At 74.7% G+C, this 57,671-nt stretch carries 47 protein-coding genes (2 of these 47 only partly in view); 20 read left to right on the forward strand and 27 right to left on the reverse strand.

The features are described 5' to 3' along the window. From ACFQBR_RS08315 to ACFQBR_RS08330, 4 genes are all read right to left on the reverse strand, one after another. A protein-coding gene (locus ACFQBR_RS08315) for a GNAT family N-acetyltransferase (protein ID WP_344180603.1) crosses the window boundary here: on the reverse strand, positions 1-240 show its 5' portion. Its footprint begins 231 nt before the window's first position; only the first 240 of its 471 coding nucleotides appear in the window; the start codon lies at positions 238-240; the stop codon falls past the left edge of the window. 137 nt (positions 241-377) lie between these two features. Beyond that, the gene (locus ACFQBR_RS08320; RefSeq protein ID WP_344180605.1) at positions 378-974 is read right to left on the reverse strand and encodes a DUF4352 domain-containing protein; all 597 of its coding nucleotides are present in this window, start codon (positions 972-974) and stop codon (positions 378-380) included. A gap of 216 nt (positions 975-1,190) precedes the next feature. Next, on the reverse strand, positions 1,191-3,773 hold the full coding sequence (locus ACFQBR_RS08325) for a M14 family zinc carboxypeptidase (protein WP_378552685.1): 2,583 nt from the start codon (positions 3,771-3,773) through the stop codon (positions 1,191-1,193). Positions 3,774-4,074: 301 nt separating this feature from the next. After that, positions 4,075-4,620, reverse strand: coding sequence for a hypothetical protein (locus ACFQBR_RS08330; RefSeq protein ID WP_344180609.1), 546 nt, complete (start codon positions 4,618-4,620; stop codon positions 4,075-4,077). Positions 4,621-5,346: 726 nt separating this feature from the next. Between ACFQBR_RS08330 and ACFQBR_RS08335 the strand changes: the two genes are divergently transcribed. The 4 genes from ACFQBR_RS08335 to ACFQBR_RS08350 all read left to right on the forward strand — a co-directional run bounded on the left by ACFQBR_RS08335 (position 5,347) and on the right by ACFQBR_RS08350 (position 8,382). After that, positions 5,347-6,537 (forward strand): multidrug effflux MFS transporter, encoded by a 1,191-nt coding sequence (locus ACFQBR_RS08335; RefSeq protein ID WP_378552836.1) that lies wholly within the window; start codon positions 5,347-5,349, stop codon positions 6,535-6,537. Positions 6,538-6,596: 59 nt separating this feature from the next. Then, on the forward strand, positions 6,597-7,115 hold the full coding sequence (locus ACFQBR_RS08340; protein WP_344180613.1) for a pyridoxamine 5'-phosphate oxidase family protein: 519 nt from the start codon (positions 6,597-6,599) through the stop codon (positions 7,113-7,115). A gap of 121 nt (positions 7,116-7,236) precedes the next feature. Further along, positions 7,237-7,446 (forward strand): hypothetical protein, encoded by a 210-nt coding sequence (locus ACFQBR_RS08345; protein WP_267949824.1) that lies wholly within the window; start codon positions 7,237-7,239, stop codon positions 7,444-7,446. Positions 7,447-7,626: 180 nt separating this feature from the next. After that, positions 7,627-8,382, forward strand: coding sequence for a methyltransferase domain-containing protein (locus tag ACFQBR_RS08350; protein WP_344180615.1), 756 nt, complete (start codon positions 7,627-7,629; stop codon positions 8,380-8,382). A 345-nt stretch (positions 8,383-8,727) separates the two neighbouring features. Here the strand turns inward: ACFQBR_RS08350 and ACFQBR_RS08355 are convergent, their stop codons facing one another. Continuing rightward, complete coding sequence (locus ACFQBR_RS08355) at positions 8,728-9,966, reverse strand: cytochrome P450 (protein WP_344180617.1); 1,239 nt, start codon at positions 9,964-9,966, stop codon at positions 8,728-8,730. A gap of 216 nt (positions 9,967-10,182) precedes the next feature. After that, the gene (locus ACFQBR_RS08360) at positions 10,183-10,266 is read right to left on the reverse strand and encodes a cittilin family RiPP precursor (protein ID WP_352982781.1); all 84 of its coding nucleotides are present in this window, start codon (positions 10,264-10,266) and stop codon (positions 10,183-10,185) included. A gap of 557 nt (positions 10,267-10,823) precedes the next feature. Between ACFQBR_RS08360 and ACFQBR_RS08365 the strand changes: the two genes are divergently transcribed. After that, positions 10,824-13,115, forward strand: a complete 2,292-nt coding sequence (locus ACFQBR_RS08365; protein ID WP_344180619.1) for an exo-beta-d-1,3/1,6-glucosidase — start codon at positions 10,824-10,826, stop codon at positions 13,113-13,115. Positions 13,116-13,273: 158 nt separating this feature from the next. On the opposite strand, the gene ACFQBR_RS08370 is transcribed toward ACFQBR_RS08365, so the two are convergent. Next, positions 13,274-14,095, reverse strand: coding sequence for a hypothetical protein (locus ACFQBR_RS08370; protein WP_344180621.1), 822 nt, complete (start codon positions 14,093-14,095; stop codon positions 13,274-13,276). 91 nt (positions 14,096-14,186) lie between these two features. Then, positions 14,187-15,107, reverse strand: a complete 921-nt coding sequence (locus ACFQBR_RS08375) for an ABC transporter ATP-binding protein (protein ID WP_344180623.1) — start codon at positions 15,105-15,107, stop codon at positions 14,187-14,189. 170 nt (positions 15,108-15,277) lie between these two features. Between ACFQBR_RS08375 and ACFQBR_RS08380 the strand changes: the two genes are divergently transcribed. Both ACFQBR_RS08380 and ACFQBR_RS08385 read left to right on the forward strand, forming a co-directional pair. Further along, complete coding sequence (locus tag ACFQBR_RS08380; RefSeq protein ID WP_344180625.1) at positions 15,278-16,552, forward strand: sensor histidine kinase; 1,275 nt, start codon at positions 15,278-15,280, stop codon at positions 16,550-16,552. Then, positions 16,549-17,208 (forward strand): response regulator transcription factor, encoded by a 660-nt coding sequence (locus ACFQBR_RS08385; RefSeq protein ID WP_344180627.1) that lies wholly within the window; start codon positions 16,549-16,551, stop codon positions 17,206-17,208. The genes ACFQBR_RS08380 and ACFQBR_RS08385 overlap by 4 nt, the downstream gene beginning before the upstream one ends. 145 nt (positions 17,209-17,353) lie before the next feature. Here ACFQBR_RS08385 and ACFQBR_RS08390 read toward each other — a convergent pair whose 3' ends face one another. Together ACFQBR_RS08390 and ACFQBR_RS08395 are read right to left on the reverse strand one after the other, a co-directional pair. Beyond that, positions 17,354-19,828 carry a GH92 family glycosyl hydrolase gene (locus ACFQBR_RS08390; RefSeq protein ID WP_344180629.1) on the reverse strand — a complete coding sequence of 825 codons (2,475 nt, stop codon included), beginning with the start codon at positions 19,826-19,828 and terminating at the stop codon, positions 17,354-17,356. Positions 19,829-20,234: 406 nt separating this feature from the next. After that, entirely contained in the window at positions 20,235-21,875 is a 1,641-nt protein-coding gene (locus ACFQBR_RS08395) for a glycoside hydrolase family 10-like protein (protein ID WP_344183729.1), read from the reverse strand. A gap of 557 nt (positions 21,876-22,432) precedes the next feature. Here ACFQBR_RS08395 and ACFQBR_RS08400 point away from each other — a divergent pair. Beyond that, positions 22,433-23,158: a hypothetical protein gene (locus ACFQBR_RS08400; protein WP_267949817.1), complete on the forward strand. Its 726-nt coding sequence runs from the start codon at positions 22,433-22,435 to the stop codon at positions 23,156-23,158. A 36-nt stretch (positions 23,159-23,194) separates the two neighbouring features. After that, a complete protein-coding gene (locus ACFQBR_RS08405; protein WP_267949816.1) occupies positions 23,195-23,620 on the forward strand; it encodes a hypothetical protein in 426 nt (141 codons plus the stop codon). Positions 23,621-23,700: 80 nt separating this feature from the next. Here the strand turns inward: ACFQBR_RS08405 and ACFQBR_RS08410 are convergent, their stop codons facing one another. Next, positions 23,701-24,267 (reverse strand): type I-E CRISPR-associated protein Cas6/Cse3/CasE, encoded by a 567-nt coding sequence (locus tag ACFQBR_RS08410; RefSeq protein ID WP_267949815.1) that lies wholly within the window; start codon positions 24,265-24,267, stop codon positions 23,701-23,703. A 269-nt stretch (positions 24,268-24,536) separates the two neighbouring features. Continuing rightward, a complete protein-coding gene (locus tag ACFQBR_RS08415) occupies positions 24,537-25,574 on the reverse strand; it encodes an LLM class flavin-dependent oxidoreductase (RefSeq protein ID WP_344183770.1) in 1,038 nt (345 codons plus the stop codon). A 1,270-nt stretch (positions 25,575-26,844) separates the two neighbouring features. Between ACFQBR_RS08415 and ACFQBR_RS08420 the strand changes: the two genes are divergently transcribed. Continuing rightward, positions 26,845-28,200, forward strand: a complete 1,356-nt coding sequence (locus ACFQBR_RS08420) for an L-lactate MFS transporter (protein ID WP_344183733.1) — start codon at positions 26,845-26,847, stop codon at positions 28,198-28,200. An 83-nt stretch (positions 28,201-28,283) separates the two neighbouring features. After that, a complete protein-coding gene (locus ACFQBR_RS08425; protein ID WP_267949813.1) occupies positions 28,284-28,418 on the forward strand; it encodes an MFS transporter small subunit in 135 nt (44 codons plus the stop codon). A gap of 219 nt (positions 28,419-28,637) precedes the next feature. Here ACFQBR_RS08425 and ACFQBR_RS08430 read toward each other — a convergent pair whose 3' ends face one another. Continuing rightward, positions 28,638-29,639, reverse strand: a complete 1,002-nt coding sequence (locus ACFQBR_RS08430; protein WP_378552696.1) for a DMT family transporter — start codon at positions 29,637-29,639, stop codon at positions 28,638-28,640. A 25-nt stretch (positions 29,640-29,664) separates the two neighbouring features. On the opposite strand from ACFQBR_RS08430, the gene ACFQBR_RS08435 reads away from it, so the two are divergent. Further along, on the forward strand, positions 29,665-31,080 hold the full coding sequence (locus ACFQBR_RS08435) for an aminotransferase-like domain-containing protein (protein WP_344183737.1): 1,416 nt from the start codon (positions 29,665-29,667) through the stop codon (positions 31,078-31,080). Here ACFQBR_RS08435 and ACFQBR_RS08440 read toward each other — a convergent pair. Together ACFQBR_RS08440 and ACFQBR_RS08445 are read right to left on the reverse strand one after the other, a co-directional pair. Next, the gene (locus ACFQBR_RS08440; RefSeq protein WP_344183739.1) at positions 30,999-31,835 is read right to left on the reverse strand and encodes a DNA alkylation repair protein; all 837 of its coding nucleotides are present in this window, start codon (positions 31,833-31,835) and stop codon (positions 30,999-31,001) included. The two genes, ACFQBR_RS08435 and ACFQBR_RS08440, sit on opposite strands and share 82 nt — an antisense overlap. Positions 31,836-31,972: 137 nt before the next feature. Next, positions 31,973-32,872, reverse strand: a complete 900-nt coding sequence (locus tag ACFQBR_RS08445; RefSeq protein ID WP_344183741.1) for a Vgb family protein — start codon at positions 32,870-32,872, stop codon at positions 31,973-31,975. Positions 32,873-33,287: 415 nt separating this feature from the next. On the opposite strand from ACFQBR_RS08445, the gene ACFQBR_RS08450 reads away from it, so the two are divergent. Beyond that, positions 33,288-33,635 carry a DoxX family protein gene (locus ACFQBR_RS08450; RefSeq protein ID WP_267949808.1) on the forward strand — a complete coding sequence of 116 codons (348 nt, stop codon included), beginning with the start codon at positions 33,288-33,290 and terminating at the stop codon, positions 33,633-33,635. Between the two features lie 49 nt (positions 33,636-33,684). Here the strand turns inward: ACFQBR_RS08450 and ACFQBR_RS08455 are convergent, their stop codons facing one another. The 6 genes from ACFQBR_RS08455 to ACFQBR_RS08480 form a co-directional block, all read right to left on the reverse strand. Further along, positions 33,685-35,190, reverse strand: a complete 1,506-nt coding sequence (locus tag ACFQBR_RS08455) for a sodium:solute symporter (protein WP_344183743.1) — start codon at positions 35,188-35,190, stop codon at positions 33,685-33,687. Between the two features lie 82 nt (positions 35,191-35,272). Then, the gene (locus tag ACFQBR_RS08460; RefSeq protein ID WP_344183745.1) at positions 35,273-36,451 is read right to left on the reverse strand and encodes an anhydro-N-acetylmuramic acid kinase; all 1,179 of its coding nucleotides are present in this window, start codon (positions 36,449-36,451) and stop codon (positions 35,273-35,275) included. Positions 36,452-36,661: 210 nt separating this feature from the next. Continuing rightward, on the reverse strand, positions 36,662-37,822 hold the full coding sequence (locus tag ACFQBR_RS08465) for an oxygenase MpaB family protein (RefSeq protein ID WP_267949805.1): 1,161 nt from the start codon (positions 37,820-37,822) through the stop codon (positions 36,662-36,664). A 22-nt stretch (positions 37,823-37,844) separates the two neighbouring features. Then, complete coding sequence (locus ACFQBR_RS08470; RefSeq protein WP_352982709.1) at positions 37,845-38,897, reverse strand: polyprenyl synthetase family protein; 1,053 nt, start codon at positions 38,895-38,897, stop codon at positions 37,845-37,847. After that, complete coding sequence (locus tag ACFQBR_RS08475; protein WP_344183750.1) at positions 38,890-39,171, reverse strand: hypothetical protein; 282 nt, start codon at positions 39,169-39,171, stop codon at positions 38,890-38,892. Before ACFQBR_RS08475 ends, ACFQBR_RS08470 begins: the two co-directional genes overlap by 8 nt. A 437-nt stretch (positions 39,172-39,608) precedes the next feature. Further along, positions 39,609-40,175 carry a TetR/AcrR family transcriptional regulator gene (locus ACFQBR_RS08480; protein ID WP_344183752.1) on the reverse strand — a complete coding sequence of 189 codons (567 nt, stop codon included), beginning with the start codon at positions 40,173-40,175 and terminating at the stop codon, positions 39,609-39,611. Between the two features lie 90 nt (positions 40,176-40,265). Between ACFQBR_RS08480 and ACFQBR_RS08485 the strand changes: the two genes are divergently transcribed. Beyond that, entirely contained in the window at positions 40,266-41,273 is a 1,008-nt protein-coding gene (locus ACFQBR_RS08485) for an alpha/beta fold hydrolase (protein ID WP_344183754.1), read from the forward strand. Positions 41,274-41,310: 37 nt separating this feature from the next. Here the strand turns inward: ACFQBR_RS08485 and ACFQBR_RS08490 are convergent, their stop codons facing one another. Both ACFQBR_RS08490 and ACFQBR_RS08495 read right to left on the reverse strand, forming a co-directional pair. Then, complete coding sequence (locus ACFQBR_RS08490; protein ID WP_344183756.1) at positions 41,311-42,540, reverse strand: acyltransferase family protein; 1,230 nt, start codon at positions 42,538-42,540, stop codon at positions 41,311-41,313. Beyond that, on the reverse strand, positions 42,537-43,184 hold the full coding sequence (locus tag ACFQBR_RS08495) for a TetR/AcrR family transcriptional regulator (protein WP_344183758.1): 648 nt from the start codon (positions 43,182-43,184) through the stop codon (positions 42,537-42,539). Before ACFQBR_RS08495 ends, ACFQBR_RS08490 begins: the two co-directional genes overlap by 4 nt. A 346-nt stretch (positions 43,185-43,530) precedes the next feature. On the opposite strand from ACFQBR_RS08495, the gene ACFQBR_RS08500 reads away from it, so the two are divergent. Next, on the forward strand, positions 43,531-44,958 hold the full coding sequence (locus ACFQBR_RS08500; protein ID WP_378552704.1) for a hypothetical protein: 1,428 nt from the start codon (positions 43,531-43,533) through the stop codon (positions 44,956-44,958). Beyond that, the gene (locus ACFQBR_RS08505; protein ID WP_344183762.1) at positions 44,955-46,145 is read left to right on the forward strand and encodes an ARPP-2 domain-containing protein; all 1,191 of its coding nucleotides are present in this window, start codon (positions 44,955-44,957) and stop codon (positions 46,143-46,145) included. Before ACFQBR_RS08500 ends, ACFQBR_RS08505 begins: the two co-directional genes overlap by 4 nt. On the opposite strand, the gene ACFQBR_RS08510 is transcribed toward ACFQBR_RS08505, so the two are convergent. After that, complete coding sequence (locus ACFQBR_RS08510) at positions 46,123-46,854, reverse strand: TetR/AcrR family transcriptional regulator (protein WP_267949796.1); 732 nt, start codon at positions 46,852-46,854, stop codon at positions 46,123-46,125. The genes ACFQBR_RS08505 and ACFQBR_RS08510 overlap by 23 nt on opposite strands. Before the next feature lie 77 nt (positions 46,855-46,931). Here ACFQBR_RS08510 and ACFQBR_RS08515 point away from each other — a divergent pair, with 77 nt between their 5' ends. Continuing rightward, on the forward strand, positions 46,932-48,887 hold the full coding sequence (locus tag ACFQBR_RS08515) for a CPBP family glutamic-type intramembrane protease (RefSeq protein ID WP_344183764.1): 1,956 nt from the start codon (positions 46,932-46,934) through the stop codon (positions 48,885-48,887). 111 nt (positions 48,888-48,998) lie between these two features. On the opposite strand, the gene ACFQBR_RS08520 is transcribed toward ACFQBR_RS08515, so the two are convergent. The 3 genes from ACFQBR_RS08520 to ACFQBR_RS08530 all read right to left on the reverse strand — a co-directional run bounded on the left by ACFQBR_RS08520 (position 48,999) and on the right by ACFQBR_RS08530 (position 51,787). Beyond that, a complete protein-coding gene (locus ACFQBR_RS08520; RefSeq protein WP_344183766.1) occupies positions 48,999-49,514 on the reverse strand; it encodes a SixA phosphatase family protein in 516 nt (171 codons plus the stop codon). 219 nt (positions 49,515-49,733) lie between these two features. Then, positions 49,734-50,567, reverse strand: coding sequence for an NUDIX hydrolase (locus ACFQBR_RS08525; protein WP_344183768.1), 834 nt, complete (start codon positions 50,565-50,567; stop codon positions 49,734-49,736). Positions 50,568-50,713: 146 nt separating this feature from the next. After that, on the reverse strand, positions 50,714-51,787 hold the full coding sequence (locus tag ACFQBR_RS08530) for an alkene reductase (RefSeq protein WP_267949792.1): 1,074 nt from the start codon (positions 51,785-51,787) through the stop codon (positions 50,714-50,716). 110 nt (positions 51,788-51,897) lie between these two features. Between ACFQBR_RS08530 and ACFQBR_RS08535 the strand changes: the two genes are divergently transcribed. The 3 genes from ACFQBR_RS08535 to ACFQBR_RS08545 all read left to right on the forward strand — a co-directional run. Then, positions 51,898-52,275, forward strand: coding sequence for a MerR family transcriptional regulator (locus tag ACFQBR_RS08535; RefSeq protein ID WP_267949791.1), 378 nt, complete (start codon positions 51,898-51,900; stop codon positions 52,273-52,275). 229 nt (positions 52,276-52,504) lie between these two features. Further along, positions 52,505-53,308 carry an alpha/beta fold hydrolase gene (locus tag ACFQBR_RS08540; RefSeq protein WP_344177245.1) on the forward strand — a complete coding sequence of 268 codons (804 nt, stop codon included), beginning with the start codon at positions 52,505-52,507 and terminating at the stop codon, positions 53,306-53,308. A gap of 820 nt (positions 53,309-54,128) precedes the next feature. Next, positions 54,129-57,671, forward strand: partial view of a ThuA domain-containing protein gene (locus ACFQBR_RS08545; RefSeq protein ID WP_344177248.1) — the 5' portion only. Its footprint extends 792 nt past the window's final position; the window shows 3,543 of its 4,335 coding nt (coding positions 1-3,543); it begins with the start codon at positions 54,129-54,131; its stop codon lies beyond the right edge, outside the window.

Genomic DNA, 57,671 nt, shown 5'->3' on the forward strand with positions numbered 1-57,671 from the left:
GCGGAAGTCCGGCTCCTCCTCGTCGGGGGCGAAGTTGGCCATGACGAAGCCGACGGCCTCGTCCCCGTCCATGACGAGGCGGGGCCAGGCCGTGGCGCGGGAGGCATAGGCCTCGGCCAGGGAGCGCTCCACGGGGGCCACGAAGGCGTTCTGGTCCTCGCGGACCTTCACCCCGAGGGCGGCGTCGACGTTCGCGGGGGTGATCTCCGCGAGGCGGAGCGAGGGGGCAGGAGTGGTCATGGCAGGCACCCTAGGGCGGCTGCGCCCGGACACCACGGATTTTCCAGGCGGGTGCCTCCCGCCCGCCGCCCCGGACCGCGGGGCCCGGCGGCCGGGTTCCCTCCCGGGCTCCCGGGACAGCCCGGGTCGTTGGGCCGTCAGTCCACCTGGACCACCAGCGGGCCCTCCGTCGACAACGTGTCCGTCACCTCGACCTCGGTGATCTCGGTTCCCTCCGGCACGTCCACCGCAGCGGTCCCGGAGACCTCGTTGCCCGGGTTGATCTGCTCCAGGAACAGGGAATCGGCTGTCAGGGACCCGCTCGACGAGTGGGTGTTGCCCTCGGAGTCGACGAGGCTGATCGCCGAGCTGTCGAAGGTCGTGGCCTCGGTCCCTGTGTTCTCCACGGTGAGGTCCACGATCGCGTACTCGCCCTGCGCCGTCTCCTGGGAGAACTCGTCCCCGTAGGTGGCGGCCGTCTCGATACCGTTCACGGTCACCTCCCACTGGCCGACCGTGCCGGGCTCGCCCATGCCGACGGACTCGGCCTCGCCCGCGTCGTCGGCCGGCTCCCCGCCGGATCCTCCGGCGAACAGCGACACCGTGCAGGCGACGCCCAGAATGATCACCAGCAGCGCGGCACCGCCGCAGCCGAGCAGGACCCAGGGCCAGGCCTTCCTCTTCTGCGGGGGCGGTGGCTGTCCGGGAGGCGGCTGCTGAGGGTACTGAGGTCCACCCGGCGGTTGTTCGTACATGGCGCACTGCTCCCCCGCGGGAAGGTCCGGCCCGGACAGGCAGAATTCCCTCCCTCCTTCAAGGGTCACTCATCCGCCCGGAGAAAGAGGGCTCATTACGCCAAAGGCTTTCCGTGCTGAGACCGACGCCTTGACAATTTCCGGGCAAGACCGGGATCCCCGGGCGACCGCGCCGCCCCGGAGTCCTCCTCCGGGGCGGCGCCGGTGCGGGCGGGCTCAGCCCTCCTGGGCGAGCGAGCTCCAGTAGAGGGCCTGGGCGACCTGCCCGAAGAGGCCCTTGGGGTGGTTGCGGAACAGCGGCTCGGTGCCGAACAGCACCACGGACGCGCCCCGCTCCGCGACACCGCTGACCACGGAGGCCCGTCCGGCTGCGGCGTCCTGGCCGCCCTCCCCGTTCGCGTCGGCACGCCAGTGCCCGGCCACGAGCGGCCCCTCGGCGGCGTAGGACTGCTCGACGGACACGTCCTCGCCCAGGTCGGTGAACCACCCGGGCGAGTACACGAACGAGTGCCCGCCCGTCCCGGCCAGCACCCCGTCCCCTGCGGTCACGGCCACCACGCCGTTGGCGTCCGGGCGTCCCGCATGCCTGACCACGTCCAACAGACCGGCCTGGTCGTTGAAGCGGGCGCCCGTCGGGCCCCTTCCCACCACTCCGCCGTGTTCCAGGAACGCGTCCAGGTCCGCGCGGGCCTCCGCGTCGAGGTCGGCGTGGACCAGCCCGCTCGACACGTAGAGCACGTCCACCCCGGTCCAGTCGAACCCGTCGTTGAGCACGCGCGTGGACACCGGTTCGACGTCGAACCCCATCCGGTCGAGGGTGAACAGCTCGTCGGCGGCGCCCGCCACGGCGACGGTCGGCGCCGACAGCGCCTCGCCCCCGCCGTCCTCCGCCCCGGCGAAGACCGCCCCGTGGCGGTCGGAGACACGCTCGACGGCGCCGGCGGCCGACGCGGGGACGAGCACACTGCCCCGCCCGCTCCACGCCACCTCGACGCCGTCGGCGAGCAGGGCGTTGAGGGCCGCGGCCTGGGCCCCGTCGTCCAGTGCCAGCTCCCAGCCGTGCCCGCCCGCCTCGTCCACCCGCCCGGAGGGGGCGGCCGCCGCCACGGGCGCGGTGTCGGCCCCGACCTCGGTGTGGAGGGCGTCGACCCGCGCCCCCCACAGCAGCCCGTGGCTCCATCCGGAGATGTCGTACATCGCGCCGATGTCCTCGCTGATGTCCCGCCCGTCCTCCAGGAGGACGTTGGCCATGCCGCGCTTGGGCTGGTGCATGTCCACCACGTACGTCCCGGCGCCGTAGGAGGTCCCGCCCGCCTCGAAGCCCTCGTTCGCGCGTTCGACGACCACGTCGTTGGCGACGAGCAGGTCCACGAGGCGGGCGGCGGCCGGACCCTCCGCGGGGATCGCGTAGGCGCGCGGGAACTCGGTGGTCCACACGTCCTCCGGGTCGAACCCGGGCACCCACCCCTGCGGGGGCACGACCTGCTCCTCACCGGCCGCGCCCCGGCGGAACACCTCGATCTGGTCGCCGACGAGCTCGTCGCGGTTCTCCCCGACGTAGGCCAGCGTCGCCCCGATGGTGGCGGCGGAGACGTCGGTGTTGATCGCCGAGCGGCGCCGCAGCTCCTCCTCGTCCAGGTCGTCGTAGGCGGCGTTGTTGACGCGCATCGGGAACTCGACCGTGGCGGAGGAGACCGCTCCCTGGTAGGGCGCGTACATGGGGGTGAAGATCGGCGGCCAGTCGTCCCAGCCGTCCTCCCAGTCGCGGAAGGGGATCTGCGGGGGCTCCACCCCGTCGTCCTCGGGCGTGTACCCGAGGTCGAGGACGGCCTCCTCCATGTTCTCCGCGTTCGCGTACGTGTGCTCGATGTAGAGGTCGTACTCGTAGTTCTGGCCGTGCGGGGGCGTCCCCGGCTCGATGAGGGTGCCGTTGACGTACCCGTGCTGGTCGAGCAGGACCAGGGGCTGGGTGTCGATCACGACCTGGCGCACCGCCGCCGTCTCGGGCTGGGAGACGGTGACGAAGTCGCGGTTGAGGTCGAAGCCGCGGCTGTTGGCGCGCTGTCCCGCCACGCGGCCGTCCGGGTTGGCGGTCACCACGAAGTACAGCCGCGTGCTCTCCAGCAGCTCCTCCGTCGCCTCGTCCGTGCCGGTCGCGAGCTCCTCGATGACCCGCAGCGACGCGTCCGTGCCCTCCCACTCGTTGCCGTGGATGTTGGCGTTGACGAGCACGGGGGCCTTGTAGCGGTCGGGCAGGGTCCTGTCCCGGGCGGCCCGCGCGGGGTCCTGCGAGATCAGCTCGCGCATCCGTCTCTGGTGGTCGGACTCGGCCCGGTTCTCGGGTTCGGTGACGGTGACCAGGTACATGTCGCGGCCCTGCACAGAGGTGCCGACGACCTCCGCGCTCACCCGGTCGGAGGCTTCCTGGAGTTCGTTGAGGGCGGGCGCGATGCCGTGGTAGGGCATGAGGCCGAGCCTGACCGAGTGGTCGTCGGGGTCCTCCGGCGGCTCAGGGAGTGCGGTCCGCCTGGGGTAGGGGGCGTCCGGGTCCACCCCGGCGGCGGCCGGCGGAGCGGCGAACGCGTGCGGGGCGGCGCCGGCCAGGGCCTCCGCCCCGGCGGCCCGGTCGTTGCGCTCGGAGCCGTTGGCGGCCTCCCCGCGCGGGACGGGGTCGGCGGACGCCGCGCCGGGGGTGGCGAGCAGGCCCGCCGCGAGGACGGCGGCCAGTGTGCCGGAGAGGGCGGACCGGGGGCGGGGGCGGGGGCGGGGGCGGGGGCGCGGCTGAGGGGGCTGGTGCACGGGGGCTCCTCCTGGGGGTCCCCACCGTTCCTACCGACACGGCCGGCGCCGGACAAGACCGTCATAAGTGAAATTCCTGTTTCGCTCGGCGGCGCGCGTGCTCCCCGACCCTCCCGACCGGCCGGGCACGGCCCCGGCGGCGGCACACGGGCGCGCAAACCCGACCGGGCGCCGGGAGCAGGCGTCCGGGCTCACGCGGGCACACGTCCGGCCCTGCGGGGTCGCCGTCGAGGAGCCCGGCCCACGCGCCCCGGGCTCCCCCCGCCCGGCGCCGACGCCACCCTGGTCCGCCTGCCCCCGCCTACTCGACGACGCCGGAGAAGAACACGACCTCGTGCGCGAGCTCCGCGTCGCCGGGTCTGGAGAGGCCCAGTAGGAGCAGGAGTCCGTACTCCTCGGCGGGCATCTCGCAGGCGGGCTCCAGGACGCCGGCGGCGCCTGGCTGGATCGTGCCTGGCCGCTCGTGTGCGTCCCCGTCGAACGCCTCGTCGTCGCCTTCGACGCCGCCGGTGCAGAACCAGTCGATGCGGTCGATCCGCACCGGGACGTCACCGTCGTTGGTGAGGGCGACGGTGAACGTGACCCTGTCCCGACCGCCGCTGTCTCCGAGGACGTCCTCGTCGGGCCGCTCGACGTCGGACAGCCCCACGGACAGGCCGTCGTCCCAGGTGTGGGTGTCCCCGATCTCGAGGAGGACCGGCATCGCCTCCCCCGGGGCGGGCAGGTCGGGCTCCATCTCCTCCATGGACTCGAAGGAGTACTCCACCGGGACATCCTCGGCGCAGGCGCTGAGGCCGGGGGCGAGCAGGACGGCGGCCGCGGAAGCGGCGAGGGCGGTGGGGCGCACCGGGGCTCCTGGGGGGCGTCGGCTCACGACACGACGATCGGGATCGGGAGCGCGACCGTAGCAACCCCTGGAGACATCGGTGTGCAGAACGGTGGGAAACGGGCCAGGGATCCCTGGACCGGGGCCGCGCACGACGGGATCCGCGAGCACGCCCCCCGGCGTGGGTGGAGTTCCCCTTGCGGCGCCACAGGCCGTGCCCCGCACCGCCGCCGACGGCGGTCCCGACCCGTGGAAGGGCCCGCGCCGGGGCCGGCGAGAGGGCTCCGGCCGCGCGCTGCCCCGGAGGCCGCCGCCGGGCCGGCCGCCACGCCCCTGACCACGGCTCGCCGGCCCGCGCCGCGGCCCGCATGGCCGCCGTCACAGTCCTCCGCAACCCCGTCCCACACAGGGGTTCTCGCGACGTAACGCGGATCACGCGGATCGCCGGGTAAAGCCGGGATTGCCGAGCGCAGGTCGTGTGTTGGTGCCGGGAGTATCCCCACGTGGGACTTTCTTGACGGTGCCCCGCCCGAAGGCGGTTCACGGCGCCCGAGCACCTTCCCGGTTCTCCCTGTCCTTGACCTTTCCTGTGCTGGAGCCCCTGTGACCCTTCTTTCCGTGCGCCCGAAGCACCGCGCCCCGGAGACCGCCGCGACCGACGAGGCGACCCCGGTCGTCCGCGCCGACGCGACCGACGTCCGGGACGCCGCCCCTCGCGGCGCGGACCGGAGCACGCGCCGCCGCACGCTGCTGCTCGTGCTCGTCCTGGGCGTGCTGTCCGCCCTCGGCCCGCTGGCCACCGACCTGTACCTGCCCGCCCTGCCCCAGATCTCCGCCGACCTCGGCGCCAGCGAGTCGAGCGTCAAGCTCACCCTGACGTCGGTGATGGCCGGTCTCGCCCTGGGACAGCTGGTCATCGGACCGCTCAGCGACCGGTGGGGGCGCCGCCTTCCGCTCCTCGCGGGGATCGGCGTGTTCACCGCCACGACGCTCGCCATCGCGATGGTGTCGAGCGTGGAGGCGTTCAGCGCGCTGCGCTTCCTCCAGGGGCTGTCCGCCGCCGCCGGACTGGTGGTCTCGCGGGCGATCGTGCGCGACGTGTTCGACGGCGACGCCGCCGCCACCTTCTTCTCACGGCTCGTGCTGCTCGCCGGGCTGGCGCCGATGCTCGGCCCGGTCCTGGGCGGCCAGCTCCTCTTCTTCGGCCCCTGGCAGCTGCTCTTCGCCGTGCTGGGCGCCGCAGGCCTGCTGTCCTTCGGCCTGGTCCTGTTCGGCCTGCCCGAGAGCCTGCCGCGCGAGGAGCGCCAGCGGGTCAGCCCGCGCGCGCAGATGCGCGTGTTCGGCAGCCTGCTGCGCGACATCCGCTTCACGGGGCCCACGCTCACGCTCGCGCTGAGCTTCGGCATGAGCTTCACCTACATCTCGACGTTCTCGTTCGTGTCGCAGTCGCGGTTCGGTGCGAACGCCCAGGAGTTCAGCCTGGTGTTCGCGGTGACCACCCTCGGGATGATCCTCGGCAACCAGCTCAACGCGTTCCTCATCCCCCGGGTGGAGATCCACCGCCGGCTGATCCTCGGCCTGGTCGGGTCGATCCTGTCGGTGGCGGGCCTGGCGCTGCTGGACACCGCGGGCCTCGCCGACCTGGTGACGGTGACCGCCGCCCTGTTCGTGATGATGGTGTTCACCGGCCTGGTGTCGCCGAACGCGACCGCGCTGGCCCTGAACGGGCAGCCGCCCCAGGTCGCCGGAAGCGGCTCGGCCCTGCTGGGCTCGCTCCAGTTCGCGATCGGGTCCGGCCTGGCCGCCACCGCCGGGCTGTTCGGCCCGGTGACGCTGTCCAGCATGACGGTGGTCATGTTCGCCACTGCCGTCGGCGCAGCCGTGGTCTTCGCCGGGTTCGCGCTGCGCGTCCGGCGCACCGCGCCCGCGGCGGCGTGAGTGTCGGCACCGCCCATTACCCTGGTCTGTTCACGCCAGAGAGCCCAGAGGAGTGTGTCGTGTTCGCTTTTCCGGATCCCAAGGCCGAGTCCCTGACGAGCGGACCCCCCGGCGTGTGGTCGGAGGTTCTCCCCCACCTGGTGGAGACGGCCGGGACGTACTGGCTGACCGTGTCCCGCGCGGAGGGCCCTCCGCACACGCGGCCGCTGCTGGCGGTGTGGGTGGACGGCCAGCCCTGCTTCGCCTCGGGGCAGTCCTCGGCCAAGTCCCGCCTGATGGCGTCCTCGCCCGACGTGAGCCTGGCGTTCGGCACGGGCCGGATGGACGTGGTGGTGGAGGGGACCGTCGAGGCGGTGCTGGACGCCGAGCACCTGGACAGGGTCGCCGCGGCGTACGCCGAGCGCTACGGGTGGGCCCCGGCCCCCGGGAACGGCGAGCTGACCGGCCCCGAGGGGGCGCCGACCGCGGGTCCGCCGCCCTACCGGGTCTTCACCGTCACGCCGTCGACGGTGTTCGCGTTCCCCGCCGACGAACTGCCGCACGGTCCCACCCGGTGGCGCTTCGACGTGTGGCCCTGAGCCGGTCGCCGGGCGGCGCGGCACCGCCCGGCGGGCGAAGCAGGTGAGACGCCCCTCCTCGCGGGTAGGTCCCTGGCGAAGCAACGCCGCCTCGTCAGCTCACCCCCCTTGGAGGCAGAGAGTGCGCGTGAAGATCGTTCTTTCGACGCTGGTCGTCCTGTGGCTTCTCATCGGCCTGATCGCCGCGTTCCAGCGCGGCCTGTTCGGCGCGGACGAGGCCTCGTGCTCGAACCTCGGGCACACCGTGGGCACGGTCTTCGTCGGCCCCCTGAACTACGTGGGGGTCAACCCGACCATCGAATGCCCCGAGCTTCCCGAACCCTCCGAATGACCCCTGGTCCGCTGCGCCCCGTCCGCCACCGGCGAGCGGGGCGCAGCTGTGCGCGGACGCCCCGTGTCCCGGCGCGCGGAGCGCACGACCGGCGCCGCGACGCCGCGGGCGCGGCCGGGGTCGTGCGGGAGGGGCGCGGGGGTCTTGCCGTCCGGTCGGCGGGGCCGCACAATCCCTTCCATGCGGACCTCAGAACGGTCGGACACCGACCGGCTCCTGGCCAGGCTGGACCGGTTCGACCTGACGCCCGCGGCGGTGCGGCTGCGCTCGCGCGCGCGGGAACTCCTCCGCGCGGGGCCGGGGGACACGGTCGTGGACGTGGGCTGCGGGACGGGACGCGCGGCGGCGGAGATCGCCGCCGAGGGGCCGCGCGTGGTCGGTGTGGACCTCGACCCGCGCATGCTCGGCGCCGCCCGCCGGCGCCACCCCGGACCGGGGTTCCTGCGCGGCGACGCCTACGCGCTCCCCCTGCCCGACGGCCGCGTCCAGGGGTACAGGGCGGAGAAGGTCTACCACTCCCTCGGTGATCCCGCGCGCGCCCTGGCCGAGGCCCGGAGGGTCCTGGTCCCCGGGGGCCGCGTCGTCCTGCTCGGCCAGGACTGGGAGGCGTACGCCGTGGACTCGGCAGACCCGGTGCTGACGCGCGCGATCGTCTCCTCGTACGCCGACGGCATGCCCGACCCCCGCGCGCCCCGGCGCCAGCGCGCCCTGCTGCTGGAGGCGGGCTTCGGGGACGTGGAGGTGGAGGGCAGCGTGCTCCTGTTCACCGACGCCGGTGTCCTGCCCATGCTCACCGGCCTGGCCTCGGCGGCCGTGGCGGCGGGAGCGGTCCCCGCGGATCAGGCGGCCGCGTGGGCGGACGAGCAGCGCGAGCGCGCCGGGACGGGGCGGCTGTTCGTCGCCATCCCGTTCTTCCTGGTCTGCGCCCGGCGCTAGGTGTACCGGAGGTTGGTGACACCCGCCCCGGCCGACACAGGCGAAGAGGGCCTCGGTACCGGTGTGGATCGCGCCGTCCACCCCGACCACCGAAAGGCCCTCGACGCCCCACACCGCCAACGCCCGGCGCCGGCCCGCCGCGTGGTCGACGACGGCCGTCCGGGCGCCACCGGGCCGAACGTCGCACACCGTCCCCGGTGGGGCCTCCGGACGGCCGTCCGCCCGGAGGCCCGCGAGGACGCTCCCCGGCGGAGCGGGAGCCCGGACCGGCCGCACCCGGTGGGCGCGGAGCTCGGGGCGGGGCCCGGCGCCCCGGGGCCCGACGGCGCAGGGGAGCCGGGGCGGTCAGCCGCGCCGAGGCTTCCGGACCACCGCGCGCACCCCGCGGGGCTGGAGTGCCAGGGCCGGGCGCGGCCGCACCGCCTCCGGCGCGACGGGTTCCAGGCGCACGCGGGCGCACAGCTCCCCGGCGATCACCTCCACCTCGCGCAGGGCCATCGACGCCCCGATGCATCCGCGCGGCCCCGCCCCGAAGGGGAAGTAGGCGTAGCGGTGGGAGGGCCCGCCCGCGAGCCAGCGCTCGGGGCGGAACTCGCCGGCCCGGGGGAACCACCGCTCGTCCCTGTGGGTCACCCACGGGCTGAGCCCGAGGACGGTCCCGGCGGGGAGGGTGTGGCCGCCCGCCTCGAACGGCCGCACGGTCTCCCGGCTGATGACCCACGCGGGCGGGTAGAGGCGCACGGCCTCCTTGGCGGCGGCCCGGGCGAACCCCTCCTCGTCCATCCGGGCGTTCGCCTCCGGGTGCGCCCCCAGGAGGTGGAGGAGCCAGGTCAGCGCGTCCGCGGTGGTCTCGTAGCCCGACATCAGCAGGGTGGCCAGCTCGTCGCGGACCTCCTCGAAGGGCGGGTCGTCGGCGAGGAGGGCGTCCAGGGCCGTCCCGGCGCCGTCGTCGCGGTGTTCGCGGATCATCACCGCGAGCGCGTCGTCCAGGTCGCGCAGGGACCTCCGCAGGTCGCGGTTGACGCGGGTCGGCAGCCAGGCGGGCAGGCGCGGGGACGACGTGAGCCGCATGATGGCGGCCACGGCGCCGGCCAGGGCCTCGCCGTGCTCCCCGGGTTCGCGGCCCGCGATGTGGGTGGCGCCCACCAGCATGGCCAGCCGGGACATCTCGTGGTGCACGTCGACGGTCTGCCCGTCCGTCCACGATCCGACCGTGCGGGCGACGCCCTCCCGCGCGGCCTCCTCCAGGTGTGCGAGGCGTTCGCTGCGGAAGGCGGGACGGAGCCGGGCGCGCTTGCGCTCCCAGTCCGCCCCCTCGCTGTTCATCATGGCGCGGGGGAAGCCGGTGGGCCCCCGCCGGGTGCCTTCGCTGATCTTGACGACGTTCTCGCCCCGGTCGACCAGGACGCGGCCGATGTCCTCGGGGTGGGCCAGGAGCACGTTGGAGGAGCTCAGGGAGACGACGTCGCCGAACTCGCGCACCGCCCCGGTGAGGAAGCCGAGCGGGTCCAGGGCGTAGTCGGCGGCGTTGGCCGTGCCGCGCCCTCCCCCGGGTCCCGGAGGGGCTGTGTGGGTGACCGTCATCGGGACCGTCCTGGGAAGGCGGTGGGCCCGTGCCCCGGAGGATCGGCACGGGCCCTGGGAGCGGCGGGGGGTCGGGACGCCGGGGCCGTGTCCGCCGGACCGCGGTCCGGGGTCGGTGCCCGCGGCGTCCCGGAGGCTCCGGGACCCGCGCTTGGGGGGTCCGCGGGTGTGTCGGGGGCCGGGCGGACCGGGGCGCGGGTCCGGGGAGGCGGCGGCCTAGTAGTAGATGTAGGGACGGGTCAGGCGCTCGCTGTCGACGATGCCCAGCCTGGCGGCGATGCGGTAGGCGACTTTCCTCATCGGTTCGTTCCCTCCTGCGGGGTTTCCCGGTGGCTCCGGGCGACCAGCTGAACACTACGCGGGCCCCCGGCGGCCGAGGCAGTGGCGGAGAGGTGAGCGATCACAGGTGCGGAGGTAAGCCGGGGGTGGCGGCGCGGACAGGCCCGCCTCGGGGCCGCACGGCGCCCCCGACGATGCGTCGGCGGGGACCGGGTGCGCGGGCGGGCCGGTGGCCGCCCCAGGCGGACTCGCCGCCGTGGAGCACGGGGACCGGGCGCGCGGGCGGGCCGGTGCGGGGCCGCGCGTCCGCCCGCCCGTGGTACCCGGTACGTTGCGGCCCCCGGTTTGACGCGGGTGGCGGTGGCTGCCGTAGCGTACGACCGTACGCGGACCGCTCCTCACCGCGGGGCGGGGCGCGTCCCCGTCACGAGGGTGTCGGAGGGGCCCGTGTTCGCGGGGGAATCCCACGAGCCGTGCCCATGGGAGCGTTCCCATGGCTGTCCGTGACAGCCTCCCGCCATGCCGACCCGCACCCTCGACCAGACCGCGCCCAGCCGACGCCGCAGGAGAGAACCCCGTTGAACGCACCCCTTCCCTACCTCGACCCCGCGCTGGGCCACGCCGAGCGGGTCGCCGACCTCCTGGGACGCATGACGCTGCCCGAGAAGGTCGGCCAGATGCTGCAGCTCGACGCCAAGGACGGGGTCCGCCCGCTCATCGAGGACATGCACGCGGGCTCGATCCTGCACACCTCCCCCGAGCGGGTCCTGGAGGCGGCGGCCCTGACCGGGCGGACGCGGCTGCGCATCCCCCTCCTCGTCGCCGAGGACTGCATCCACGGGCACTCCTTCTGGGAGGGGGCCACGATCTTCCCGACCCAGCTCGGCATGGCGGCGACCTGGGACGCCGGGCTCGTCGAGAGGGTCGCCCGCACCACGGCCGTCGAGGTCGCCGCGACCGGTGTCCACTGGACGTTCTCCCCGGTGCTGTGCATCGCCCGCGACCTGCGCTGGGGACGCGTCGGCGAGACCTTCGGCGAGGACCCCTTCCTCATCGGCGAGATGGCCTCGGCGATGGTCAGGGGCTACCAGGGCGAGGGGCTGGAGGACCCGACGGCGATCCTGGCGTGCGCCAAGCACTTCGCCGGCTACTCCGAGACGCAGGGCGGACGCGACGCCAGCGAGGCGGACATCTCGCGGCGCAAGCTGCGCTCGTGGTTCCTGCCCCCGTTCGAGAGGGTCGCCCGCGAGGGCTGCCGCACCTTCATGCTCGGCTACCAGTCCATGGACGGCGTGCCGATCACGGTCAACGACTGGCTGCTCGACGAGGTCCTGCGCGGCGAGTGGGGGTACACCGGCACGCTCGTGACCGACTGGGACAACGTGGGCCGCATGGTGTGGGAGCAGCGCGTGTACGCCGACCACGCCCAGGCCGCGGCGGCCGCGGTCCGCGCGGGCAACGACATGGTGATGACCACGCCGCAGTTCTTCGAGGGCGCCCAGGAGGCGGTCGCGCGGGGCATGCTGGCCGAGGCGGAGATCGACGCCGCCGTCGGCCGCATCCTCACGCTCAAGTTCGAGCTCGGGCTGTTCGAGGACCCGCGCCATCCCAGTCCGGAGCGCCAGGCCGCGGTCATCGGCGCACGGGAGCACACCGACCTGAACCTGGAGGTCGCCCGCCGCTCCCTGGTCCTGCTGGCCAACGACGGCACCCTGCCCCTGGACGGGGGGTTCCGCGCCGACGCCTCCGGGCGGGCCGACGCCGCCGCGGACGCCCCGGCGCGCACCGTCGCCGTGGTGGGGCCCAACGCCGACGACCCCCACACCCAGCTCGGCGACTGGGCCGGCGCGTCGGGCCAGGTGGACTGGCTTCCGGACGGCCACCCGCGCGGGATGGTCCGGACCGTCCTGGACGGCGTGCGCGACCACTTCCCGCAGGGATGGAAGGTGCGGCACGCCCGCGGCGCGGACATCCTCCGCCTCGCCCCGGACCCGGAGGGGGAGTTCTTCCCCGACGGCCAGCCGCGCCCCCGCGTCGTGGTCCCCGCCGAACCCGACGGGCGGATGATCGGGGAGGCGGTGGCGGCGGCCGAGGACGCCGACGTCGTCGTCGCCGTGGTCGGCGACCGGATCGAGCTCGTGGGCGAGGGCAGGTCGACCGCGACCCTCGAACTCGTGGGCGGGCAGGTCGCGCTCCTGGACGCCCTCGCCGCGACCGGGACCCCGATGGTCGTCGTGGTGGTCGCCTCCAAGCCGCTGGTGCTGCCGGACTCCGCGCTGGACGCCGCCGCGCTCGTGTACGCGGCCAACCCGGGCATGCTGGGCGGGCGCGCCGTCGCGGAGCTGCTGCTCGGGCTGGTGGAGCCCTCGGGCCGCCTGCCGATCTCCTTCGCGCGGCACGCCGGCCAGCAGCCGACGTTCTACAACCAGGTGCGCGGCCAGCACGGCGACCGGTACGCGGACCTCACGCAGCGCCCCGCGTTCGCGTTCGGCCAGGGACTCTCCTACACGACCGTCGAATACGCGGACCTGCGGATCCCCCGCCCCTGTGTCGGGCCCGGGGACACCGTCCGCGCCCGGGTCACGGTGGCCAACACGGGCGCCAGGCCCGCGCTGGAGACCGTCCAGGCCTACGTCTGCGACACGGTCGCGTCGGTGACGTGGGCGGAGAAGGAGCTCAAGGCGTACCGGCAGGTGCGTCTCGAACCGGGCGAGTCCCGTGTCGTCGAGATCGAGGTGCCGGTGGCCGACTGCACGATCGTGGACGCCTCGGGCGCACGCGTGGTCGAACCGGGCGGGTTCGAGCTCCTCGTAGGCCCGTCGTCGCGGGAGGAGGACCTGCTCCGCGCGGGCTTCACCGTGGAGGCCTGACGCCGGTCGGGGGCGGCGCGCCGGTCCCGCCGGCGGTGAGGCCCCCGCGCCCGCCGCACCCGGTCCTCGCGGAGCGGGCGCGGCGGGCGCCGCGGGGCGTCCGGGAACAGACAGCCCCCGATGGCGCGGCGGGCCCCTCTGCCATCGGCGCGCAGGGCTCAGGCGTCCCGGCGGGTGAAGGCCGCCGCCGCCACCGCCACGGACACCGCGGTCCACACGGCGATGACGAGCAGCGCGGGCAGGGTGGGCAGGAAGCCCTCCGTGCCCGGGACGGCCATACCCGCCACGCTCTCGGACGCGGCGCCGACCATGTGCCGGGGAACGTTCTCACTCCACCAGGGACCGAAGAAGCGGGCTCCCACGACGGGCAGCGTGCTGAGGAGGACCACGAGGCCGAAGGCCCCCGGGGCGCTGCGCAGCACGACGGCCGCGCACGCGGCCAGCAGGGACTGGGAGAACGCGGACACCGGGATGTAGAGGAGCACGGCGCGGAGCATGCCCGGGTCCGAGAACCGGACGGGGGCCTCCCCCGCCGCCGCCAGGGCCGCCTGGGTGAGGGCGAAGTTGGCCAGGGAGACCACGAGCCCGCATCCGAGCGCGAGCGCCGCGACGATGGCCAGCTTCGCGGCGAGGGTGCGCCCGCGGCGGGGGGTCGCGGCCAGGGTGAGGGCGACCGTCCCGTTGCGGTGCTCGGAGGCGACGACATTGGCGGCCAGCGCGGCGAGAACCCACACGCCGAGCGTGCTGCCGAAGAAGATCACGCTGTACCGGCCGTCCTCCTGCTCCCGGGCCATGGCGGCGGTATCGCCGAACACCGCCATCAGCAGGGTGATGCCGAGCGTCAGTGCGACGGCCACGACCAGGATCGTCCGGTTGGAGGGCAGGGCCCAGAACTTGTACCACTCCGATCGGAGCGCCGCGGCGAACCCGGGAGGCCGTCGGCCGGTCGCGGGAGCGGTCGGCCCGGTCGCCGTGGTCATGGTGTTCTCCTCATGGGTGTGGGGCTGTGGTGTCCGGCCGCCCCGCGGAGCCGCCGCGGGGCGCGACGGCCGGGCGTGCCGGGGCCCGGGGTCATCGGGGGCCGACCGGGGCGAAGCGGTGCACGGCGGTGTCGCCGGTGAGTTCCATGAAGACGTCCTCCAGGCTGGCGCGCTGCTGGACCAGGGCGTGCAGGGTGACGCCGTGGCGGGCGGCGATCTCGCCCACCCGGGCCGCGTCCGCGCCGAGCACGGTCAGCCCCCCGCCGGAGGCGTCGCGCTCGACCGCCAGGCCCGCCTCGTCCAGGACGGCCGCGAGCAGGTCCCGGTGCGGGGTCGAGACGCCCACCCTCCCCGTGGCCCCGCGCCGGATGAGCTCGTCCGTCCTCTCCTCGGCGATGAGCCGTCCCGCGCCGATCACCACGACCCGGTCGGCGGTGTCGGCCATCTCGCTCATCAGGTGGCTGGAGACGAGGACGGTGCGCCCCTCCGCGGCCAGGCCCCGCAGCAGGGTGCGGATCCACCGCACCCCCTCGGGGTCCAGACCGTTGACGGGCTCGTCGAGGACGAGCGTGCCCGGGTCTCCGAGCAGCGCCCCGGCGATGCCCAGGCGCTGGCGCATGCCCAGCGAGTAGCTCGCGATCCTGTGCCGGGCGGCGTCGGCCAGGCCGACCGCCTCCAGGACCTCGCCGGTCCTGCGGGCCGGCAGGCCGCCGGCGCGGGCCAGCCACCCCAGGTGGGCGGCGCCCGTCATGCCGGGAGGAACGGCCTCGGTGTCGAGCAGGGACCCGACCTCGCGCATGGGCTCCGTCAGATCGCGGTAGCGGCGGCCGTTCACCAGCACGCGCCCCTCCGTGGGGCGCTCCAGGCCCAGCGCGAGCCGCATCGTGGTCGACTTGCCCGCGCCGTTGGGCCCGAGGAAGCCCGTGACCTGCCCTGCCGGGACCGTGAACGAGAGTGCGTCCACCGCCTTGCGCCCCCTGTACTCCTTGGTCAGTTCCTCGACCTCGATCACGCCGCCTCCGGATGCGAGTGCTGTCCCGGCCCCTCGTGGACCGGCTCGCTCCAGGCAACCGTCCGGGGCGGTGGACCCGCGAGCACACAAGGTGGTCTTCCCCGTCGACGAAAGTTGTCTTCCGTCCCCGGCCCGCCCCGACCGGCCCTGCGCGGGCCTACCGTGGGGGCATGGTCGATACGGACGGGGCGGACACGGCCCCGGTGACAGGGGCCGGGGGGCCGCCGTCGGCGCCGGCGCGGCGCGACGCGGGCATGCGCAGGGCGGCGGCCGTCGTCCTCTCCGTGGTCGCCGTGGCCAACGGACTGTTCTGCCAGGCGATCATGCCCGGCGCCGCCCCGGGCACGGTGGCCCTCGGCGTCGCGGTCATGGTCGCCGCGTCGCTGGCGGCGCCCGTGGCGCGACCGGAGCCGCTCACGTCCGTCCTGGTCACGGTCGCCGCGTGCGTCCTGCTGGTCGCCCCCGACTCGGTGTGGCGCGACCTCTCCCACGAGGGCGGCCTCGTGTGGCCGCTCCTCGCGGTCGCCTGGTGCGGCGCGGTCCTGGTGCGCGAGGGGTGGGCGCCCCGCCATTTCGCCCTGGGCGGGGCGGCGCTGGCCGGCTACGTCGCGGTCGCCACCGCCGTGGCCCTGCCCGCGGGCGGCCCCGTCCTGGTCACGGTGCTCAACGCTGCGGCGCCCGTCCTCGGCGGCGCCTCCCTCAGCCTCTGGGCGAGGCTGGGGGAGGCGCGCCGGGAGCGGGTCCTCCAGGAGGAGCGGGAGCGGGCGCTGCTCACCGACCGGGCCCGGGCCGACGAGCGGAGGCGCCTGGCGGCGGAGATGCACGACGTGGTCTCGCACCAGGTCAGCCTGATGGTGCTGCAGGCCGGCGCGCTGGCCGTGGCGACCTCGGACCCGGGGGTCCGCGAGGCGGCCGACGGCATCCGCGCGGCGGGGAGCCGCGCGATCGAGGAGCTGCGCGGGATCATGGGGGTGCTGCGGGAGGACCGGGCCGCGGACGCGGAGCACCCGGACGCGTTCCCCGCCGGTCCCGCGGAGCCCGGGCCGGACCCGGCCGTACTGGCGGAGGAGGCGCGCGCGGCCGGGCAGCGGGTGGAGCTGACGGTCACCGGGGCCCCCGCCGGAGCGGCCCCGCACACCGCCCGCGCGGTGTACCGCATCGTGCAGGAGGGGCTGACCAACGCCCGCAAGCACGCCCCGGGCTCCGGGGTCGGGGTGGACCTGCGCTACCGCCCGGACGCCGTCGTGGTCGAGGTGGTGAACTCCGCCCCCGTGACCTCGCCCGACCCCCTGTTCGCCGGGGGCGGGGCGGGGTCGGGGCTGGAGGGGCTGCGCCAGCGCGTGGACCTGCTCGGCGGGACGTTCGCGGCGGGGCCGGACGGCGGCGGGGGGTTCAGGATCGGTGCGGTGCTGCCGGACGGGGACAGGACGGGGGAGGCTCCGTGATCCGGGTGGTCGTGGTCGACGACGAGCCGATGGTGTGCGCGCACCTGCGCACGATCCTCGGCTCGGCGGACGACATCGAGGTGGTGGGCCAGGCCGGGGACGGTGCGGAGGCGGTCGAGGCCGTGGTCCGCCTGCGGCCCCGGGTCGTGCTGATGGACCTGCGCATGCCGGGGGTCGACGGCATCGCCGCCATCAGGCGCGTCAACGCGCTGGCGGACCCGCCGGTCGTCGTGGCGCTCACCACGTTCGACGACGACGCGCACGTGGTGCGCGCGCTCAGCGCCGGCGCGATCGGGTTCCTGGTCAAGACCACGCCCGCGGAGGACCTGGTCAACCTCGTGCGGGTGGCCGCCGACGGGCACACGGTGATGTCGCCTGTCGCGGCCCGCCGCCTGCTGGGCGCCTCGGCCGGCGACCGCGTCCGCGCGGAGGACGCGCGCGCACGCGTGCGGGGTCTGAGCGTACGGGAGCGCGAACTCCTGGGCTGTCTGGGCGAGGGCATGTCCAACGCCTCGATCGCCGCCCGCCTGTTCCTGTCCGAGTCGACCGTGAAGAGCTACGTGTCGCGCATGCTCGCCAAGCTCGACTGCGAGAACCGCACGCAGGCCGGCCTGCTCGCCCACGAGGCGGGCCTCGCGGCCCCTCCCCCGCCGTGAGGTCGCCAGGGCCGCCGGTTCCGAGCCGCGCGGGCCTCACCGTGCAGGCCTGACACCGGGTGGGGGCGGGGCCTCGACTCCCGCCCGGGGTCGAGGCCCCCGCGCCCGGTCCTCGCGGAGCGGGCGCGGCGAGCGCGGGCCCGTGTCAGTGGTCGACCGGCAGGTCCTCCGCGCCGGTGGCCCACTCCGTGTCCGGCTGTGTGCCCAGGACGTGGGTGAGGGTCCCTCCCCCGGTGGTGAAGTCCTCCGGGAGCCACGAGCGCCCGTACGGCTCACCGTCCAGGCGCACCGAGTCGATGTAGACCGCGTCCGGACCGGCGTTGCGGGCGACCACGGTGATGGGCGGGCGCCCCCGCGGAGCGATCCGCGCGTACGGGAACACGGGGCTGGACAGCAGCAGTTCGCCGCGTCCGGGCGCCTGCGGGAAGAGCCCCAGGCTCGCGAAGACGTACCAGGCGGACATGGTCCCGAGGTCGTCGTTGCCCGGGAGCCCGCTCGGCCCCGTCCCGTACTGGGAGGCGGCGATCTCGCGCACCGTCTCCTGGGTCTTCCACGGTTGGCCGAGCGCGTTGTACAGCCAGGGGGCGTGGATGCCGGGCTCGTTCGTGGGGTCGTAGCGGAGGGGGTCGCCGCCGCCCACCGACCACTCGCCGCCGGGGGTGCGGAAGAACCCGTCCAGGCGTGCGGCGGCGGCCCCGCGCCCGCCCATCGCCTCGGCCAGGCCGCCGACGTCGTGCGGCACCATCCAGGTGTAGGTGGCGCTCGTGCCCTGGGCGAAGCCGGTGTCCCGGGCGGGGTCGAACGGGGTCACCCACGAGCCGTCGGCGTCGCGCGCCTGGACGTACCCGGCGCCGGGGGTCGCGTCGGGGTTGAACACGTTGCGCCAGTACCCGCCGCGCTCGGCGAAGGCGGCGGCGTCGGACCCGCGTCCGAGCCGGGCCGCCCACTGGCCCAGGGAGTGGTCGGCGACGGAGGCCTCCAGGGTCTCGGCCGCCCCGCCCCAGCAGTGGCAGTCGTCCTGGGGCGCGTAGTGGAGTTCGAGGTAGCGCTCCAGGTGCGGCCGCTGTCCCTCGCACTGGCCGGGGCACCCGGCGTCGGACAGCCCGTCGGGGTGCGGCTCGGTGGCCTGCGCACGCAGCGAGTCGTAGGCGGCCCGGGTGTCGAAGCCGTCCACGCCCATGGCGGCGAACGTGGCCAGGGTCGCGGCGGAGGGGTCGCCCGTCATCACGTGGGTGGGCCCGTTGATGTGGACCCAGCGGTCCCACACCCCTCCGTTCTGCTCGGAGAAGTTCAGGAGGGACTGGGCGAAGTCGCCGGCCACCTCCGGTTCCAGGAGCGCCAGCAGCTGGATCTGCGCACGGTACTGGTCCCAGCCGGAGAAGTTCGTGTACTGGGCGCCCTGGTCGCCGGTGATGCGGTGGGGTTCGCCGTCCATGCCGGGGTAGCGCCCGTCGACGTCGCTGACCAGGTTGGGCTGGAGCAGGGAGTGGTAGAGGGCGGTGTAGAAGGAGGTGAGCCGGTCCTCGGTGCCGCCGCCGACGCGGACGGTGCGCAGGCGCCGGTTCCACGCCTCCTCCGCCTCCGCGGCGACCGCGTCCACGTCCGCGCCCTCCCCTGCGGGGATCTCGGCGGCCAGGTTCTCCTCGGCCCCGTGCGCGTCCACGTAGGAGATCCCCACGCGCACGCCCACGGTCGCGCCCTCCTCGAAACCGACGTAGCCGCCGGAACCGGCGCCCCGGCGGGCGGCCCTGTCGTAGCCCTCACCGCCCGACGCGGTCGTGGCGCCCTCCCGGAGTTCGCCGTCCTCCCAGGTGCCGACCTCGGTGAACGGGGTGTCGAAGTGCGCGGTGAAGTGCAGGCGGTAGTACGACCTGCGGTTGTTCTCCCCGCCGTTGGCCCGCTGCCCGCAGAAGGCGCCCGTCAGCACGGAGCCGGACACCGTGCGCGCCTCCTCGTCGATGCTGATCTCGGCGTCCTCGCTGCCGTTGAGCGAGTTGGAGGTGCGGAAGAGCAGGTTCGCGGGGACGCCGTCGGGGAAGGCGAACTCGCCCGCGCCCGCCCGGTCGGTGACGGACAGGTCGGTGCGCACCCCGTTCTCCAGGGTGACGGTGTAGCGGCCCGGGGTGGCGGACTCGTCCGCGTGGTCGAAGTCGCTCGCGTAGACCTCGTCCGCGCCGTCCGCGCTGGGCGAGGTGTCCACGGGCACGGTGACCGGCATGACCGGCACGTCCCCCGCCGCTCCGGGATGGCACCCGGCGCCGTTGACGTGCGTGAGCGCGAACCCCCGGACCCGGGTGGCGTCGTAGGCGTAGCCGTTGGCGGCCCCGGTGTCGGTCTGGTCGCCGCGGGTCGTGGTGGGGCTCCACGAGACCATGCCGAACGGCCGCACCGCGCCGGGGTAGGTGTTGCCGCCGCCGGAGGTGCCGATGAACGGGTCCACGTACCGTGCGGGCGAGCCGACGGCCGAGGGCCCGGGTGCCGGGGCGGCGGTCGCCGGGACGGGGAGGAGCAGTGCGGCGCCCACGGCCAGGGCGAGGACCGGGGCGAGCGGGCGCGGGAGGCGGCGGGCGCCGCGGGGGACGGCGGGTCCCGTGCCGCGGGTGTGTGCGGGGGAGGTCATCCTGGGCTGGATCCTTACGCGGGGGTGGCGGACGGCTCCGGTGAGTGTGCCCCACGGGGGCGCGGGAGGCCAGACCCCGTTCCGTGAGTTGGCGCGGTCTTCGCCGCCCCGTGGCCGGGGCGTCACGGACGCCTCCGGCCCGCCGCCCGCGTGTCACGCGGGCCCCGGCTCACCGGCCGCGGGGCCAGGCGCGGGGCCGGGCGCGGGGCCGCGGCCGGGGCGGGGTCCGGGACACGCCGGGAGCCGCCGCGGCCGGGTCGGTCGGAGACCGGCGACGGGCCCGCAGGGCGAGCCTGGAGGGACGGGGCCGCGGGCCGGGCCCTGGAGGGGCCGGTCCCGGGAAACGTCCGGGAGCCGTACCGCGGGGCACGGCTCCCGGGCGCCGCTCTTCCGGGGGTGGTCGGTGTCAGCGCACGTAGCGCGGGTTGCTCACACCGCTCTCGTGGTGCAGGCGGTCCAGTGCGGTCACGTAGTAGGTGCGGTCGCCCTCCGCGGCGGGCGCGGTGAAGACCGTCTCCCGGCCCTCGGCGCGGACCGTGCCGACCATGGAGCGCGGGTCCTCGATGCCGCACGCGGCCCCGTCCCTTCCGGGCGGGCCGTCGAAGGCGTAGACCGCGTAGTAGGCGGGGTCCTGGCCGCGCCCCGGCCGGATGGTCAGCTCGGTGCCGCCGTCCCCCCTCACGGCGCGGGTGACCACGGGCTCGGCCGGCGCGGCCCCTCCGAGGTCCTCCTTGACGGGTACCAGTGCGGGGTGGGCGTAGTGCTCGTCCACCACGACGTCCATGCCCGCCCGTGCGTTGGTGGCCAGCGAGGTGGCGCTGAAGTAGACGTCGCCGTGCACGCCGGGGCGGTCGCGGTTGAACTCCAGGTGCCGGGCGAGTTCGCGCGGGTCGGACCAGGCTCCCGCGTTACCCGCCTTGTAGGCGGCCTGGCCGATGTAGAGGTGGGTGCCTGTGCCCTCCGCGACCTCCTCCCACCAGGGGACCAGCACCGCGTAGTCGGCCACCGGCAGGCCGATCTCCCAGTAGACCTGCGGGTTGATGTAGTCGAGCCACCCCTCGGTGACCCACTTGCGGCTGTCCGCGTACTGGCCGTCGTAGGACTGGGAGCCGTTGGTGTCGGAGCCGTCCGGGTCGCTGGAGGCGTTGCGCCAGATCCCGAAGGGGCTGATGCCGAACTTCACGTGGGGTTTGGCGGCGTGCACCGCCTCGCTCATGCCCTGGACCATCAGGTCGACGTTGTTGCGGCGCCAGTCCGCCACGTCGTCGAACGCGCCGCCGTGCTCGGCGAAGGTGTCCTCGTCCGGAATCGTCTGCCCCGCCACCGGGTAGGGGTAGAAGTAGTCGTCGAAGTGGACCCCGTCCAGATCGTAGTTCTCGACCGAGTGCATCATCGCCTCGATCACGAACTCGCGGGCCTCGGGGACGCCCGGGTCGTAGTAGAGCCTGCCCCCGTACTCGAAGACCCAGTCCGGGTTCTGCCGGGCGGGGTGGTCCTCGACCAGCCGCGCCGGGTCGGCGTGCATGGCGACCCGGTAGGGGTTGTACCAGGCGTGGAACTCCAGGTTGCGGGCGTGGGCCTCCTCGACGGCGAACTCCAGGGGGTCGTAGCCGGGGTCGCCGCCCTGCTCGCCGGTCAGCCACTCCGACCAGGGCTCGTACGGGGAGGGCCAGAACGCGTCGGCGGTGGGGCGGATCTGCACGAACACGGCGTTGAGGCCGTCGTCCACCGCCCGGTCGTAGAGCGCGGCGAGCTCGGCCTGCTGCTCCTCGGGGGTGAGCCCCTGCTCGCTGGGCCAGTCGATGTTCTGCACCCCGGCGATCCACTCGGCGCGCATCTGCCGCTTGGGCGGGGCCTGGGGGTCGGTCTCGCACACTCTGTCGGGGGCGCCCGTCCCGGCCCCGCGCGGGGCGGCGCCGGCCGGCGCGGTGGCCAGGGAGGTGGTGAGCACGGCGGCGAGGACGCCGCAGAGGAGGGCCGTTCGGGGGATCAGGACCGCGGCCCGTGAGGGCCGGGACGCGGTGCGGTTCCGGTGCGGTGGCGCCAACGTGGCTCCTTCCGACTTGTGTCCGCGCGGGCGGAGGGCGGGCGGGGGGCCGGTCGCCGCCCCGGGACAACTGTGCGCGACGGTCAGGTCGCTTTCAGAAGAGAACCTTCATGATTTGCCGAACGAAGGCAAGAGTCCTACGGGAGGTTGATACTCATATGAAAGAAAGAGCCTTATGGGCGTTCTGCCTTGCCCTGCCGACCCGCCGTGTCGGCGGACGGGGGCCGCCCCGCCCGGGGGGCGTGCGGGTGCGGACCGGGGCCCCGCCGACCGGTGCGGACGCGGTCCGGGAGCGGCCGCGGCCGGGCCCCACGCGACGCCGGTGAACCGCGGCCGGCCATGGGCGGGCCCCCTTCGCCGAACCCCCGCGCACACCCTAGACTGCCCGGGATCCCGGACCTTCCGTTCCCCCGGGCGCGGGCGCCGGAGAGGGCGGGAACGACGTCCCGGGCGTTCCCGGGGCGCGGCGCCCGCCCCGCCGCTCCCCCTCCCGGCGGCGTCCCGCGCCGCATGCGGGGCCGGTCCGTCCCCTCACCCCGTGGAAAGGGCCGTACCCGGTGGACCTCTTGCGCGTCGTCGTCGGCGCGGGCATCTCCGTGCTCCTGTCCTACAGCCTGCCGTGGGCCCGCCGCACCTGGTGGCGGGCCGCGCTGGTGGCCCTCGCCTTCGGGCTGTACGCGCTGGCGCCGCTCCTGCCCGGCTGGGGGCCGGCGCTCCTCCTGCTCGCCTGCCCCGCCATCGCGGTCGCCCTCGCCCGCCTCGCCAGGGGCGACGAGAACGCCCAGACGTCGCCGACCCTGTTCAACGACCGGCCCGGGCTCGTGCTGTGGCCCCTGGGCGCTCTCGTGGGCGCCTGCCTGCTCGGGGCCCTGGTCCACGACGCGTCCGGCTCCGTCGCGCTCGCGGCCCGGCTGTTCGGGGACGACCGCCTCTTCGTCGTCGTCGCCGGGTTCGTCCTCGCGACCTTCATCGGCGGGGAGGTCGTCACGCACCTCCTGCGCCCGTTCACGAAGGCCCTCGACGAGGAGGAGGGCGCGGAGATGAGGTCGCTGAGGGGCGCGGGAGCGGTCATCGGATGGCTGGAGCGCTCGCTGATCTACGCCTTCGTGCTCGCCGGCCGCCCCGAGGGCGCGGCCCTCGTCGTGGCCGTCAAGGCGCTGGCCCGGTTCCCCGATCTGCGGGCCCACCAGAAGGGCTTCGCGGAGTACTTCATGATCGGCTCACTGAGCAGCCTGGGGGTCGCGGCCTTCGTCGGATTCGCGGCCCTCACTATAATGTCGTGAGACGGGTGCGACGCCGCCCGACTCAGGAGGGTGTCTGTGTACCTCAGAGAACACGACCTCGTCAAGAAGGTCCTGTCGCTAGGACTTCCCGAACACGACTTCGTCATCGCCGGCAGCGGCCCGCTCCTGGCCCACGACCTCCGCTGGGAGGTCGGGGACATCGACGTCGTCGCCCGCGGGGCCGCCTGGGAGAGGGCGCTGACCCTGGGCGAGCCCGAGGACGCCCCCTTCGGCGACGGGGTCCGCCGGGTCCTCCTCTTCGACGACCGGGTCGAGATCCTCAACGGGTGGTTCCCCGACATCTGGACGGTCGACGAGCTGATCGACGGCGCCGAGGTGATCGACGGCCTCCGCTTCGCGGCCCTGGACAACGTGCGGGTGTGGAAGACGCTCCTGGGCCGGAGCAAGGACCACCTCGACGTCAAGCTCATCAACGAGTACCTGGAGTCCGTCGCCCACTGAGGGCGCGTGCCCCCTGCCCGGAGCGCCCGCGGTGCCGGCGCCGGCACCGCGGCCCCGTGCCCCCTCCGGGGCCTCCCGCCCTAGACGGTCGGCGCGGTGCTGGTCAGGAGCAGGCCGGCGCCGGTGCTGCGTCCCGCGCCGATCCCTCCCAGGCACAGCTCCTGGAGCGCCTCGCTGTCCTCCACGACGGCCTGGCCCGTGAAGTGGTACCGGGCGGGCCTGCCGCCCAGCCGCTTCCACCTGGCGGACGTCACCCTCAGCGCGCCCGCCGTCTTGGCCTCGATCCACTCCTGGAACTCCGACTCCTCCAGGGCGACCCGCTTGCCCCGCGGTCGCGGCTCGTCGGCGTCCGCGTCGGCCCCGCGCTGCCCGGTGGGCGCGGCGATCAGCTCCCAGCGGATGGTCTCGCCCTCCGTGTGGCGGGGCGGCGGCTGCATCGTCGCCGCGTACGCGCCGGGGATCTTCCCCCAGGCGGGGGCCGTGTCGGAGCTGACCACGAGCGTGGTCGGGGACACGCGCGCCCACAGCACCCGGGCGTCGGAGTCCGGGTCGGGGTCGACGGCCTCCCGTACGGACCGCCCCATGGACGCCCACTGGTCCATGGGGGTGCTGCGCTTGGGGTTGAGACTGATGCGAGCCAGGTACAAGGATTTCCGATCCGGGTCTCGTCCCCGCCGGGGCGGGGCGTGTGTGCGGGCGCGGACGGCCGGGCCTCCCCCGTCCGCTCTGGATCCTTCACTGTACGAGGCCCGGACGCCTGTTCGTCCCGTTCACCGGGGCGGCGGCCCGGTCGTGGAGCTCCGGCCCCGCCGCACGGCACGGTGGTCCGCTCCCGCCCGGGTGAACCGGCTCCAGGCGGCCCGGTTCCGGACGGCCCGGACCGGGTGGCCCGGTTCCGGACGGCCCGATCCGGTCCTCACACCCCCTGCCCTCCCCGCCCCGCGGGCGTCCAGCCGAGCAGGGGGCCCAGCCGTGTGGCGGTGTCGGTGAGGATCTGCTCGTAGTCCTCGTACTCGAACGTGAAGGGCAGCGCGAACACGACCTCGTCCACCTGCTGGAACCCGGCGTGCTCCGCCAGCGCCTGCGCGATCCGCTCCGAGCTCCCCACGAGGTCGGGGGCGAAGAGGAGGCGCCCGGGCCCCTGCGGCGCGGTGGTGCGCGCGAGACGGCCCCGCGCGTACTCCTCGTACTTGCGGCGCTGTGCGGGCGTGGCGCTGTCGGTGGGGATCACCACGAGCCCCTGCGAGACGCGCGCCCGCTCCCCGAGCGGGTGGCGCTCGCGGAACCGCAGGATGTGGGAGCGCTGCACGCGGGCGAAGTCGTCGTCCTCCTCGGCCCGGACCACGCTGCTGGTCAGCAGGTTGAGCCCCTGCTCCCCCGCCCACTCGGCGGAGGCCAGTCCGGCCGCCCCGTACCAGACGCGGCCGGCCAGCCCCGGCGAGTGCGGCTGGACGCGCCGCGAGTACGTCTCGATGCCCTCCCGGCCGGAGAACGTGCTGACCGGTTCGCCGCGCAGGTTGTGCAGGAGCCGGGACAGGCGCGTGCGGCCGAAGTCCTCCGCGTCCCAGCTGTCCGGGTAGAGGTGCTGCTTGATGTGGTCGTAGTGGGTGGGAGGCCCCACGCTGACCCCCGGGTTGAGCCGCCCGCCGCTGAGGACGTCGACGGTCGCGAGGTCTTCCGCCAGCCGGAACGGGTTCTCCAGCCCGAGCGGGATCACCGCCGTGCCCAGCTCGATGCGGGAGGTGCGCTGGGTGGCCGCGGCCAGGACCGCGACGGGCGAGGAGATGCCGTGTTGGAGGTGCCGGTCGCGCAGCCAGGCGCTGTCGAAGCCGAGACTCTCCCCGAGTTCGATCATCCGGAGCGTGTTCTCGTGGCCCGCGGCGGGTTCGTCCTCGTCGAACAGGCCGATCGTGAGGAATCCCAGCTTCGAGAGGGGGCGTTCCGGGACGGTCATCGCTTCCACCGCACTTTCCCTGTCTGGACGGTAGGAAGATCCTAGGCAACCGGCCGCCCCGCCGCCCCGTGTGCGACCGTCGCGCGTCCGGTGGGATGGGTCACGCGGCACGTCGGCACGGGGGCGCGTCGCCACGGCCGCGCAGGCGGCCCGGCGGGCCGGGGGGCCGGGGGGCCGGGGGGCCGGGGGGCCGGGGGGCACGCGACCGGGACGGTCCCGTCCGGAGGGCGAAGGACGCGGGCCCTCCGGTGCGGACGGGTGCGTCGGGCGGCGGAGAATGGCCTCCCCCTTTTCCCCACCCCTTTCGCCATTTCCCCCGCCCCCTTCCAGGAACGCGCAGAAATCCGTACGCGCACCCACGCGGATTCCACCGATCCGCCTCCGGGAAGAACGCGGGGGATCGGCGCGCCTTTTCCTTTTCCCCGCCTCCCCACCGGGGAGGGTCCGCCCCGGGAAGGGCGGCGGGCCCTCCCCGGAGGGGAGGCGGGAGGCGGTGCGGCAGGCCCCCGACCTGGCGAAGGACGGCCTCACGGGCGGTGACGACCCGCGCGCCCGGCCCGAGCCGGACGGAACGCGCGCCCGGCCGACGGCCTCGCGCGAAGGTCCTCAGAAGAGCCCGGAACCCCACGAACCCGCAGCTCAGGACTCTGCAGCAGGGCGCGCCCCATCCCTTCGGGACCTCCGGCCCCTCTCGCGCGCGAGAACGGCTCACCGCGCCTTCGGTCACCCGAGGTCACCCGAGGCCGGCCCCCTCCGCAACAGGGGGCCCGCCCTTGTTCGGCGACATACGCACCTGTACTGTGTCCGCATGTTGTCGAGCCAGCTCAGGCACCCCACGGCGCTGGCAGAAGGACGCAACGGCGTCCTGACGGTGCAGGCGCGCCCTGTTTCCGGGCCCGTGCCCCTCACCGCGACGCGCACAATCGAATTCTTTTTCGGCACCCCCGGCCAGACGTGCGGAAACCGCATTCCCGTTTCCGTTCCCGAGGACGCGGGAGCCGTCGTGCGGGGTCCCTCCGGCCACCGCGCGCCGGCCGGCCCCGCCGCCGGGACCGCTGCCACGGCGGGAACCCCGGCCCCCGGGGCCGGTCGCGCGCTCCCCGGCGCCTCGCACCGCGTCGGCGGAGGACCCGACCGGTAGCGCCCCCGCGGTCCCTCCCGCCCCCGACGGCGCTCCGCACGAGCCCCCGTCCGGAACGGGACCGCACCTGGAAGACCCGCGCGCGGCAACCGGATACCGCGCGTGCCCGATCAGTGAAGAGGATGGTCCATGCCGTCGTTCCTTGACCGCGAGAGAAGCGTGGCCCCCCCGGGCTACAGCCGGTGGCTCATCCCGCCGGCGGCACTCGCCGTCCACCTCTCCATCGGCCAGGTGTACGCCTTCAGCGTCTTCAAGACCCCCCTGGTCGAACGGTTCGACACCTCGCTGACCGCGATCGGGGTCGTCTTCAGCATCGCCATCGTCATGCTCGGCCTGTCCGCCGCGTTCGGCGGCAAGTGGGTGGAGCGCAACGGCCCGCGCAAGGCCATGTTCGTCTCCGGGGTGTGCTGGGCGGGCGGCTTCCTGGTCGGTTCGCTCGGCGTGGCGACCGGCCAGCTCTGGCTGCTCTACCTCGGCTACGGGTTCCTCGGCGGGATCGGCCTCGGCATCGGGTACATCTCCCCCGTCTCCACGCTGATCAAGTGGTTCCCGGACCGCCCGGGGATGGCCACGGGCCTGGCCATCATGGGGTTCGGCGGCGGCGCCCTCATCGCGTCCCCACTGTCCTCAGCGCTCCTGGACCGGTACGCCGCGACGCCCTCCGAGGCGATCGTTCCCACGTTCCTCACCCTGGGCGCCGTGTACTTCACGGCCATGATGCTGGGCGCCGCGACCGTCCGGGTGCCGCCGCCGGGGTGGACCCCCGAGGGCGGCGCTCCCGCCCAGGCGCCCCCCGCGCGCGAACAGGTCCAGGACGGCCTCAGCGTGGAGGCGGCCTTCCGCACCCGGCAGTTCTGGCTGCTGTGGATCGTGCTGTTCTGCAACGTCACCGCCGGGATCGGCATCCTCGAGCAGGCCGCCCCCATGGTGCAGGACTTCTTCACCGGCGTGGGCCCGGCCGAGGCCGCCGGGTACGTCGGCGTCCTCTCGCTGTGCAACATGCTGGGACGCTTCATCTGGTCCTCCACGTCCGACGCCCTCGGGCGCAAGCGCACCTACATCGGCTACCTGGGGCTCGGCTGCGTGCTGTACCTGGTCATCGCCGTGGCCGGCACGAGTTCCGTGGCGCTCTTCGTGGCGGTCACCGGTGTCATCCTGTCCTTCTACGGGGGCGGCTTCTCGACGATCCCGGCCTACCTGAAGGACCTGTTCGGCTCGTTCAACGTGGGGGCCGTCCACGGCCGCATCCTCACCGCGTGGTCGTGCGCGGGCATCGCGGGGCCGCTGATCGTCAACGTGGTCGCCGACAGCCAGCTCGCGGCGGGCCGTTCGGGCGCCGACCTGTACACCGCCTCCCTGTACCTCATGGTGGCCGTGATGGCGGTCGGGTTCACGGCCAACATGCTGGTGCGCCCGCTGTCCGCGTCCGCGACGCCGACCACGGGAAAGGCCGGCCCGGACCGGTCCCGCGAGGCGGTCGCGTGAGCGCCGGACGGACGCCGGGAGCGCCCGGCGGGCAGGAGGAACGGCAAGCGCCCGGAGGGACCGGGCCGCGGAGGGAGGACCCGGTGGACGGTACGGAACGAGGCGGGCAGACGCTGTCGAAGGCGGCGGCGCTCTTCCTGTGGGCGGTCGTGGTCGTCGCCCTGGGCTACGGGGTGGTGCGGACCGCGGTCCAGGCCGCGGCCCTGTTCACCGGCTGACCGGAGGACACGCCGCGGGCGCGGCTCCCCCGGCCGGAGCGGGGGCGGAGCCGCGCCCGTGACGGCGCCGGGGGCCTCCCGTCCGGGAACCGCGCCGGAGGGGTTCACCGCCCCCACGGGGAACGCGCCCCGTGCCCGGACCCCGTTCCTCCGTCCGAGCCGGTCCGAACCCCGCCCGGCGAAACCGGGCGGGGTCGCGCGTGGAAGGGGTCGTGCCGGCTAGCCGCGGGGTCCCGTGCGCCACCGGCCCGTCCGGTCCCCGCCGGTTCCGCCACGGCTCCGCTGCGCCGGGTCGGCCCCCGCCGCGGTCCCGGCCCCCTTCCCCGCGGTCGGCCGCAGGCGGGCGCGGACGGCCGTCGCCGCGCAGGCGACCACCGCCACCCCTCCGAGGACCGTGGGCCAGGTGAGCTGTTCGTGCAGGATCAGGGCGGCCCAGCCGATGGTCATGACCGGCTGGACGAGTTGGACCTGGCTGACCTGCGCCATCGGGCCGATCGCCAGTCCCCGGTACCAGGCGAAGAAGCCGAGGAACATGCTCACCACCGCCAGGTAGGCGAAGGCCGCCCACTCGGCGGGGGAGCCGCTCGGCGGCCGGTCGGCCACCGCCACCCCCGTGAGGACGGCCATCAGGGGGAAGGACAGGACGAGGGCCCAGGAGACGGTCTGCCACGCGCCGAGTTCGCGCGCCAGGAGCCCGCCCTCCGCGTAGCCGACCGCGGCCGATGCCACGGCGCCGAACAGCAGGAGGTCGGACAGGTACGGTCCGCCGGGCCCGCCGTCCTGCAAGGAGGCGAACACGACGGCGGCCACCGCGCCGACGGCCGCCGTGGTCCAGAAGCGGGCCGGGGGCCTCTCGCGCCCGCGGAGCGCCGCCGTCACCGCCGTCGCCGCGGGCAGGAGGGCGATCACGACGGCACTGTGGCCCGCCGAGGCGGAGGTGAGGGCGAAGGAGGTGAGCACCGGGAAACCGACGACCACGCCTCCGGCGACGACGGCCAGGCGGCCCCACTGGCTGCCGCGCGGCAGGCTCTGCCCCGTGAACGCCAGGGCGGCGGCCGCCAGGAGCGCGGCGACGACCGCACGGCCGGAGCCGGTGAACAGCGGTGACATCCCGCCGCCCTCGACGGCCACGCGCGTGAAGGGGACGGTCAGGGAGAACGCCGTGACCCCGAGCAGGCCCCACAGCAACCCGGCCCGGGAGGATAGCGCTGGTCGCGTCATCTGAGTAGCGCTACTGTTGTTCTTCATGAACAACGATAGCAGTTCGCGTATCGTCGCAGGGCTCCGCGCGTGGATCGCCACGGCCCCGCCGGGGGCGAGGCTGCCGTCCACGCGGGCCCTGGTGGCGCAGTACGGGGCGAGCCCGGTCACGGTGCAGAAGGCGCTGCGGACACTGGTCTCCCAGGGTGCCGTGGAGAGCCGCCCCGGGGTGGGGACCTTCGTCCGCGCGGCCCGGGCCGCGCGTCCGCACGACTACGGGTGGCAGACCGCCGCGCTCGGCCCGACGGACCGGCTCGCGCCCCGGTCGGCCGCCGCGCTGCGCACCGCCCCCGACGGCGCCGTCGCCCTGCACTCGGGCTACCCCGACCGCGAACTCCTCCCCGAGCGCCTGGTGCGCGGAGCGTTCACACGGGCCGCACGCGGCGCGTCGGCCGTCGCGCGGCCCCCGGCCGCCGGCCTCCCGGACCTCCGGGCGTGGTTCGCGACCGAGTTGGGGGCGGACTCCCCCGCCGGGGTCGCGCCGCCCGCCCCCGGCGACGCCGTCGTCCTGCCGGGGAGCCAGAGCGGGCTCAGCACCGCCTTCCGCGCCCTGGTCGGCGCGGGCCGCCCGCTGCTGGTGGAGTCGCCCACCTACTGGGGGGCGCTCCTGGCCGCCGCGCAGGCGGGAGCACGGGTCGTACCGGTGCCCAGCGGCGCCGGGGGACCGGACCCGGACTCCCTGGCCCGCGCGTTCGAGCGCACCGGGGCGAGCGCCTTCTACGCCCAGCCGAACTTCGCCAACCCCACCGGGGCGCGCTGGTCCCCGGACCTGGCCGACCGGGTGCTGGGCACCGTGCGCCGCTTCGGCGCGTTCCTGATCGAGGACGACTGGGCGCACGACTTCGGGATCGAGGACGGGCCGGCGCCCGTGGCCGCGCGCGACGACGGCGGGCACGTGGTGTACCTGCGCTCGCTGACCAAGAGCGTGTCCCCGGCCGTGCGCGTCGCCGGGGTGGTCGCCCGCGGCCCCGCCCGGGAGCGGATACTCGCCGACGCCCGGGCCGGGTCCCTGTACGTCAGCGGCGTGCTGCAGGCCGTCGCGCTCGACGTCGTCACCCAGCCCGCCTGGCGCACCCACCTGCGGGGGCTGCGCCACCAGCTGGCCGCCCGGCGCGACCTCCTCGCCGGCGCCCTGCGCGAGCACGTCCCCGCCGCGCACCTGGAGGCGCTGCCCCGGGGCGGGCTGAACCTCTGGGTCCGGCTCCCCGACAGCACCGACCTGCCGCGGCTCGTCGCGGACTGCGAGGACCTCGGGGTCGTCGTCGCCCCGGGCGACGAGTGGTTCCCCGCCGAACCCACCGGCCCCCACCTGCGGCTCAACTACGCCGGACCGGACCCCGGGTCCTTCCCCGACGGGGTGCGCGCGCTCGGCCGGGCGCTCGCGTGCCAGGAGCCGCGCTGATCCTGCGCCGAGGGCGCGGGGCCCACGCCTTCGGCCGCGCCCGCGGTCCCCGGTGACGCGCGCCGGTCCGGCGGGAGCTTCTCGACCGCCGCGCGGAGCAGCGGCCGCGGCGCACCGGCCGCGTGGGCGTCCAGGAAGCCCAGGAGGCGGACGCGGTCCACGTCCCCGGCCGCACGCAGCATCCACCCGACCGCCTTCTGCACCAGCTCGTGGTCGTCGTGGACGAGGATCCCGGAGAGCGCGAAGGTGTCGTCCAGGTCCCGGTGGCGGATGAAGTGCGCGGTCGCCACGATCGCGGTCCGCCGCTCCCACGGGTTGTCCGAACGTGCCAGGTCGTACAGCACGTCGCGCGGGCGGCCGTTCAGGTGGCGGCCGAGGACGTGGTGCGCGGCCAGGTCGACCAGGTCCCAGTTGTCGACCCGGTCGTGGCGCCGCAGGTACAGCTCCGCCAGGGCCCCGATCTGCTCGGGGGTGGCGCCGCGGTGCCGGGCCTTCTTCTCCATGATGCTCATCGCCCCGGCGCGGGCCTCGTGGACGGGGCTCTCCATGAGCACCTCGATCTGGTCGAGGTCCATGGCCGTGAACTCCTTCGCGAGGGAGAACACGGTGCCCATGCGCACGCCCACGAAGTAGTCGTCCGGGTCCTGGTCGTCGGCGTCGAAGCGGAAGTAGCGCTGGTACTTGCGGAGTTCCCCGTCGTCGCGGTGCTCGTCCAGCCGCTTCAGGAACGCCGCCGCGGTCGGTTCGGAAGCCATGGGCGACAAGATAGCCGACGCCGTGCGCCCGGTCACGGGTCGGTCCTCCGGCCCGGACGGACCGGGTCCGGGACGGCGAGGACGCCGGTGCGGGAACGTGCCGCCGCCCCGGGTCCGGGGGCTCCCCGCGCCCGGCCTCAGGGGGCCAGGCGGGCGAGGCTCCCGTTCTCCAGGGCGGCCCACACCGCGCCGTCCGCGGTGACCGCGATCCCGTGGGGTTCGCTGCGGGGGGTCGGCAGGTCGACCAGGTCGATCTCCCCCTCGGCGGTGACGTGCCCGATCCGGTTCGCGCCCCACTCCGTGAACCAGCACCCCCCGGCGGGGTCGGCGGTGATCGCGTGGGGCCGCGAGTCGCGCCGGGGCAGGGGGAACTCCCGGACGTCGCCGTCCGGCGTGAGGCGTCCGACCTGTCCGGCGCCGATCTCCACGAACCACAGGGCCCCGTCGGCGCCCGCGGTGATGCCCACGGGCGCAGCGCCGCGGGTGGGGAGGGCGTGGACCGTGACGTGTCCGCCGACGGTGATCCGGCCGACCGCGTCGGCCTGGTTGAGGGTGAAGTACAGGGCCCCGTCCGGCCCCGCGGTGACGAACGACGGGAAGCCGCCCCGGGTCGGCAGGGGGAACCCGGTGATCTCCCCGTCCGGGGTGATGCGCCCGATGCGGTCGGTGTTCATCTCGGTGAACCACAGCGCCCCGTCGGGTCCCGCCGCGATGCCGAAGGGGCGTGCGCCGGGGACGGGCAGCGCGAAGGACCCCGCCTCGCCCTCCGCTGTGATGCGGCCGATCCTGTCGTCCTGGGTGCGGGTGAACCAGAGCGCGCCGTCGGGGCCCGGGGTGATGAGCGAGGGGCCGCAGGTCGCGGAGTCCAGCGGGTACAGGGTCGCCGCGCCGTCCGGCGCCAGGCGGGCGATCTGCCCGTGGTGGACGAGCGTGGCCCAGAGGGAGCCGTCGTCCGCGCCGGTGACGCCGTAGGGGCCGGCGCCCGGCGCTGCCAGCGGGTGCTCCCGGAGGGTGCGGGCGTGTGCGTGGTGGGTCATGTGGGGCCTCCTGTCCGGCGGACCATCGTGGTCGCGGGGCGGGGCGCGCGCAACCGCTTTTCCGCGCGCGTGCGCGCCGCGGGCCCCGGCCGCCGGTGCCGGCTCACCCGAGCGCCTTTTGCGCGCGCGTGCGCGTGCCGCAAGCACGCGGTGGGCTGCGCCGGGTGGGCCGCGCCCCGGTGACGCCGGGCGGGCGTGCGGCGGCCGTCGGCCCCTGGGCGCGGCAGGGCCCGTGTCACGTTGGGGAGCCGGCGCCCGTCAGAAGGGACGAGACACACCGGAGCGACACTTCCCGGAGGTGGAAGGACATGACCCCTCGAACGGCCCGTTCCGACACGGGCGCCACCACGGACGCGCGGGATCGCGGCCCCCGGCCCCCGGCCGCCACGGCACCGGCGGCGGGCGGGAGGCCGTCATGACCGCCGCCTATATCGCGGTGACCGTGCTCACCGCCGCCGCGAACGGCTTCTTCGCCGTGGCGGACCTCCTCCGCGCCCGGTTCGTCCTCGCCAACTCGGCCGCCGTGGGGGTGCCCGAGTCCTGGCTGACCGCGCTGGGTCTGCTCAAGGGGGCCGGGGCCCTGGGCCTGCTCCTCGGGCTGGCCGGGGTTCCGCTCGTGGGGACGGCGGCCGCGCTCGGCCTGGTCCTGTTCTTCGTCGGCGCGGTGGCCGTGCACCTGAGGGCGCCGGACCTGTCCCTCCTCGTGCCCCTCGGATTCCTCGGAGCGGCGGCCGGCGCCCTGTTCCTGTCCCTCGCCGTGTGAGGGCGACGGGCCGCGTGCGTCCCCGGGTCCCGGGCCCCGCCGGGCGGGGTCAGGGGCTCTCCCCGTCCGGCGTCCGCTCCGGCTCCGCTTCCGGAGCCGGAGCGGGGGCGCTCCCGCGGTGGCGCAGCGACAGCAGGTAGCCCAGACCGAGCACGATGGCCGTGCCGATCGCCGTGTACCACGTGAACCCGACCAGGCCCGGCGCGAAGAGGAAGAGGCAGGCCATCGTCGCGACGGCCGCAGCGAAGGCGACGGCGGCGTCGGACTGGCGGGCCCGGTGGACCCACAGGCCCAGGAAGAACGCGCCCAGGAGGCCGCCGTAGGTGATGCTGGCCACGGACAGGCCCAGTTCGACGACGGGGGTGTCCGTCCCGGTGAACATCGCCCCCGCGCCGACGAACACCAGCCCCCACCCGAGGGTGAACAGGCGCCCGAGCCGCAGCCCCTGGACGTCGGTGAGGGGGCGGCGGGCGAACCGCTCGTAGAGGTCGGCCATGGTGGAGGACGACAGCGCCGACAGGGACGAGGACAGGGTGCTCATCGCGGCCGCCATGATGCCGGCGAGCAGGAGCCCCGACAGGCCCGTGGGCAGCCCCTCGACGATGAACACCGGGAACAGCTCGTCGGAGTTGGCGAGGCCGAGCCGCTCGGTCGAGGCGCCCTCGAAGTAGGAGTACAGGGCCAGGCCGACCGTGAGGAACAGGGCGAACTGGAGGAAGACCACGACGGCGCTGCCGATCACCGCCTTCTGCGCGTCGCGGAGGCTGCGGCAGCCCAGCAGCCGCTGCACGATGATCTGGTCCGCGCCGTGCGAGGCGGTGGAGAGCAGGGCCCCTCCCAGTACCGCGGTGACCGTGGCGTACGGCGAGGAGACCGGGTTCGACGTGAAGTCGAGGAACCGGGTCTTGCCCTCCTCCGCGGCGACCGCGAGGAAGTTCACGTCGAGGCTCTCGACGATGACGACGAGGGCGACGACGCCTCCGAGCGCGTACAGCGCCATCTGGAGGACGTCCACCCACACCACCGCCCTGATGCCGCCGATGAGGGTGTAGAGGACGGTGACCCCGCCGAGCAGGGCGATGATCGTGAAGTAGGGCAGTTCGATCCCGTAGGAGTCCAGGACGATCTTCATGGGGATGGCGGCGGCGAACATCCGCACACCGTCCGCGAGGAGCCGGGTGAACAGGAACGTCACCGAGGCCGTGCTCTGCATGCCCCGGCCGAAGCGCAGGCCGAGGTAGGCGTAGGCCGTGGTCATCTCGCCCTGGTAGTACCGGGGCAGCAGCACGAACGCGACGACGACGCGCCCGATGAGGTAGCCGACCGCCACCTGGAGGAAGGTCACGTCCCCCAGGTAGGCCACGCCGGGGAGGCTGATGACGGTCAGGGCGCTGGTCTCGGTGGCCACGACGGACAGGCAGACCGCCCACCAGGGCAGGTTGCGGCCGCCGATGAAGTAGTCGCGTGTGTTGCGCTGGCGGCCGGACAGCCTCAGGCCGAGCCATGCCGAGCACAGCAGGTACACCACGATGACCGCGAGATCGACGGCGTGCACGGGGCGGCTCCGGGAGGTGGGGGGCGGGGGCGGGCGGGGCGGGTCACGGCGCCGGGGTCGGTGCGGTATGTGCGGGGCGGGCTCAGGGAGCCGGCGCGTCGACCCTCAGGCGCGCGGGTGCGACGGCCGCCGGTTCGGGCAGCCGGAGCGGTCCGGCCCCCGGGGTGAGGCGGCCGGCGAGCGACGGGCGGCGCGCGCCCGTGCAGCCGGGGAGGGACCCGGCGATCCCGTGCCAGGTGAGGAAGCCGATCAGTGCGAACAGGTAGGCCTCCTTGGCGTCGCTGTCCAGTCCGAGGGCGTCGAACGGCCGGAGCCGCGCCGGTGCGAGCCGGGCGGCGATCCGGTCCATGAGCACCGGGTTGCGCGTGCCGCCGCCGGACGCGAACACGTCGGCGGGCCCGTAGGGCCGCAGCGCGTCCGCGACGGTGACGGCGGTGAGCTCGGCCAGGGTGGCCAGCAGGTCGGCGGCCTCCGGTGTTCCCGCGCGCCGCAGCGCCGCGTCGAGGTGGCCGGGGCCGAACAGCTCCGGACCGGTGGACTTGGGCGGGGCCAGCCCGTAGTACGGCTCGGCGAGCAGGAGTTCGAGCAGGGCGGGGTCGGGGCGGCCGGCCCCGGCCAGGGCGCCGTCGGCGTCGAGGTCGGCGCGCCCGCCGGTCGCCCGGCGCACCGCGGCGTCCATCAGGGCGTTGCCCGGACCGGTGTCGAAGGCCACGGGCGGGGTCCCGTCCCGGACGACGGTGACGTTGGCGATGCCGCCGAGGTTCAGTGCGGCTGCGGGTTCGGCGCGCCCGCCGAGGAGGAGGACGTCCAGCAGTGCGGCCAGCGGCGCGCCCTGGCCCCCGGCCGCCACGTCGGCCGTGCGCAGGTCCGACACGACCGGCAGGCCGGTGGCCCCGGCGATCCACGCGGGCTGGCCGAGTTGGAGGGTCCCGTGCACCGAGGTCCCCTCGGCCCAGTGGAAGAGGGTCTGGCCGTGCGAGGCCACCAGGTCCGCGCGTCCTCCGGCGAGCTCGTCCGCGCCCAGGCGCGCGGCCTCGGCGAACGCCTGCCCGATGCGGGTGTCGAGCCGGCACACGGCCTGCATGGTGGTCGCCGCGGGCGGGAGGGCGTCGCGGAGCTCCTTGCGCAGGTCGGCCGGGTAGGGGACGATGCGGTGGCCCAGCGGCGCCAGGCGGACCAGGTCCGCGTCCAGTTCCAGGCGTGCGGCGGCGACGTCGATCCCGTCGGCCGAGGTTCCGGAGGACAGCCCGAGGACGATCACGGGGCCTCCGCTCCGGGGACGGCGGTGCCCCGGCGGTGCCTCCCGGGCTCCGCCCGGCGCGTTCGGACACGTCCGGCTACCATCCGCACCTCCGGTCGCTGTCTGCCCACCAGGCTTATACCGTGTGTGACGCCCGCGTCAATCCCCCTTGTCCGTCCTGTGGACGCGGCCGGGCGGCCGGCCGCGTCGCGCGGCCGGGACGCCCGGCGCTCAGGTGGGGGTGGGCGGCGGCGGGGTCCAGGGGTGGACCCGGGGGGCGGTGGAGGTGACCCCGTACTCGCCCTTGAGGCGCTCGGGTATCGCGTACTGCATGATCCGGCCGCGGGTGAGGGAGCTGAGCTCCAGGTGGGTGGTGAGGTGGCCGAGGCGGTCCAGGGCCCACGCGCCCAGGGGTGAGCGGTCCTCGATGCGCTCGAGGATCCCGAGCAGGGCGGGCGAGGCCTTGACGGCCGTGTCCCAGCCGGTGCGCGGGACCTGGAGCCAGTCGGCGCAGGTGTCGCCCATGAGGTAGCGGATGAGGGCGGCGACGACCGGGTCCAGGACGGTCCCCGGGACGACCTCCTCGTAGAGCTCGATGAGCCTGCGGGTCAGCAGCGCCCCCTCCTCGGAGGGGCCCATGTGCCGGGTCATGTAGAGGTCGGAGAACCGGCGGCCGGCCGCCGCGTCGGCCGGGGCGTGTTCGGGGCTGATGCCGAGCATCGCGCCGACGACGCGCCAGGCGTAGAAGTAGGACTCCGCGCCGTCGGTGGACATGTGGATGCCCAGCCGGTGGAGCGCGTCCAGGACCTGGATGGAGAACATCATCTGGCCGCCGATCATGTCCTCCTGGCAGATCGGCGTGCCGAGGGCCGCCTCGTCCCAGCGCCCCTCGCGGCGCATGTGGTGGCGGATCGAGGCGTGCAGCAGGCGCACCTTCTGCGCGGCGGGGACGAACCGGCTCCCCGCCTCGAACGCGTCGGGCTGCATGAGGTAGACGGTGAACTGCCCCGTCTCCGCCATCCTCCGGGAGGGGTACTCCAGGGCATGGGTCGCGCTGAGCAGCCTGGCCACGTGCGGCACGACGTAGCAGGCGGGCATCGAGGCGAAGGCCAGGGCGGTCGAGATGTGCACGTTGTTGTCGATGAAGAACAGCCGGGCCTTCTCCATCTCGCCCCAGTCGACCCAGTCCGGCGGTGCGGCGGTGGTGTGCAGGTACTCGCGGGCGACGTCGGGGAGCCCGTCGGGGAGCTCCTGGCCGACCGTGGTGAAGTAGCGCATGAGGGTGTTGAACTTGCCGACCTCGCCGCGCTCGAAGAGCGCGGCCACCGTCGCGTCCGCGAGTTCGTCCCCCATGAGCCGCATCGCGTCCATGGTTTCGTGGGTGTAGGGCATGGGGGCCTTGCCTTTCGACGGTTCAGGACTGGCGGGCCGCGGCCGAGGCGACCATCAGGGACAGGGCCTCGGCGGCCCCGTGCGGGAGGTCCGCGCGGGCGAGGGCGTCGTTCGCGGCCCGCACGCGCAGGGTGATCATCTCCTCGATCCGCTCGGGGGCCCCGGTGCGCAGCATGATCGTCCGCACCCTCTCCAGGCCCTCGCCGTCCAGGCCGCGGCGGCCGAGCAGGCCGCGCAGCTCCCGGCGCTCGGCCGCGGTGGAGGCCGACCAGGTCTCGGCGAGCAGGGCGGTCGGCCGGTTGCCTCGGACGTCGTCGAGGTTCGACTTGCCCGTGCGCTCCGGGTCGCCGAACAGCCCGAGCAGGTCGTCGCGCAGCTGGAACGCCTCGCCCAGGGGGAGGCCGTAGGAGGTGAAGGCCTCCATCAGCGTCCCCGGCGCGCCGGCCAGGGCGCCGCCGATGTGCAGCGGGTGCTCGACCGTGTACTTGGCCGTCTTGTACCGGATCACCTGGAGCGAGCGGGCCGTGTCGGGCGGGGCCCCCGTGCGCAGGACCTCCAGGCACTCCCCGGCGATCAGCTCCCGGGCCATGACCGCCCACAGGTCGCGGGCACGGGACAGGTAGGCGGAGGGCAGGCCGCAGGAGAGGAACATCTGCGCCGCCCAGGCGATCAGCAGGTCCCCGGTCAGCATGGCGAGGGCGCGGCCGCCCGCCTGGGGGCGCGCCCGGCCGCCGAGGGCGGCCCCCAGTGCGGCGTGGGCGCTCGGCACGCCGTGCCGCGTCGGGCTCTCGTCGATCAGGTCGTCGTGGACGACGGCCGCGGCGTGCAGCAGCTCCATCGCGGCGGCGGCGCGGACGAGCGCGTCGCTGTCCGGCTGGCCGGCCGCACGCCACCCCCAGTAGCAGAACGCGGCGCGCAGGCGCTTGCCGCCGGCCACCGCCACGGACAACTGCTCGGCCACCGGCAGCAGGTCGGCGTCGACGGCGGCGAACCGGTCCGCCTCCTCCCGCACGAACTCCCGGAGCACCGCGTCCACCCTGGTCCGGAGCAGTGCCTGCTCCGGGGTCTCAGGCATCGCCCTGTCCGGTGCGGGAGGCGACCCGCCGTGCGAGCACCTCCATGTGGCACTCGGGCGTCCGCCCGTACCTTCGCAGGGCGAGCCGCCCCCGCTCCCGCAGGTCGTCCCGGCCGTCCCGGGCGAGGTCGGCCAGGTCGGACCGGCCCAGCAGCGATTTCGCCTGCCGCAGGGCCGCGCCCATGCGGTCGAGCGCGAGGTCGGCCACCCCTGCCGCGACGAGCAGCGGCTCGCCCACGTCCCGGGTCTCCCCGCCGTCACCGGTGTGCGCCACGGTGCTCCCCCATCTCCAGACGACACGAAAGGGACGAGGGACCGCAATGGAGAACGTACCGGAAATCCAGGGAAAGAGGAGTCCGGACGGACGGATATCAAATGCGCTTCCCTTGTCGAGCAATCATCTTCCGCCATCGTCGACTTTGTCAACACAATGGTGTTTCCGGACCGAGTACAAGGCGACCGAAACAAGAAGAGAGACCCTGATCAGTCGGGATGGCCTGGAATCCAACAAACACACCCGGAACCCGGCACCGCCCCACCAACCCCCTTGATGCCATTGACGGAGCCCGCGTCGCTTTTATACGAAATAAGATAAATGTGAATTACGGGGATCATCGCCGTCCGGCGGAGAAACCCCGTGGGCCGCCCGGCGCGTCACACGGGAAGCGGTGCGACCGGCTCCGGCCCGGGGGCGCCGGGGCGCCCCACCGCTCACGACAGGACCCTGTCCAGTTCGGCCCGCAGGGCCTCCTCGGCCTCCGGCGCGGAGAGGCCGCCGATCAGCACGCGCATGGACAGGCCGTCGGCGGTGGCGATCAGCGAGCGGGCCGCCGCGCGGGGGTCGGCGAGGCCGGGGGCGATCCCGGCGAGCAGCCGGGCCGCCTCGGCCTCCGCCCCGTCCTTGGCCCCGGCCAGGACTCGGGCCAGCTCCGGGTGGTGGAAACCGGCGGCGACGTACTGGTGGAACACCGAGACCCCGACCCGGTCCGTCTCCGCCCGGGGAACGGCATGGCCGACCAGCCGCCACAGCGCCTCGCGGTCGTCGGCGCCGCGGGTGGCCTCGGCGTGGAGTCGCGCGGCCTCCGAGAGCATCTCCTCCAGGCCGGCCCGCAGGAGCTCGTCCTTGCTCGGGAACCAGTACTGGATCCGCCCGACCGACGCCCCTGCGGCCGAGGCCACGTTGCGGATGGACACCGCGCCCATGCCGCCCTCCGCCATCACCCGCCACACCGCCCGGAGGATGGCGGTCCTTCGTTCGTCCGGCCCGGAGCTGTCCATGCCGCCATCATAACCAAGGACAATACGAACGTATTGCCGGGGTGTACACTCGGAGCACGGTCCAATACGACTGTATTTCCGGGGGTTCCCATGAGTGACAGGCCCGAGCGCCGGACCCGGCGCCGCCGCGTGCTGCAGGTCCTGGCGGCACTGGTGGTGGCGTGGCTGGTGGTGGACAAGGCCGCCTCGGTCGCGGCGCCCGAGCCGAAGGTGGGCCACTGGATCAGCCGCGAGGGGTTCGAGTCCTACCGGGCCGCCTACGGCGACGTGATGGCGGCCCTGCCCGCACCGACCCGCACCCACGACGTCGCCACCGGGTACGGCGCCGTGCGGGTGTACGAGTGGGCCGCCCCGGGCGACGGGGCGGAGGGCGGGCTGCCGGTGGTGCTCCTGCCGGGGACCCGCTCCGGCGCACCGATGTGGGGCGAGAACCTCACCCACTGGATCGGCCGGCGCACCGTCTACGCCATGGACGCGGTCGGCGACGCGGGCATGTCGACCCAGTCGGTGCCCTTCTCCTCGTTCGATGACCAGGCCGCGTGGGTGGAGCAGACCCTCGCGGGACTCGGCCTCGAACGGGCGCACGTGGTCGGGCACTCCTTCGGCGGGGCGATCGCGGCCACCCACGCGCTCGCCCACCCCGGCCGCGTGGCCTCCCTGACCCTGCTCGAACCGGTGATGGTGCTGCACGGGCTGCCCGCCTCGACCTACCTGTGGTCGGTCCTGCTCTTCCTGCCGGGGCCGCAGTCGTGGAAGGACCGCGCGCTGGCGGGGATCGGGGGCGTCTCGGTCGAGGAGGTCCGCGAGCGCACGCCGATGTCGGTGATGATCGACGAGGGGTCGCGGCACTACTCCGCCGTCTCCCTGACGCCCCGGACGCTCACCGACGGGGAGTGGCGGTCGCTGTCCGTGCCGGTGCGGGTCGACCTGGCCGCCGACAAGTCCCTGGCGGGCGGCCGGGACGCCGCGGACCGCGCCCGGGCCCTGGGCCTGGAACCGGTCACCGTCTGGCCGGACACCACCCACTCCCTCCCCATGCAGGCCGCCGAACGGCTCGGCGCGGAACTGGAGGGGTACTGGGCCGCCCACGACCGGTGAGGAGGGCGTGGCAGCGGCCCCCCGGCGCCAGGGGCGGTCAGAGCACCTTCCGGGCGCCCGGAAGCGCGCGCACCGCGAACGCCAGCGCCCAGCAGAGCGGTACCGCGAGGACGGCCAGGAGCGCGAACTTCGCCACGGCGGGGGCCTGCACGCCGCTGAGCGCGTGGCCCAGCGCGACCAGGACGACCGGGTGGACCAGGTAGACGGCGTAGGCGTGCGTCGACAGGAACCGGAGGCGGCGTCCCTGGTGGCCGAGTCGCTCCCGGAACAGCACCAGCAGGCCCAGGCCGATGCCGACGGCGAGCGTCGATTCGCAGGCCGCCATCGCCAGGGACTGCCAGGTGCCGTGGCCCAGGAACGCCGTTCCGCCGGCGGAGCCGACGGCGAGGAGGACGATCCCGACCGCGGCGACGGCCGCGGCGGCGGACCCGGTCCGGCCGGTCCGCCGGGAGAGGCCCTCCAGCCATCCGCGCCGGGCCGCGACCAGCCCGACGGCGAACAGCGCCGCGTACTGCGGCAGGTAGGCGGGTGTGGGCAGGTCCAGGACCGGCAGGGGGTCGCCCATCGGCATCACGATGCGCCACAGGTAGGTCACGAGGGCCAGCCCGAGGGTGAACCCGACGATCGCGACGGCGCCCGGCGCCCGGCCCGGGGCCGGGGAGGAGGCGGGGGCCGGGGAGGAGGTGGGGGCAGGGGAGGAGGTGGGGGCAGGGGCCGTCCCGGACGCGTGCCCCTCCTTTCCGGCCGCCAGGTGTCGCCAGAGGACGTAGAGCGCGCTGAACACGAGCAGGACTTCGACGAACCACATCGGCCCCGGTGTGAACGAGTGCAGGTAGTACTGCCAGTAGGGCAGCTCCGCCCCCTGCCGGGCGGCGGCGTCCCTCGCCTCGGCGTAGGCGCCGAAGGTCACCAGGGGTCGGAGCAGCAGCAGCCAGACCAGCAGCGGGACCCCCAGGCGCAGCAGCCGTTCCCCGAGGAAGCGCCCGGTCCCCTTGCGGTCGTGGGATCCGGGGACGAAGAGCCCCGAGACGAGGAAGAAGGTCCCCATGAAGAACGCCTGGTTGAGCAGGAGCAGGACGTCCAGGAGCGTTCCCGACGGGTCGGCCGCCGTCTCCACGTAGTACCAGCGCGGGATGTTGCTGTAGGCGATGGCGGCGTGGTGGAGCACCACGAGCAGTGTCAGCGCGGTGCGCAGGTTGTCGACGTAGAGGAGCCGCGGACGGGCGGTGGGCGGCACGGCGGCCGCCCTGTCCATGGGCCGGGTCACCGGTTCGCCCCTTCTCCGGGGTGCCCGGCGCGGGTGGCGTGCTCGAACAGGTCGGCCAGCTCCTCGGCGTGCGCTTCCAGGTCGTGCTCCGGGCGTTTCACCCAGTAGCCGAACATGCCGTCGATCGCGGACTGCACGGTGACGCTCATGACGCGGGGGTCGAACGCGCGGAACTCCCCGGCCTCCTGGCCGCGGCGGAATATCGCCTCCCGCCCCTCGTAGACCTGTTCGTCGAAGGGGGCGTCGTAGCGCCGCTCGCCCTCGGAGCCGCGGAGGTTCCTGAGGACCTCCCCGAGGGCGAGCAGTTGGGCGCGGTGGTCCCGCATGTACTCGGCGACCGAGCGGATGCTCGCCCGCAGCGCGCCGGTCGCCGTGGGCTCCTCCTCGGTCCGCGGCAGGACGAACCGGGCGATGTCGAGGTAGACCTCCTCGACGATCTGCTCCATCAGCTCGGCCTTCCCGGCGAAGTGGTAGGAGATCACGCTCTTGCTGATGCCGGCGCGTTCGGCGACGCGCGCCAGCGAGGTGTTGGCGTAGCCCAGCTCCGAGAGGGTCTCGACGGCGCTCTCGACGATCTGTGCGCGGCGGGCCTCCTCGATGAAGGACGCCCTTTTTTGAACGACTGGCCTGTTTTTCGGCTGCATGGCCTGAAAGTAGCACAAGCGGCCTATGGTGATGGTGCTGAAGTTTCGTGAGGGAAAGAAGTTGTCCGCGATGACGGCCCGGTGGGGCGGCGGACCGGTCCGGGCACAGAGGGGCCGGGTGGCGCACCCTGCGGGGTTCGCGCCTGCGGCCCGGCCCCGGCCCCTGAGGGAAGGCCCGCGCCGCCGCGAAACCCGGTACCGGCGGGGGCGGGGGGTTTGCTACCGTCGGCGCGGGCGGGCCGTGGGACTTGACCGCGACTTCCGAGAACTGCCTTTCAAGCACCCTTCACGCCGATCGCGCCGCCGCTCCCCGGCCCGCCCTCCCCCCTGCCGCGCCGGAGACCCCATGACCGACACCTACGCCGACCTGCTCGCCTGCGAGGACCTGCTGCTGTTCGCGAGCGCGGCGATCTCCTCGACGGGGCAGCGCGAGTTCCACTCGGGCGCGGCGGAGCAGCGGCTGTCCCTGGAGTTCCTGCACGAGTACGTCCACGGGACCCACCCGGACCTGTACGCGCTGGCGCTGGCGCTGCACGTCAACGATCACAACGCCGCCGCCATCGTCCACCGGCTGCTGTCGAACCCCCGCACCGGCGCGTCCGCCGGGGAGCGGGCGCGGGAGAACGCCCTGATCCGGCGCCGCCTCGCGGAGATGCCGCCCCAGCGCGTGTACCGCCTGTTCGCCCGCCTGGCCCGGGAGCGGGTCAACAACCGGCGCACCCGGGCCACGATGCGCGCGTGGATCGCCGCACGCCCGAACCTGGACCTGGACGCGGTCAAGTACCGGCCGGGGCTGCGCGCTGCGGCCCGGCACGCCCGTGTCGCCCTGCCCGAGGAGGTGGGCGTGTTCCTGTTCTCCCCGCCCGGGGAGCGCAGGCGGCACCGCTACGGCTCCCCGCTGCTGCGGGCGCACGGGAGGGCCCACTACTCGGCGTCGGACCTGTACGACCTGCCGTACACGGTGGCCGAGGGGTTCGCGGCCCGCCACCGGGTGCCCCGGGGCGTGTTCCTGGAGGGCGTGCGCGAGCGCGCCACCCGTGCGGAGCGGCTGCGGCTGGCGGGGACCGCGCGGCGCCACGGAGTCGGCGCGGGACCGGACCCGGCCGCCGCCCCGCTGCTGCGCCTGTGCGTGTACGTGCTGGCCCTGCCGACGGCCGAGCGCCGCGACCGTCGCGCGGAACTGGAGGGCGCGCTGGCCGCGTCGGCGCTCCGCGCCGCCGGTCCGGCGGCGGGGACGTGGCCCCGCACGGCCGCGGTGCTGGACGACAGCTACTCCTCGATCGGTTCCCCGGTGCGGCGCCACCACCCGCTGGCGGCGGCCCTGGCCTGCCACCACCTGATCCGGGCCCTGGCCCCGGACAGCACCTCCCACTGGGTGTCGGGGCACACCGACCCCCTGACGGTGCGCCCGGCGGGACCCACCCACCTGGCGGAGCGGATCCTGGACGCGCTCGACACGGGCCCCGCGCGGGTGGTCGTGGTGTCCGACGGGCACGACAGCACCCCGCCGCTGCTCGCCGACACCCTCACACTGTGGCGGCGGTACGTGGACCCGGACCGCGCCACCGCGATGGTGCACCTCAACCCGGTGTTCGACGCCGACGGGCTGGGGATGCGGCCGCTCTCCCCCGCCGTGCCCACGATCGGTCTGCGCGATCCGCGTACGCTGCCGTCCCTGGTGGAGCTGGCACGGTTCGGCGAGGGCCGCCTCGGCCTGTCCGACCTGCGCGAACACCTGCGTGCCACCGCCGACGCCTATCTGGAGGCCCCGTGAGCGAGAGGTTCCCGGGGCTGGCCCTGGGCGAGGGCGTGCGCACCGGCCCGGCCCAGCAGTGGGGGAACGTCCGGCTGGTCCCGCTGCTCCGGTCCGCGCCGGTCCCGCGGCTGCGGCTGCACCCCCTGGTGGCCGGCGACCTGGTGGACGACCCCGCCTCCCAGGACGACGGGACGTGCTGCCTCGTCCCCCACGCGTACGTGCTGACCTGGGAGGGCGACACCGCGCCCAGCGCCTCCTACGGGACCCAGATCCTCCCGCCCCGCTCCCCGGCCCCGCGCCGCGCGCATCTGGACCTGCGGTCGCGGAAGGCGCGCACGGCCGTCCGCGGCAGGGCCCGGTTCCTGCCGCTGGACCTGGCGGTGGACGGGCTGCTGTCCCTGCACGCGGGCGGCCCCTCCGTCGCCTGGGCGGAGTGGTCCCGCGCCACCGTCCACCGCGGCCTGTCCTCCCCCGCGCTGACCACGTACCTGGGCGGGGAGATCGAGGGCCTGGCCGAGGCGCTGCGGGTCTTCGAGATCCATCCGGACCAGTGCGGCGTCGTGGTCCACCTGGCCGACGTCCTGGCGTCGGCGCACCTGTACCCGCACCCGGAGGACTACCGGGCCCTGCACGCCGGCCTGCTCATGGACATGTTCGGGGAGAGCCTGTACATGCACGGACTGCCGGCGGGCGAGGCCCGGCCGCTGTACACACCGATCCGGGAACGCGGTGTCCGCACCCTGGCGGACCTGCGCGAGCGGGTGGAGCGGAGCCGGAGCGACACGCTGCGCGCCCACGACGACCTGATGCTGTCCTCGCTGACGGGCGGCCTGCACACGTCGGGCGGCTCGCGTGACTTCGGCGGCGCCGGCGCGCCGGACCCCCGGGAGCGCCCGTTCACGGTGAGGTGGCTCGTCCCGGCCTTCGCCCGCGGGGGCGTCGACCATGTCGGGGAGGTCGTCGCGGACCGGCACGGCCGCGTCGCCTACCTCAAGTCGCTCCGGCTCTCCCCCGCCCAGAGCCGCCGCGGCCGACTGCTCCGGGTGCTCGGGGAGGCCGGCTGGGAGCTGGACCGGGCGGCCCTCTCGCTGGGTACCACGCGCTCGGGCCTGGTCGACCGGCTGGAGCGGGCGCGCCTGTCCCACCTGCTCTCCCCCGGCCTGCTGGCGGAGCACCGCGCGGCTACCCGGCGGCGCGCTCCCTGATCCCCTGCGCGACGCCGTCCAGGAGCCAGGCGAGCCCTGCCTCGAACACCTCCTCGGTACCGGGGGCGCCGGTGAGGCGCTCGATCGCCGGGTAGCGGCCGGGCTCCGCGTGCGCCTCCAGGAAGGCGTCCTGCACCGTGTCCCACGTGCGTCCGTCGGGGGTGGTCCACCGCGCGGCCCGGTCGGCCTCGACCGCCTTCGCGACGTGGCCGCGGGTGTAGCCGTCGACGGCCTCGACGACCGTGAGCGCCTCGTGGCCGGTCAGGCCGGTGCCGTCGAAGACGCGGAGCGCGGAGTCGGTCCAGGCGAAGGCGTGGGGGCCGACGGGCTGCGCGGCGCCCATCAGCCGGACGAGCCAGGGGTGTTCGCGGTACGCGCGCAGGTTCTCGCGCGCCCACGCCTCGACGCGCTCCCGCCAGTCCCCCGGGCGGGTGTGCGGCAGCGGCGCCTCGCCGATCATCGTGTCCACCATGAGGGCGATCAGGGCCGACTTGTCGGGGACGTAGGTGTACAGGGTGGCCGCTCCCACGCCGAGCCTGGCCGCGAGACCGCGCATGGACAGGGCGTCGACGCCCTCCTGCTCCGCGATCTCCAGGGCGGCTCCGACGAGGGCGTCGACGGTGAGGTGGTGCCGGGGCCCGCGCCGGGGCCGCGACGGCCCGTCCCACAGCAGTCCGAGGGTGGTCGTGGGGTCGTCGGCGGTCGCCACCGTTGTCTCCTCCCGAGAACTCCGTACACTGTTCGATGAGTCGAACAGTGTACGGAGTTTATCTCGGGGAGGCCCCCATGCCCGAACAGACACCCCCGCCGGCGCGGGAATCCCGGCCCGGGCAGGAGCCCCCGGCGGAGCGGGGTGCGGACCTCTCCCCGCCGGCCTCCGCCCCGCCGGCGCCCCCGCCGCGGGCGGCGCCCCTGCTGCGGACGGCCGTCGTCGCGGCGGCCGCGACCGGGATCGGGGCCCTCGCCGCCGCCTCCACCGTCCTGTTCCCGGGCCCGGGTGCCTCCGCGGAGGCACCGCTCGCCCTGGCCGTGCGCGCCGCCTTCACCGTGGCCGGGACCGTGCCCCTGGTGTGGGCCGCCGCCCGCTTCCTGGACCGCCGCCCCCTGGCCGCGTTCGGTCTGGGCCGGTACCCGAGGGGCTGGGCCATGCCCCTGGCCGCCCTGGTGACGACGCTGCTCGCCACCGCGCTGTTCCTGGTGGCCGCGGTGGCGGTGGGCGCGGCCTCCGTCGACCCCGGCGCCGCGGTCGGCGCCGCCCCGGCCCTGGCCGTCGTGCTCCCGCTGCTCGTGCTGGCACAGCTGCTGCCCGAGGAACTGGTGTTCCGCGGCTACGCGCAGAAGGTCCTGGGCGAGCGCTTCTCCCCCTGGGCGGCCCTCCTGCTCCAGGCCGCGCTGTTCGCCGTGTCGGCCGCGCTGGTCGCCGGCGCGTACGCGAACGCGGTCCACCTGTTCCTCCTGGGGGTGTTCACCGGGGTCCTGCGCATGACCACCGGCGAGGTGTGGACGGTGCTCGCGACACGCACGGCCCTGGCCGCCGGAGGACTCGTCTACACCGCGCTCGACCTGCGCCTGCTCCAGGCGGTCGGGCTGTGGGAGGCGCTGCTGGTGTTCGGGCCCGCGCTGGCCGCCGTCTGGGCCGTGACCTCGCTCCGGAGCCGGCGCCCCGACCTCGCCGCTGCCGTCCCGGACGCCGTGCCCGGGCCCCGTCGCGAGCTCGGGCAGAAGGGCGTCCTGTACGACGTCGGCTCCAGTTACCTGCCGGGGCAGCACTCGCGCCCCCGGTGGCGTCCCGACGTGGTGGACGAGGAGATGCGGGTGATCCGCGAGGACCTGCACTGCACGGCGGTGACCGTCTTCGGGGAGGACCTGGGGCGGCTGGAGGAGGCCGCCCGCCTCGCCCTGGACCGCGGTCTGTACGTGTGGGTCCAGCCCCGGCTGGTCGACGGCGCCCGGCAGGAGGCCGTCGCCCGCCTCGCGCGGACGGCGGAGTTCTCCGAGCGGCTGCGCGAAGAGCACCCGGAGCGGGTCGGCGTCAACGTGGGCTGCGAGCTCAGCATGTTCGCGCGGGGCATCGTCCCCGGCCGCGACTTCGAGGCGCGCACCAGGTCGCTCGGCCTGCTGTCCCCGCTGTTCCCGCTGTTCAACCACCGCCTCAACCGCCTCCTGGGCGAGCTGGCCGCCACCGCCCGGGCCCGGTTCGGCGGACCGCTCACCTACGGCTCGGGAACCTGGGAGAGCGTGGACTGGACCCCGTTCGACGTCATCGGGGTGGACTACTACCTGGACGTCCTGACCCGCGCCACCTACCGGCAGGGGCTGCGGCGGCTGCGGGCGACGGGCAAACCGGTCCTGGTCACCGAGTTCGGCTGCTGCTCCTACGAGGCGGCGCGGTACCAGGGCGGGTCGGGCGGCGACATCATGGACTGGGACGACCTGGACGACCGCCGGGTCACGGGCGGCCACGTCCGGGACGAACGCGTGCAGGCCGAGGTCATCGGCGAACTGCTGGACGTGTACGAGACCGAGGACGTGATGGGCGCGTTCGTGTGCATGTTCGTCGAGGGGGACTGCCGCTACTCCCCCGACCCCGCCCGCGACCTGGACATGGCGAGCTTCGGGATCGTGCGCCCACCGCCGCTGGAGTCGGGGCTGTCCCCCGACGACGGCCACTGGGAGCCGAAGGAGGCCTTCCACACCCTCGCCGCCCGCTACGCCGCGACGGTCCCGGCCGACGGCTCCTGAGCCTCCCCGCCCCGGTCCGGACGGGTCCGCCCCCGAACCCCGGTCCGGGCAGGCGCGCGGACGGCCGGGGTCCCGGGGAGCCCGGCCGCCGGCCCCCGGCGGGCCGGGCCGTCAGGCGTGCGGGGCCCAGAAGCCGGACAGCCTCGCGACGCCGTGCTCCACGCCCTTCCAGCTCCCGGTGAAGCTCAGCACCGCGATCGCGGACGTCGGGAACCCGGAGCGGTTCATCCGGGGGAGCAGGTCGCCCTCGGCCTCACCGGCGAGCGCGTCGGCGAGGGCGTGCACGCCCGGGTTGTGGCCGACGACCAGCAGGTGCGCGACCTCGTCGTCGACCTCGTTGAGCAGGGTGACCAGCTCGCCCACCGACGCCTCGTAGAGCCGGTCCTCGTAGACGGTCCTGGGGCGCTGCGCGAGTTCGGCGGCGGCGAGCTTCCAGGTCTCCCGGCAGCGCGCGGCCGTCGAGCACAGGACGAGGTCGGTCAGGAGTCCCGAGCCGGCCAGCCACCTCCCTGCGGCCGGGGCGTCCTTCCTCCCCCGTTCCGCGAGCGGGCGTTCGTGGTCGTCCGCGTCGTTCCACTCGGCCTTGCCGTGGCGGAGGAGCGTGATGGTGCGTGTGGTTTCACTCATACCCCGATGCTGTCACGGTGCGTAGTCGCGTGACGGGTGTTCGGGGAAACGGCTCCGGGTCCCCGTTCCCGCACCGGCACACCTTGCACGAGATCGTGCACGTGACGGACGGTGACGGCGGGCACCTCATCGGCCGGACCGGCGGCGATGTCCGTTCCCCCCTCCCGCCCCGGGGTCCTCACCGCCGGCCAGGCGCACCACGGGGCGGGGTGCCGGGGCTCAGGCCCCTGTCCCCCCGGAGGGGCGGAGCGTGGACTGGGCCCACTGCACCAGTACCGCGCAGGTCTGGACGAGCTCGGTGCGCAGCTCCTCGTCGGTCGCGGCGGCGCGCGCCTCGCACAGCTCCTCGAAGGCCAGGTCCCACCAGGTCGGTGCGGCACCGGCGCGGTCGACCCGGGCCCTGGCCCGCCCGGCCTGTTCCCCGTGCTCGGGTCCCGTGCCCGGGGACAGGCGCTGGACCCCGAACAGGGTCTGCTGGCGCCTCCGCTCCTCGGCGACGCCCTCCAGGAGCAGGGCGAGGGAGCCCGCCACCCCGGCGTCCCCCAGCACGGCCTCCTCCGCCCCGCCGGGTCGGCGCGCGGGGAAGGGGGTGCGGGTCCGGTGCTGGGAGAACCGTTCGCCGGTCAGGGCGTGGGCGAGGGCCTGCGCGCAGTAGCCGACCGTCCCCTCGGGAAGCCGGTGGGCGGGGAACCAGGCGACCTCCGTGTGCTTGTGGGGTTCGCGGTTGGCGACAGCGCCGTCCCACCGCCTGCACACGAAGAAGAAGTGGACCCACTCCGCGCCCTCCTGGCTGTGGACGACGTGGGCGAACTCCAGGTCCGGGGGGTCGACCCGGACGCCGAGCTCCTCGTCGCACTCGCGCACCGCCGCGGACACGACGTCCTCGCCCGGGTCGACCTTGCCGGCCGCGCCGGCGTGCCACAGGCCGGGGGCGTAGGCCGCGTCGGGGGACCGCCGCGCCAGCAGGACCTTTCCGCCGCGCAGGAGGAGCACGTGGGCGCTCAGGGAGGGGGCGGCGGGGCCCGAGTTCTTCTCGAACACACGTTTGACCATGGGGCCATCCTGCCGTGGGGGCGGCCCCTGCGGGCGCCCTTTCCGGACATCGGCGCGGTGGGCCCCGCCCCCGCCCGCCGCAGGGCGTCGCGGCGGCCGGGGCCGCGCCCCGGGCGGGGGCGGCCGGCGCCGCGCCGGCGCCCGGATCACGCGCTGTACCGGTAGGCCGGGTAGGTGAGGTACCCCTGGTCGCCGCCCTGGTAGTAGACGGCCTCGTCGACCGGCTCGACGGGCAGTCCGGCACGGAGGCGCTCGACCAGGTCGGGGTTGGAGATGAAGGCGCGGCCGAAGCTGATCAGGTCGGCTCCCAGTCCGAGCCAGCGGTCGGCCGCGGCCCGGTCGACCTGCTCGGGTCCCATGGGCACGGACGGGTTCATGATCAGGGTCGAGGGCCAGGCACGGCGCAGGTCCAGCAGGAGCTCGTCGGGGGCGGTGGCCTCCAGGTGGACGTAGGCCACGCCGAGCCGGGCCAGCTCCCGCAGCAGGGCGGCGTAGAGCTCGGGCACGTCGGTCTCGGAGGCCCCCCAGAAGGCCGAGCCCGGCGAGAGCCGGACACCGGTCCGGTCCGCGCCCACGGCGTCGGCGGTCGCGGCCGCCGCCTCGACGGCGAACCGGATCCGGTTGGCCACCGACCCCCCGTAGACGTCCGTGCGCAGGTTGGCCTCCGAGGAGAGGAACTGCGAGATGAGGTAGCCGTTGGCCCCGTGCAGCTCCACCCCGTCGAACCCGGCCCGCACGGCGCGCCGGGCCGCCTCCGCGTAGGAGTGCGCCTGCGGGGCCACCTCCTCCGTCTCCAGCGCGCGCGGCACCGGCGCCGGCTGAGGACCGGCCGGGGTGAACACGTCACCCACGGCGGCGACGGCCGAGGGGCCGACCGGCCGCGTTCCGGTGGTGTCGGGGTGCGAGACCCGGCCGCCGTGCATGATCTGGGCGAAGATCCGCCCGCCGTTGGCGTGGACCGCGTCGGTCACCGGCCTCCAGGAGGCCGCGGCCTCCTCGGTGTGGAGACCCGGCGTGCCGGGGTTGGACCGGCCGACCGCGTTGGGGTGCGCCCCTTCGCCGATGATGAGGCCGGCGGTGGCCCGCTGGGCGTAGTACGCGGCCATGGAGGGGGTCGCCGTCCCGTCGGCGGCGGCGCGCACGCGGCTCATCGGGGCCATCACCACCCGGTTGGGCAGGGTCAGGCCGCCGAGCCGGTACGGCTGGAGAAGTGCGGTCACGGGAGGACTCCTTCGCGTTCTGTGAAGCGGGGTGGGTACGGTGGCTACGCTAAAACCTGACATCTATGTGAGGGGCAAGTGCTGTGTCACAGGTCACGACAAGGGAAGCCATGAGGATCGGGGAGCTCGCGGCACGGAGCGGTGTGAGCATCCGGCTGCTGCGCTACTACGAGGAGCAGGGGCTGCTCAGGAGCACGCGCAGCGCCGCCGGGCAGCGGCACTACACCGACGACGCCGTCGAGCGCGTGGCGTTCATCCGCAGGCTGCTGGCCGCCGGGGTCTCCAGCCGGGTGATCGCCGAGGTGCTGCCCTGCGCCGAGACGCCCGGCGAGGAGACCTTCGACAGCGCGATGCGGCGCATGGAGCTGGAGCGCGCCCGGATCACCGGGGAGATCGGCGACCTGGTGCGCAGACGGGAGGCGCTCGACGCACTGGTGGCCGAGGCGCACGAGTACCGGAGGCGGCTCGTCGCGAGCGGCCCGGTCTGAACCGTCGGCCCCCCTCGGCGCCCCGGCCGCGCCGATCGGGGCGCCGGTGCGCGCAGCGCCCCGGCCGCACCGGCTCCGGAACGCGGCGGCGGCCCGGAACCGCCCTGTAGCGTGGAGAGCCGGGGCGGCGGCCTCCGCCCCGGCCGCCGCGCCGGGTCCCGGCCGGACCGACCAGGCCCTCCACCGCCACCGGGACCGTACGCCCCCGACCCGAGGAACCGGACGCCCCATGATCGCCCAGACCCCCGTCACCCTGAACGGGCGCGCCTTCAGCTACCTCGACTTCGGCGGGGGCGGCGTCCCGCTGATCGCCCTGCACGGGACGTTCGGCCGCGCCGCCTCCTTCGCCGGCCTCGCGCCGTACCTGGCCCCGGACTTCCGGGTCATCGCCCTCGACCAGCGCGGCCACGGGCTCTCCGAGCACGGCGGCGACCTCGGCCGCGACGCCTTCGTCGGGGACGCGGCCGCGTTCCTGGAACACCTCGGCGCCGGCCCGGCGATCGTCCTCGGCCATTCCCTCGGCGGGGTGACCGCCTACCAGCTGGCGGCACGCCGCCCCGAGCTGGTGCGCGCCCTGGTGGTGGAGGACATCGGGGCCGTCACGGACGCCTCCGAGGTCGAGAACCCGGTGTTCGACACCACCTCGTGGCCGACGGCCTTTCCGGACCGGGAGGCGCTGGCGGAGTTCCTCACCCGTCAGGGCGTGCCCGCGCTCGGGTACTTCACGGACAGCGCCTACGAGCACGACGGGACCTGGCGCCTGCGGTTCGACCACCGGGACATGCTGGCGGCCCAGCAAGGCAACACCGGGGACTTCTGGGCCGACTGGCTGGGCTCGGACTGTCCCGCCCTGCTCCTCCGCGGCGGCCTGAGCCCGCTGCTGTCGGCCCAGCAGGCCGGTGAGATGGCCGAGCGCCGGCCCGGTACCCGGCTGCGGGTGCTGCCGGGATGCGGGCACTGGGTGCACCGCGACGACCCGTCGGGCTGCGCCCTGGCCGTGCGGGACTTCCTGCGCACGGTCCCCGCCGCCTGATCCCCGGATCCGTCCGGTCCCGGTCGCCGGAGCCGGCGGCGGGACCACGGCGGCGGGGCCGCGCGCCTCGCACCAGTCCCCCGGCCGCGGTCCGCTCGCGCCCGTCCGCCACCCCTCCGTCTCCTCCGTCCAGGCCGGTACGGGCACGTCGTTCCGTTCCGCCGCCGGCGCGGGGACGCCGGTGGGCACCCCGCCGCCCTCGGAGCGAAGGAGCGGGGCGGGCCGGGCCCGCCGGGTGGACTCCGGGTCCGGGGCGTGCCACGGGCGCGTTCACGAAGGCGTGGGCGCGCGTGTCCCCGTTCCCTGAGCGCCGCCTCTATTGGACGTCCGGACCCTACCTATTGAGACCTGCACTGACAACTTCTGCTTGACGATCGACATAAGACCGACGTACGGTTCGAGGCAGCCAGGTGAGGCAGATCACAAACCCGGGTGATGTGGTGTCTCCGGACCGTCGGCATGGCCTTCACCGGTCACGAAGAGCTGTACCCCCTGCACCAAGCGGAGTCCGGCGGGGACCACCCGCCGGAACCCCCCTCCACGACGTGGACGGGGCGCCGGCGGACCGGGTCGCCGACGCCCGGCCACCGCGCCGCCCGACCACGACGAGGTCTGCGAGGAAAGGAGCCGGTATGGGCTGAGGCCGATGAGGCGGCACACCCCCGCTTCCCGCACCTGATAGCAGGAACTCCCCGTCAGCCCACCGGTCACAGCCACACGGCCCCCACCGGGCCGCGCGACCGCCGGGCCGCCCCTGCCGTCGGCGCCGGCACGCCGCACGGACTCATCGATTCGCTCCCACCCCCAGGTGAGGTTCCGTATGAAGAAGAGACCCCTGCTGACACTGGGCGCACTCGCGGTCGGCGTCACCATGGCGCTGACCGTGACCGCACCGGTCGCGCACGCGGACGAGACCGGCGAGGACGCGTTCTCCACGCTGATCTTCTCCAAGACCACCGGCTTCCGTCACGACTCGATCCCCCACGGCGTCGCGCTCGTCGAGGCGCTCGGCGAGGAGCACGGCTTCAGCACCGAGCACACCGAGGACTCCTCGGTGTTCAACGACGAGGACCTGGCCGCCTACGACGCGGTGATCTGGCTCTCCACCACGGGCGACGTGCTCGACGAGGACGAGCAGGCCGCCTTCGAGCGCTACGTCCAGGACGGGGGCGGCTTCGTCGGCGTCCACTCCGCCTCCGACACCCACTACGACTGGGAGTGGTACGGCGACCTCGTCGGCGGCTACTTCTCCAGCCACCCGCCGGGCACGCAGGACGCCCGGGTCGTGGTCAACGACAGGGTCCACCCCTCCACCGAGCACCTCCCGGCCAGCTGGGAACGCCACGACGAGTGGTACGACTTCGACCTGTCCCCCCGCGGCGACGTGCACGTCCTGGCCGGACTCGACGAGGACTCCTACGCGGACCAGGTCGATCCCGGGGGCCAGATGGGATGGGACCACCCGATCGCCTGGTGCCAGGCCTACGACGGCGGCAGGTCCTGGTACACCGGCGGCGGCCACACCGTCGAGTCCTACTCCGAGCCGGAGTTCACCGAGCACCTGCTCGGCGGCCTGCGGTGGGCGGCCGGGGCCGCCGAGGGCGACTGCGGCGCCACGCAGTGGGACAACTTCGAGAAGGTCACCCTCGCGCAGGGAGAGGGCGCCGTGGGCGAGCCCATGGGCCTGGCGGTCCTGCCCGACGGCCGCGTCATGCACATCACCCGCGACGGCGAGGTGCGGCTGTGGTCCCCGGACACCTACACCACCGAGCTGATCGCCCAGGTGCCGGTGTACAACCACGACGAGGACGGGCTACAGGGCATCGCCCTGGATCCGGACTTCGAGGAGAACGGGTGGGTGTACCTGTACTACGCGCCCGTGATCGAGGGCATCCCGCCGGGTGAGGCGCCCGCGGACGGCTCGCCGGAGGACTTCGAGCCCTACGAGGGCCACAACAACCTCTCCCGCTTCCAGTTCGCCGACGGGGACTCCCCCGCCCTGGAGCTGGACAGCGAGCAGGTCCTGCTGGAGGTCGGGACCGACCGGGGCATGTGCTGCCACGTCGGCGGCCACATCGACTTCGACTCCGAGGGCAACCTCTACCTGGCCACCGGCGACGACACCAGCGCGTTCGGGTCGGACGGCTACACGCCGATCGACGAGCGCGAGTCGCGCAACCCCGCCTTCGACGCCCAGCGCAGTTCGGCCAACACCGCCGACCTGCGCGGCAAGCTGCTGCGGATCACGCCCACCGACGACGGCGGCTACGAGATCCCCGAGGGCAACCTCTTCCCGCCGGAGGAGTACAGCGGCGAGCAGACCCGGCCCGAGATCTACGCCATGGGCCTGCGCAACCCGTTCCGGTTCACGGTGGACGAGGAGGACGGGACCGTCTACCTGGGCGACTACGGGCCCGACGCCAACGAGCCCGACCCGGACCGGGGGCCGCAGAACACGGTCTCCTGGCACGCCATCTCCGAGCCCGCCAACATCGGCTGGCCCTACTGCATCGGTAACAACAGCGCGTTCGTCGACCACGACTTCGCGTCGGGGACCTCCGGGGAGGCGTTCGACTGCGCCGCTCCGGTCAACGACTCCCCGCGCAACACCGGGCTGGAGGAGCTTCCCCCGGTCACGCCCGCCTCGATCTGGTACAGCTACGAGGAGTCGGAGGAGTTCCCGCAGCTGGGCACGGGCGGCGGCGCCCCGATGGGCGGTCCGGCCTACCGGTTCGACCCCGAGCTGGAGTCGGACACCAAGTGGCCCGAGTACTACGACGGCATCCCGCTGTTCTACGAGTGGGACCGCGACTGGATCAAGCAGGTGCACCTGGGCGACGACGGCGACGTCCTGGACATCACCGAGACCGTCCCCGACATCAGCCTGGCCAACCCCATGGACATGGAGTTCGGCCCGGACGGCTCCCTGTACGTGCTGGAGTACGGGTCCGGCTACTTCGGCGGGGCCGCGGACTCGGCTCTGTCGCGCATCGACTACACCGGCGGCGGGACCACCCCGGTCGCCGACATCAGCGCCTCCGCGACCTCGGGACCGGCCCCGCTGGAGGTGGAGTTCTCCGCGGAGGGCTCCCACCACCCCGGCGGCCTGCCCATGGAGTACGCGTGGTCGTTCGGCGACGGCGGGACCTCCGGCGAGGTCTCGCCCACCCACACCTTCGAGGAGGCGGGCCAGTACACGGTCGTGCTGACCGCGACCGACGCCGAGGGGCGCACCGGGACGGCCACCACGACCGTCACCGCGGGCAACACCGCGCCCGACGTCTCCTTCCGGGCCCCGCAGGACGGCCAGTACTTCCACTGGGGCGACGAGATCCCCTTCACCGTGGACGTGGAGGACGCCGAGGACGGCTCGGTCGGCGCGGGCATCGACTGCGGCGACGTGGCGGTCACGGCCTCGCTCGGCCACGACCGGCACGCCCACCCGTGGACCCAGTACGACAGCTGCGAGGACGTCAGCCTCACCGAGGTCGACGGCGGCCACGGGCACGACATGAACATCTTCTGGGCGTTGCAGGCCGAGTACACCGACTCCGGCGGGGACGGGGCGCCCGCCCTCACCGGAAGCGACGGGATCACGCTCAAGCCCGCACGGACGCAGGCCCAGTACTTCACCGACAGCCAGGGGGTCCGGACCGAGCCCACCGAGGACGCCGAGGGCGGCCTGGTCAACGTCAGCCACATCGGCTACGGCGACTGGACCTCCTACGAGACCACCAACCTCGTCGGGGTCGAGCAGATGGAGTTCCGTGTCGCCTCCGCGGGGGCGGGCGGAGCGATCGAGGCACGCATGAACGCTCCCGACGGTGAGCTGCTCGGCAGCGTCGACGTGCCCTCCACCGGCGGCTGGCAGGAGTGGACCGACGTGACCATGGACGTCGCCGACCCCGGCGAGACCTTCACGCTGTACCTGGTCTTCACCGGTGAGGACACCTCCGCCGAGGACAGCCTGTTCAACCTCAACTACTTCGAGGCGGTCCTGGACGGCCACGGGGGGCACGGCCCTCAGACCGAGCTGACCAGCCCGCAGGACGGCGCGGTCTTCGAGGAGGGCGAGGACGTCCCCCTCTCCGCCGAGGTCGCCGACCGCTCCGGGTCCGGAATCGAGAAGGTGGAGTTCCTCGTGGACGGCGAGGTCGTCGCCACGGTGGCCGAGGACCCCTACCAGGCAGTCTGGCAGGGGGCCGCCGAGGGCGAGTACGAGGTCAGCGCCGTGGCCACGGACGGCGACGGCAACACCGGCGCCTCCGGCACCGCCACCGTCACGGTCGAGGCGGGCGACGCCGAGCCGCCGGAGTGCGCCCCGCCCGAGGCCGAGGACGGCTACACCCCCCTGTGGGACGGC

Origin of the sequence: Nocardiopsis tropica (assembly GCF_042660575.1) — a bacterium.
Lineage (GTDB): Bacteria > Actinomycetota > Actinomycetes > Streptosporangiales > Streptosporangiaceae > Nocardiopsis > Nocardiopsis tropica.

Coding starts and splice junctions, on each gene's coding strand:
- ACFQBR_RS08445 (WP_344183741.1), bottom strand. CDS start 32,872: ATGACCCACCACGCACACGCCCGCACCCTCCGGGAGCACCCGCTGGCA.
- ACFQBR_RS08360 (WP_352982781.1), bottom strand. CDS start 10,266: ATGAGGAAAGTCGCCTACCGCATCGCCGCCAGGCTGGGCATCGTCGAC.
- ACFQBR_RS08415 (WP_344183770.1), bottom strand. CDS start 25,574: ATGACCGTCCCGGAACGCCCCCTCTCGAAGCTGGGATTCCTCACGATC.
- ACFQBR_RS08495 (WP_344183758.1), bottom strand. CDS start 43,184: ATGCAGCCGAAAAACAGGCCAGTCGTTCAAAAAAGGGCGTCCTTCATC.
- ACFQBR_RS08500 (WP_378552704.1), top strand. CDS start 43,531: ATGACCGACACCTACGCCGACCTGCTCGCCTGCGAGGACCTGCTGCTG.
- ACFQBR_RS08435 (WP_344183737.1), top strand. CDS start 29,665: ATGAACAACGATAGCAGTTCGCGTATCGTCGCAGGGCTCCGCGCGTGG.
- ACFQBR_RS08370 (WP_344180621.1), bottom strand. CDS start 14,095: ATGACCACGGCGACCGGGCCGACCGCTCCCGCGACCGGCCGACGGCCT.
- ACFQBR_RS08535 (WP_267949791.1), top strand. CDS start 51,898: ATGAGGATCGGGGAGCTCGCGGCACGGAGCGGTGTGAGCATCCGGCTG.
- ACFQBR_RS08440 (WP_344183739.1), bottom strand. CDS start 31,835: ATGGCTTCCGAACCGACCGCGGCGGCGTTCCTGAAGCGGCTGGACGAG.
- ACFQBR_RS08420 (WP_344183733.1), top strand. CDS start 26,845: ATGCCGTCGTTCCTTGACCGCGAGAGAAGCGTGGCCCCCCCGGGCTAC.
- ACFQBR_RS08465 (WP_267949805.1), bottom strand. CDS start 37,822: ATGCCCTACACCCACGAAACCATGGACGCGATGCGGCTCATGGGGGAC.
- ACFQBR_RS08390 (WP_344180629.1), bottom strand. CDS start 19,828: ATGACCTCCCCCGCACACACCCGCGGCACGGGACCCGCCGTCCCCCGC.
- ACFQBR_RS08515 (WP_344183764.1), top strand. CDS start 46,932: ATGCCCGAACAGACACCCCCGCCGGCGCGGGAATCCCGGCCCGGGCAG.
- ACFQBR_RS08430 (WP_378552696.1), bottom strand. CDS start 29,639: ATGACGCGACCAGCGCTATCCTCCCGGGCCGGGTTGCTGTGGGGCCTG.
- ACFQBR_RS08540 (WP_344177245.1), top strand. CDS start 52,505: ATGATCGCCCAGACCCCCGTCACCCTGAACGGGCGCGCCTTCAGCTAC.
- ACFQBR_RS08470 (WP_352982709.1), bottom strand. CDS start 38,897: ATGCCTGAGACCCCGGAGCAGGCACTGCTCCGGACCAGGGTGGACGCG.
- ACFQBR_RS08485 (WP_344183754.1), top strand. CDS start 40,266: ATGAGTGACAGGCCCGAGCGCCGGACCCGGCGCCGCCGCGTGCTGCAG.
- ACFQBR_RS08320 (WP_344180605.1), bottom strand. CDS start 974: ATGTACGAACAACCGCCGGGTGGACCTCAGTACCCTCAGCAGCCGCCT.
- ACFQBR_RS08355 (WP_344180617.1), bottom strand. CDS start 9,966: ATGACGGTCACCCACACAGCCCCTCCGGGACCCGGGGGAGGGCGCGGC.
- ACFQBR_RS08525 (WP_344183768.1), bottom strand. CDS start 50,567: ATGGTCAAACGTGTGTTCGAGAAGAACTCGGGCCCCGCCGCCCCCTCC.
- ACFQBR_RS08520 (WP_344183766.1), bottom strand. CDS start 49,514: ATGAGTGAAACCACACGCACCATCACGCTCCTCCGCCACGGCAAGGCC.
- ACFQBR_RS08480 (WP_344183752.1), bottom strand. CDS start 40,175: ATGGACAGCTCCGGGCCGGACGAACGAAGGACCGCCATCCTCCGGGCG.
- ACFQBR_RS08380 (WP_344180625.1), top strand. CDS start 15,278: ATGGTCGATACGGACGGGGCGGACACGGCCCCGGTGACAGGGGCCGGG.
- ACFQBR_RS08350 (WP_344180615.1), top strand. CDS start 7,627: ATGCGGACCTCAGAACGGTCGGACACCGACCGGCTCCTGGCCAGGCTG.
- ACFQBR_RS08450 (WP_267949808.1), top strand. CDS start 33,288: ATGACCGCCGCCTATATCGCGGTGACCGTGCTCACCGCCGCCGCGAAC.